General features: G+C 66.6%; 53 protein-coding genes (2 of these 53 only partly in view). 17 read left to right on the plus strand and 36 right to left on the minus strand.

Features of this window, described 5'->3' with window-relative positions:
• From QWG60_RS13690 to QWG60_RS13700, 3 genes are all read right to left on the minus strand, one after another.
• Nucleotides 1–783, minus strand: partial view of a Y-family DNA polymerase gene (locus QWG60_RS13690; RefSeq protein WP_146908499.1) — the 5' portion only. Its footprint begins 492 nt before the window's first position; 783 of the gene's 1,275 nt are visible here — the first part of the coding sequence; the start codon lies at nt 781–783; its stop codon lies off the left edge, out of view.
• The gene (locus QWG60_RS13695; protein WP_246124662.1) at nt 780–1,235 is read right to left on the minus strand and encodes a LexA family protein; all 456 of its coding nucleotides are present in this window, start codon (nt 1,233–1,235) and stop codon (nt 780–782) included. The genes QWG60_RS13690 and QWG60_RS13695 overlap by 4 nt, the downstream gene beginning before the upstream one ends.
• A gap of 115 nt (nt 1,236–1,350) precedes the next feature.
• A complete protein-coding gene (locus QWG60_RS13700; RefSeq protein WP_106487894.1) occupies nt 1,351–1,806 on the minus strand; it encodes an aminoacyl-tRNA deacylase in 456 nt (151 codons plus the stop codon).
• 309 nt (nt 1,807–2,115) lie between these two features.
• On the opposite strand from QWG60_RS13700, the gene QWG60_RS13705 reads away from it, so the two are divergent.
• Nucleotides 2,116–3,396, plus strand: a complete 1,281-nt coding sequence (locus tag QWG60_RS13705) for an MgtC/SapB family protein (protein WP_046078261.1) — start codon at nt 2,116–2,118, stop codon at nt 3,394–3,396.
• Between the two features lie 6 nt (nt 3,397–3,402).
• Here the strand turns inward: QWG60_RS13705 and QWG60_RS13710 are convergent, their stop codons facing one another.
• Complete coding sequence (locus tag QWG60_RS13710; protein WP_146908501.1) at nt 3,403–4,155, minus strand: TIGR01458 family HAD-type hydrolase; 753 nt, start codon at nt 4,153–4,155, stop codon at nt 3,403–3,405.
• Between the two features lie 105 nt (nt 4,156–4,260).
• A complete protein-coding gene (gene pdxR, locus QWG60_RS13715) occupies nt 4,261–5,772 on the minus strand; it encodes a MocR-like pyridoxine biosynthesis transcription factor PdxR (protein WP_146908503.1) in 1,512 nt (503 codons plus the stop codon).
• 176 nt (nt 5,773–5,948) lie between these two features.
• On the opposite strand from pdxR, the gene QWG60_RS13720 reads away from it, so the two are divergent.
• On the plus strand, nt 5,949–6,560 hold the full coding sequence (locus tag QWG60_RS13720; protein WP_146908505.1) for an FMN-binding negative transcriptional regulator: 612 nt from the start codon (nt 5,949–5,951) through the stop codon (nt 6,558–6,560).
• A 4-nt stretch (nt 6,561–6,564) separates the two neighbouring features.
• Here the strand turns inward: QWG60_RS13720 and QWG60_RS13725 are convergent, their stop codons facing one another.
• The 3 genes from QWG60_RS13725 to QWG60_RS13735 all read right to left on the minus strand — a co-directional run bounded on the left by QWG60_RS13725 (nt 6,565) and on the right by QWG60_RS13735 (nt 10,832).
• On the minus strand, nt 6,565–8,454 hold the full coding sequence (locus tag QWG60_RS13725; protein WP_046078264.1) for an ABC transporter ATP-binding protein: 1,890 nt from the start codon (nt 8,452–8,454) through the stop codon (nt 6,565–6,567).
• 105 nt (nt 8,455–8,559) lie between these two features.
• Nucleotides 8,560–9,567, minus strand: a complete 1,008-nt coding sequence (locus tag QWG60_RS13730; protein WP_046078265.1) for a zinc-dependent alcohol dehydrogenase family protein — start codon at nt 9,565–9,567, stop codon at nt 8,560–8,562.
• 65 nt (nt 9,568–9,632) lie between these two features.
• Entirely contained in the window at nt 9,633–10,832 is a 1,200-nt protein-coding gene (locus QWG60_RS13735) for a M24 family metallopeptidase (RefSeq protein WP_146908507.1), read from the minus strand.
• A 126-nt stretch (nt 10,833–10,958) separates the two neighbouring features.
• On the opposite strand from QWG60_RS13735, the gene QWG60_RS13740 reads away from it, so the two are divergent.
• On the plus strand, nt 10,959–11,678 hold the full coding sequence (locus QWG60_RS13740) for a YebC/PmpR family DNA-binding transcriptional regulator (RefSeq protein ID WP_046078267.1): 720 nt from the start codon (nt 10,959–10,961) through the stop codon (nt 11,676–11,678).
• Between the two features lie 134 nt (nt 11,679–11,812).
• On the opposite strand, the gene QWG60_RS13745 is transcribed toward QWG60_RS13740, so the two are convergent.
• From QWG60_RS13745 to QWG60_RS13765, 5 genes are all read right to left on the minus strand, one after another.
• Nucleotides 11,813–12,586: an META domain-containing protein gene (locus QWG60_RS13745; protein ID WP_046078268.1), complete on the minus strand. Its 774-nt coding sequence runs from the start codon at nt 12,584–12,586 to the stop codon at nt 11,813–11,815.
• 76 nt (nt 12,587–12,662) lie between these two features.
• Nucleotides 12,663–14,072, minus strand: coding sequence for an ATP-dependent RNA helicase DbpA (gene dbpA / locus QWG60_RS13750; protein ID WP_146908509.1), 1,410 nt, complete (start codon nt 14,070–14,072; stop codon nt 12,663–12,665).
• Between the two features lie 153 nt (nt 14,073–14,225).
• Nucleotides 14,226–14,660 carry a DUF4399 domain-containing protein gene (locus QWG60_RS13755; protein WP_107182477.1) on the minus strand — a complete coding sequence of 145 codons (435 nt, stop codon included), beginning with the start codon at nt 14,658–14,660 and terminating at the stop codon, nt 14,226–14,228.
• A 144-nt stretch (nt 14,661–14,804) separates the two neighbouring features.
• Nucleotides 14,805–15,935: a substrate-binding domain-containing protein gene (locus tag QWG60_RS13760; RefSeq protein ID WP_146908511.1), complete on the minus strand. Its 1,131-nt coding sequence runs from the start codon at nt 15,933–15,935 to the stop codon at nt 14,805–14,807.
• A gap of 166 nt (nt 15,936–16,101) precedes the next feature.
• The gene (locus QWG60_RS13765) at nt 16,102–16,725 is read right to left on the minus strand and encodes a LysE/ArgO family amino acid transporter (RefSeq protein WP_035597625.1); all 624 of its coding nucleotides are present in this window, start codon (nt 16,723–16,725) and stop codon (nt 16,102–16,104) included.
• 126 nt (nt 16,726–16,851) lie between these two features.
• On the opposite strand from QWG60_RS13765, the gene QWG60_RS13770 reads away from it, so the two are divergent.
• The 3 genes from QWG60_RS13770 (at nt 16,852) to QWG60_RS13780 (ending at nt 18,405) form a co-directional block, all read left to right on the plus strand.
• The gene (locus QWG60_RS13770) at nt 16,852–17,721 is read left to right on the plus strand and encodes a LysR family transcriptional regulator ArgP (RefSeq protein ID WP_046078271.1); all 870 of its coding nucleotides are present in this window, start codon (nt 16,852–16,854) and stop codon (nt 17,719–17,721) included.
• Between the two features lie 104 nt (nt 17,722–17,825).
• Nucleotides 17,826–18,146 carry a hypothetical protein gene (locus tag QWG60_RS13775; protein ID WP_046078272.1) on the plus strand — a complete coding sequence of 107 codons (321 nt, stop codon included), beginning with the start codon at nt 17,826–17,828 and terminating at the stop codon, nt 18,144–18,146.
• A 115-nt stretch (nt 18,147–18,261) separates the two neighbouring features.
• Nucleotides 18,262–18,405 (plus strand): hypothetical protein, encoded by a 144-nt coding sequence (locus QWG60_RS13780; protein ID WP_161796799.1) that lies wholly within the window; start codon nt 18,262–18,264, stop codon nt 18,403–18,405.
• Nucleotides 18,406–18,492: 87 nt separating this feature from the next.
• Here the strand turns inward: QWG60_RS13780 and QWG60_RS13785 are convergent, their stop codons facing one another.
• Nucleotides 18,493–19,041, minus strand: a complete 549-nt coding sequence (locus tag QWG60_RS13785) for a hypothetical protein (RefSeq protein WP_202020701.1) — start codon at nt 19,039–19,041, stop codon at nt 18,493–18,495.
• Nucleotides 19,042–19,257: 216 nt separating this feature from the next.
• Here QWG60_RS13785 and QWG60_RS13790 point away from each other — a divergent pair, with 216 nt between their 5' ends.
• Nucleotides 19,258–20,145, plus strand: a complete 888-nt coding sequence (locus tag QWG60_RS13790; RefSeq protein WP_146908513.1) for a S66 peptidase family protein — start codon at nt 19,258–19,260, stop codon at nt 20,143–20,145.
• A gap of 22 nt (nt 20,146–20,167) precedes the next feature.
• Here the strand turns inward: QWG60_RS13790 and QWG60_RS13795 are convergent, their stop codons facing one another.
• Nucleotides 20,168–20,614, minus strand: a complete 447-nt coding sequence (locus QWG60_RS13795; protein ID WP_035597652.1) for a DUF6789 family protein — start codon at nt 20,612–20,614, stop codon at nt 20,168–20,170.
• Between the two features lie 290 nt (nt 20,615–20,904).
• On the opposite strand from QWG60_RS13795, the gene QWG60_RS13800 reads away from it, so the two are divergent.
• Both QWG60_RS13800 and QWG60_RS13805 read left to right on the plus strand, forming a co-directional pair.
• On the plus strand, nt 20,905–21,111 hold the full coding sequence (locus QWG60_RS13800) for a cold-shock protein (RefSeq protein WP_016853567.1): 207 nt from the start codon (nt 20,905–20,907) through the stop codon (nt 21,109–21,111).
• Between the two features lie 194 nt (nt 21,112–21,305).
• Nucleotides 21,306–22,295: a bile acid:sodium symporter family protein gene (locus QWG60_RS13805; protein ID WP_046078275.1), complete on the plus strand. Its 990-nt coding sequence runs from the start codon at nt 21,306–21,308 to the stop codon at nt 22,293–22,295.
• Between the two features lie 110 nt (nt 22,296–22,405).
• On the opposite strand, the gene QWG60_RS13810 is transcribed toward QWG60_RS13805, so the two are convergent.
• The 5 genes from QWG60_RS13810 to rarD all read right to left on the minus strand — a co-directional run bounded on the left by QWG60_RS13810 (nt 22,406) and on the right by rarD (nt 28,038).
• Entirely contained in the window at nt 22,406–23,692 is a 1,287-nt protein-coding gene (locus tag QWG60_RS13810) for a dicarboxylate/amino acid:cation symporter (RefSeq protein ID WP_146908515.1), read from the minus strand.
• Between the two features lie 72 nt (nt 23,693–23,764).
• Nucleotides 23,765–24,634 (minus strand): glutathione-dependent disulfide-bond oxidoreductase, encoded by an 870-nt coding sequence (gene yghU, locus QWG60_RS13815; RefSeq protein ID WP_146908517.1) that lies wholly within the window; start codon nt 24,632–24,634, stop codon nt 23,765–23,767.
• Nucleotides 24,635–24,853: 219 nt separating this feature from the next.
• Nucleotides 24,854–25,840: a porphobilinogen synthase gene (hemB, locus tag QWG60_RS13820; protein WP_146908519.1), complete on the minus strand. Its 987-nt coding sequence runs from the start codon at nt 25,838–25,840 to the stop codon at nt 24,854–24,856.
• A gap of 158 nt (nt 25,841–25,998) precedes the next feature.
• Entirely contained in the window at nt 25,999–26,871 is an 873-nt protein-coding gene (locus QWG60_RS13825) for a putative RNA methyltransferase (RefSeq protein ID WP_146908521.1), read from the minus strand.
• 228 nt (nt 26,872–27,099) lie between these two features.
• Nucleotides 27,100–28,038, minus strand: coding sequence for an EamA family transporter RarD (rarD, locus tag QWG60_RS13830; protein WP_246124663.1), 939 nt, complete (start codon nt 28,036–28,038; stop codon nt 27,100–27,102).
• A 74-nt stretch (nt 28,039–28,112) separates the two neighbouring features.
• Here rarD and QWG60_RS13835 point away from each other — a divergent pair, with 74 nt between their 5' ends.
• Complete coding sequence (locus QWG60_RS13835) at nt 28,113–28,577, plus strand: Lrp/AsnC family transcriptional regulator (protein WP_146908523.1); 465 nt, start codon at nt 28,113–28,115, stop codon at nt 28,575–28,577.
• A 132-nt stretch (nt 28,578–28,709) separates the two neighbouring features.
• Here the strand turns inward: QWG60_RS13835 and bla are convergent, their stop codons facing one another.
• Together bla and QWG60_RS16835 are read right to left on the minus strand one after the other, a co-directional pair.
• A complete protein-coding gene (bla, locus tag QWG60_RS13840; protein WP_146908525.1) occupies nt 28,710–29,609 on the minus strand; it encodes a class A beta-lactamase in 900 nt (299 codons plus the stop codon).
• 200 nt (nt 29,610–29,809) lie between these two features.
• Nucleotides 29,810–30,295: a GNAT family N-acetyltransferase gene (locus QWG60_RS16835; protein ID WP_146908527.1), complete on the minus strand. Its 486-nt coding sequence runs from the start codon at nt 30,293–30,295 to the stop codon at nt 29,810–29,812.
• 463 nt (nt 30,296–30,758) lie between these two features.
• Between QWG60_RS16835 and QWG60_RS13850 the strand changes: the two genes are divergently transcribed.
• Nucleotides 30,759–31,811 (plus strand): IS481 family transposase, encoded by a 1,053-nt coding sequence (locus QWG60_RS13850; protein WP_146908529.1) that lies wholly within the window; start codon nt 30,759–30,761, stop codon nt 31,809–31,811.
• A gap of 145 nt (nt 31,812–31,956) precedes the next feature.
• On the opposite strand, the gene QWG60_RS13855 is transcribed toward QWG60_RS13850, so the two are convergent.
• From QWG60_RS13855 to QWG60_RS13895, 9 genes are all read right to left on the minus strand, one after another.
• On the minus strand, nt 31,957–33,345 hold the full coding sequence (locus QWG60_RS13855; protein ID WP_146908531.1) for a 5-methylcytosine restriction system specificity protein McrC: 1,389 nt from the start codon (nt 33,343–33,345) through the stop codon (nt 31,957–31,959).
• A gap of 50 nt (nt 33,346–33,395) precedes the next feature.
• On the minus strand, nt 33,396–34,313 hold the full coding sequence (locus tag QWG60_RS13860; protein WP_186810062.1) for an McrB family protein: 918 nt from the start codon (nt 34,311–34,313) through the stop codon (nt 33,396–33,398).
• A 12-nt stretch (nt 34,314–34,325) separates the two neighbouring features.
• Complete coding sequence (locus QWG60_RS13865) at nt 34,326–34,925, minus strand: hypothetical protein (protein WP_290130905.1); 600 nt, start codon at nt 34,923–34,925, stop codon at nt 34,326–34,328.
• Between the two features lie 19 nt (nt 34,926–34,944).
• Nucleotides 34,945–36,054, minus strand: a complete 1,110-nt coding sequence (locus tag QWG60_RS13870) for a DNA-methyltransferase (protein WP_146908538.1) — start codon at nt 36,052–36,054, stop codon at nt 34,945–34,947.
• A 151-nt stretch (nt 36,055–36,205) separates the two neighbouring features.
• A complete protein-coding gene (gene guaA / locus QWG60_RS13875) occupies nt 36,206–37,783 on the minus strand; it encodes a glutamine-hydrolyzing GMP synthase (RefSeq protein ID WP_146908540.1) in 1,578 nt (525 codons plus the stop codon).
• 120 nt (nt 37,784–37,903) lie between these two features.
• A complete protein-coding gene (gene guaB, locus QWG60_RS13880; RefSeq protein WP_146908542.1) occupies nt 37,904–39,373 on the minus strand; it encodes an IMP dehydrogenase in 1,470 nt (489 codons plus the stop codon).
• Nucleotides 39,374–39,479: 106 nt separating this feature from the next.
• Nucleotides 39,480–40,532, minus strand: a complete 1,053-nt coding sequence (locus QWG60_RS13885) for an ABC transporter substrate-binding protein (RefSeq protein ID WP_146908544.1) — start codon at nt 40,530–40,532, stop codon at nt 39,480–39,482.
• Nucleotides 40,529–41,941 (minus strand): sensor histidine kinase, encoded by a 1,413-nt coding sequence (locus QWG60_RS13890; protein ID WP_146908546.1) that lies wholly within the window; start codon nt 41,939–41,941, stop codon nt 40,529–40,531. Before QWG60_RS13890 ends, QWG60_RS13885 begins: the two co-directional genes overlap by 4 nt.
• Nucleotides 41,938–42,606, minus strand: a complete 669-nt coding sequence (locus QWG60_RS13895) for a response regulator (protein ID WP_146908548.1) — start codon at nt 42,604–42,606, stop codon at nt 41,938–41,940. The genes QWG60_RS13890 and QWG60_RS13895 overlap by 4 nt, the downstream gene beginning before the upstream one ends.
• Nucleotides 42,607–42,743: 137 nt before the next feature.
• Between QWG60_RS13895 and QWG60_RS13900 the strand changes: the two genes are divergently transcribed.
• The 4 genes from QWG60_RS13900 to QWG60_RS13915 are packed head-to-tail and all read left to right on the plus strand — an operon-like array spanning nt 42,744 to nt 46,811.
• Nucleotides 42,744–43,724, plus strand: a complete 981-nt coding sequence (locus QWG60_RS13900) for a Bug family tripartite tricarboxylate transporter substrate binding protein (protein ID WP_107181161.1) — start codon at nt 42,744–42,746, stop codon at nt 43,722–43,724.
• Nucleotides 43,721–44,170 (plus strand): tripartite tricarboxylate transporter TctB family protein, encoded by a 450-nt coding sequence (locus QWG60_RS13905; protein WP_046078289.1) that lies wholly within the window; start codon nt 43,721–43,723, stop codon nt 44,168–44,170. Before QWG60_RS13900 ends, QWG60_RS13905 begins: the two co-directional genes overlap by 4 nt.
• A gap of 12 nt (nt 44,171–44,182) precedes the next feature.
• Nucleotides 44,183–45,691 (plus strand): tripartite tricarboxylate transporter permease, encoded by a 1,509-nt coding sequence (locus QWG60_RS13910; RefSeq protein ID WP_046078290.1) that lies wholly within the window; start codon nt 44,183–44,185, stop codon nt 45,689–45,691.
• A 58-nt stretch (nt 45,692–45,749) separates the two neighbouring features.
• A complete protein-coding gene (locus QWG60_RS13915; protein WP_186810063.1) occupies nt 45,750–46,811 on the plus strand; it encodes an AbrB family transcriptional regulator in 1,062 nt (353 codons plus the stop codon).
• 31 nt (nt 46,812–46,842) lie between these two features.
• On the opposite strand, the gene QWG60_RS13920 is transcribed toward QWG60_RS13915, so the two are convergent.
• From QWG60_RS13920 to QWG60_RS13935, 4 genes are read right to left on the minus strand one after another with little or no spacing between them, the layout of a single operon-like run.
• A complete protein-coding gene (locus QWG60_RS13920) occupies nt 46,843–47,211 on the minus strand; it encodes an AtuA-related protein (protein ID WP_146908552.1) in 369 nt (122 codons plus the stop codon).
• On the minus strand, nt 47,192–48,580 hold the full coding sequence (locus QWG60_RS13925; RefSeq protein WP_146908554.1) for an acyclic terpene utilization AtuA family protein: 1,389 nt from the start codon (nt 48,578–48,580) through the stop codon (nt 47,192–47,194). The genes QWG60_RS13920 and QWG60_RS13925 overlap by 20 nt, the downstream gene beginning before the upstream one ends.
• Complete coding sequence (locus QWG60_RS13930) at nt 48,577–50,487, minus strand: TRAP transporter permease (protein WP_146908556.1); 1,911 nt, start codon at nt 50,485–50,487, stop codon at nt 48,577–48,579. Before QWG60_RS13930 ends, QWG60_RS13925 begins: the two co-directional genes overlap by 4 nt.
• Nucleotides 50,488–50,509: 22 nt before the next feature.
• Entirely contained in the window at nt 50,510–51,481 is a 972-nt protein-coding gene (locus QWG60_RS13935) for a TAXI family TRAP transporter solute-binding subunit (RefSeq protein ID WP_146908559.1), read from the minus strand.
• A gap of 137 nt (nt 51,482–51,618) precedes the next feature.
• Between QWG60_RS13935 and QWG60_RS13940 the strand changes: the two genes are divergently transcribed.
• Together QWG60_RS13940 and xseA are read left to right on the plus strand one after the other, a co-directional pair.
• A complete protein-coding gene (locus tag QWG60_RS13940) occupies nt 51,619–52,521 on the plus strand; it encodes a LysR family transcriptional regulator (RefSeq protein ID WP_146908561.1) in 903 nt (300 codons plus the stop codon).
• Nucleotides 52,522–52,645: 124 nt separating this feature from the next.
• Complete coding sequence (gene xseA / locus QWG60_RS13945; protein WP_146908564.1) at nt 52,646–53,992, plus strand: exodeoxyribonuclease VII large subunit; 1,347 nt, start codon at nt 52,646–52,648, stop codon at nt 53,990–53,992.
• Nucleotides 53,993–54,019: 27 nt separating this feature from the next.
• Here xseA and glrR read toward each other — a convergent pair whose 3' ends face one another.
• Nucleotides 54,020–55,351, minus strand: partial view of a two-component system response regulator GlrR gene (gene glrR, locus QWG60_RS13950; RefSeq protein WP_046078292.1) — the 3' portion only. 63 nt of this gene lie beyond the right edge of the window; 1,332 of the gene's 1,395 nt are visible here — the last part of the coding sequence; its start codon lies off the right edge, out of view; it ends in the stop codon at nt 54,020–54,022.

Below are 55,351 nucleotides of genomic sequence, written 5' to 3' on the forward strand. Positions count from 1 at the left end.
CAGCTCGGCTTGCTCGCCGGTCAGCCGGCCGAAGGAGCGCGACACCATGATCCGCTGGCGCGGCTCGGTGACGTCGTCCAGGGCGATGGCCGGCCGCCCGCGCAGCTCCCAGACCAGCCGCTCCATCACCACCGAGAAGGTGCGGCGGATCTGCTTCGGGTCGGCCTGGCGCAGCTGCCAGGCGGTGTGGATGTCCTGCAGCGCCAGCCGCTCGGCGCTGCGCCGCGCCACGCCCCACAGCGCGTGCACCGGCAGCGCCTCGAGCACGCGGCGGGTCTCGGGCGCATCGGCCGCCAGCCGGCAGACGCCGCCCAGCTCGGGGCGCGACTTGGCGACGCGATTGGCGGTCTTGGCCAGCACCCGGGTCGGCGCCAGCCCCACGCAGGTCGGAATGCCGGTATCGCGCAGCACCCGCCCGCGCACCCGATGGCCCCAGGCCTCGAGGTCGTCGGGCTCATGCCCGTCGAGGCCGACGAAGCTCTCGTCGATGGAATAGGCCTCGATCTCCGGCGAAAACTCACCCAGGATCCGGTTCACGCGCCGGCTCATGTCGCCGTAGAGAGCGTAGTTGCTGGACAGCAGCGTCATCCGGCGGCGCAGCGCGGGCGAAATCTGATGGGCCGGCATGCCCATCGCCACGCCCAGCGTCTTAAGCTCCGCCGAGCGCGCCACCACGCAGCCGTCGTTGTTGGAGAGCACGCCCACCGCCCGGCCTTCGAGGCCGGGATCGAAGACACGCTCGCAGCTGACGTAGAAGTTGTTGCTGTCGACCAGGGCGATCACGGCGCCGCTCCCGGCAGGGCGTGCAGCACGTGGGTGACCACGCCCCACACATGGCACTCGCGGCCGGCCAGCGGAATCGGCGCGTAGCGCGGGTTGCTGGCCTCCAGCACCAGGGCGTCGCCGCGCCGGGCCAGCCGCTTGACCGTGGGTTCGCCGTCCACGGCGATGATCACTACCCGCCCGGGCCGCGGCTCGAGGCTGCGGTCCACCACCAGCAGGTCGCCGTCATGAATGCCGTCGCCGAGCATCGAATCGCCCTCGGCGCGCACGAAGTAGGTGGAGGCCGGGCGGCGCACCACGTGGGCGTGAAGGTCGAGCTCCACGTCCAGATGATCGTCGGCGGGGCTCGGGAAGCCCGCCCGCACCCGGCATCCCAGCAGCGGCTGGACGGCCCCCGAAGAGGACGGCGCCGCGGCTCGCCCGCCCGCGGCGCCGAGAATCGGCGACGCCATGGCCACCTCCCTCGAATAATGTATTTATATACAGTATCCGAGAGCGATGACCGACTGGCAAGTCTCTCCGTTCGGCCTGGCCTAACTCTCGATCTGGCCTACCTCTCGATCTGGCCTACATCGCCACCTCGGCCGGCTTCACCAGGTCCTCGAACACGCCGAAGGCCAGCTGCATCACCTCGTGGTGGCTGCCGGCGCTGAAGGCGATCAGGTCGGCCTCGGCCAGGTGCGGCGAAACGAACACCTCCAGGTCGAAGAGGTTGCCGAAGGGCGGCATCGCCCCCGGCTCGCAGTCGGGAAAACGGTCCTGGAAATCCGCTTCCCTGGCCAGCTCGACGCGGCTGGCACCGACGGCCTGGGCGAAGCGCTGCAGGTCGACGCGGTCGGTGGCCGGCAGCACCGCCAGCGCCAGCCGGCCGTCGATCTCGACCATCACGCTCTTGGCGAAGTGGCGGCCGGGCACGTGGGCCGCCTCGGCGACTTCCTGGGCGGTGTAGGCCGTCGAATGCTGCTGGATGACATATTTGACGCCGTTCTCGTCGAGAAAGCGTCTGACGCGCTCCATGGGCATGGGAATCCCCTCCCCTGTGTCGTGAAAGGGTCTGAAGACGCCGGATCGGCGACGCGCGTCGGGATGGGTCACGGGGCGCCCCGTCCCGGCCGTCTCCTTTTCAGACTAGCAGCCCCGTGCACCACGAATGACGGCAATCCTTGACCTGGTACAGGTTGAGATTCACATGCCGCAGTCACCATCGACTGAACCACCGGCACCGTCATCCGCCATCCAAGCGGTCCCGCACGGGGCCGCCTCTCGTTTAAGGCGCGATCGTCGGGAAGACCTATGCTGAGGCAACGGGAAGCATCGCGCAGGGAGCGTCTCATGGAAGAAGTCACGCAGCAGTTCCTCGCCGGGCACGACACCGCCATCCGTCTGGCCGTGGCCCTGCTGCTCGGCGCCCTGATCGGCATCGAGCGCGGCTGGGTGGCACGCGAACAGAAGGCCGGCGAACGCATCGCCGGCATACGAACCCACGCCCTGGTCGGCCTGCTTGGCGGCCTCGCCGCCCTGCTCGCCGAGGTCGTCACCGAATGGGCCTTTCCGCTGCTGCTGGTCGTCGTCGCCGCGCTGGCCGGCAGCGCCTATCGCGCGCGGCTGCCCCAGAGCCGGGACTACAGCATCACCGGCCTGATCGGCCTGCTGCTGACCTTCTGCTTCGGCGCCGTGGCGGTGGCCGTGGACCTGGCGCTGGCCGCGGCCTGCGCGGTGGTCACCGCGCTGATCCTCGACAACAAGCGCGAGATCCACGGCTTGCTCAATCGCCTGCAGGCCCACGAGCTGGACGCGGGCCTGAAGCTGTTGCTGATCACGGTGGTGATGCTGCCGCTGCTGCCCGACCGCGGGCTGGGCCCCGGCGAGGCGCTCAATCCGCGCGAGCTATGGTGGATGGTGGTGATGATCGCCAGCATCTCCTTCATCGGCTACTTCGCCATGCGCCTGGGCGGCGCCGCCAAGGGCATCCTGTTCACCAGCCTGTTCGCCGGGCTCAGCTCCTCCACCGCCCTGACCCTGCACTTCAGCCGCCTGTCGCGCCAGCAGGCCGCGCTCACCCCCTTGCTGGCGGCGGGCATCCTGATCGCATGCGGCACCATGTTCCCGCGCATCCTGCTCTACTGCCTGGTGATCAACCCGGCGCTGCTGCCCAGCCTGGTGCTGCCGGTGGCGCTGATGACCCTGCTGCTCTATCTGCCGGCCCTGCTGCTGTGGCGCCGTCATCGCCAGGGAGCGCGCATCGAGCGCCCCGAGCGCCATCAGAACCCGCTGGAGCTGCGCATGGCGCTGCTGTTCGGCGTGCTGCTGGCGGCGATCATGCTGCTCGGCCAGTGGCTCCAGGCCTGGCTCGGCGACGCCGGCATCTACCTGCTGGCGGCGGCCTCCGGCGTGGCCGACGTGGACGCCATCACCCTGTCGCTGACCCGGCTCTCTCAGGATGCCATCCCGCCCTCGACCGCGGTGCTCGGCATCATCCTGGCCGCCTCGGTCAACAACGTGATCAAGGCCGGCATGGCCGCCGGGCTTGGCAGCGCGGCGCTGGGCAAGCGGGTCGCCCCGCCGATGCTGCTGTCGCTGCTGGTCGGGCTGGGCGTGGCCTGGTGGCAGTGACGCCGCTCACTCGGGAAACCGGCGCGCCACCAGCGCCGCCAGGTCGTCCTCGCAGGCCGCACCGGGCGCCCGCGCCTCGTCGCCGTCGCGATACTTGCCGCTGCGCACCAGGCAAGCCTCGAGCCCCAGCTCGAGCGCCGCCGCCACGTCGCACTCGACGTCGTCGCCGACCATCAGCGCCTCATGCGGCTCGACGCCGGCATCCTCCAGCACGGCGCGGAAGAAGCCCGCGGCCGGCTTGCCGAGCACCGTCGCCTCGATCTCGGCAGCGTACTCCAGGGCGCGCACGAAGGGGCCCGCGTCCAGGTGCAGCTCGCCGCCCTGGCGAAAATAGCGATTGGTGCCCACGGTGAGCAGCGGCGCGCCGCGCTGCAGCAGCCCGAAGGCAGCGTCCAGATGGCGGTAGTCGAGGCGCTCGGCGGCATCGCCGAGCACCACGGCGTCGCGATCGGCGGTATCGAGGCCGACGAACTCGGGCTCGAGGTCGGGATGGATCAGCAGGTAGGGCCGCAGTTCGTGAGCGAGCAGATGGGCCCGGATCGCCGCCGGCGCGGTGAAGACCTGCTCGGGCGCCACCGCGAAACCGAGCTCGCGCAGCTCGGCATGGACCCGCTCGCTGGTCTTGCGCGAGGTATTGGTGACGAAGCGCAGCGCCAGCTCGCGTGCCTGCAGCCGGGCCACCGCCTCCACCGCGCCGGGCAGCGCCCGGCCGTCCTCGTGCAGCACGCCGCTGATGTCGAGCAGTACGGCCTTGAGCATGTCGCCCTCCTCTCGAGAATCGCGCGGCCGCCTTCCCTCGGAGCCGGCCGCCTCCCGTCAGAGGATAGTGGAGTCCGACGCCGGGGGCTCGGCCGTGCCCTTCGATCAGTTCCGTCGATCGACGCCATCGACCCGCGCCAGCCAGGCCTCGGCCAGCCAGCGTCCGGCGCGCAGGATTTCCTCGTCGCGGGTGCCGGCGTAGCCCAGCACCAGCCCCGGCCGCCCCGGCGCCTGCTGATAGAAACCGGACAGCGGCGACAGAGTGATGCCGGCCGCCTCGCCGCGCTCGACCAGGGCCGCCTCATGGGCGGGGTCGTCGAGCCAGGCCACCAGATGCATGCCGGCCTGCCCCTCCGAGAGCACCAGCCCCCGCGCCACGGCAGGTGCCAGCGCCCGCCGCAGCAGCGCCTGGCGCTGGCGGTAGCACTCGCGCATGCGGCGCACGTGCCGCGAGAAGTGCCCGGCGGCGATGAACTCGCCCAGCGCCGCCTGCACCGGGTACTGAGCCTCGCGATGCAGCCTCGCGTTGGCGCGACGGAAGGGCTCCACCAGCGGCGCCGGCAGCACCAGATAGCCGAGCCGGAGCCCCGGATAGAGCACCTTGCTGAGGGTGCCGACGTAGATCACCCGCGCCGCCTCGGTGAGCCCCTGGAGGGCGGCGACGGGCCGCTGGCCGTAGCGGAACTCGCTGTCGTAGTCGTCCTCCACGATCCAGGCGCCATGCGCCTCGGCCGCCTCGAGCAGCGCCAGTCGCCGCGCAAGGCTCATGGTCACGCCGCAGGGATACTGGTGGGAGGGCGTGAGGTAGATCAGCCGCGGGGCGCCGTGGCCCGCCGGCACGCGCGCCGGATTGAGGCCCTCGTCGTCCACCGGAGCCGGCACCAGCGAAAGGCCGGAGGCCTCGAAGCAGGCCCGGGCGCCGCCATAGCCGGGCTCCTCCATCCACACCGCCTCGCCCGGATCGGCCAGCATCCGCGCGATCAGCTCGAAGCCCTGCTGGGCCCCCTGCACCACCAGCACCTGCTCCGGGCGGCAGCGCACCGAGCGCGACAGCCGCAGGTAATCGCACAGCGCCTCGCGCAGCGCCGGCACGCCGCCCTCGGCGCGATAGTCCCGCCAGGCCTCGGGGGCTCGCCGCCGGTGGCGCCGGAGCAGGCGCTGCCAGAGCTCGTCGGGGAAACGATCGAGGGCCGGCACGCCCGGCGGAAAGGCCTCGTGATGCCCGGCCGCGGCGCCGCTCAGTCGCAGCAGCCGCTCGCCACGTGCCGACAGCGCCGCCGCCGGCGATGGGTCGTCCGACGTTTCCTGCGCCGGCGCCTCGAGGTGAGAAAACGGCAGATCGGCCACGTAGGTGCCGGCGCCGGGTCGGGCCTCCAGGAAGCCCTCGGCGACCAGCTGGTCGAGGGCGTCCAGCACGGTGTTGCGCCCCACGCCCAGCTCCCGCGCCAGGCGGCGGGAGGACGGCAGCCGGGCGCCGCTGGCCAGGCGCCCCGACTGCACCCAGTCGCGCAGCGCCCGATACAGGCGGCGCGTCAGCGGCAGCGAGGAGGACTCGCTCAATACCATGCCCAGCGCCTCGCCGAGCCAGTCGGCCCGCGCGGCGACAACCGGTTCCATCGTTTTCTCCAATAGTGGTTCTTATCAGGGAACCACTATGCCCACAGACTCCGAGGCTGTCATCGCCCATCGCCACCCAGTCCAAGGAGATCACCATGCAAGGCACGAGGACAGCGACTTCCCCGGCGCATGACACGACATCGACACGCCCCGGTCATCACCCTCGCGATACGCACATGCCCCTGGCGCAGGCCCGGGCGCTGATCGACGCCCACGGCTTCGCCACACTCACCGACGACCGCCTGCGGGTCAGCCATCTGCCCCTGGTGCTCGAGCGCGACGAGGGCGAGCTCGGCACCCTCTACGGCCACTTCGCCCGCGCCAATCCGCACGGGCACGAGCTGGACGGCCGGCGGGTGCTGGCGGTCTTCCAGGGTCCACACGGCTACGTGTCGCCGCGCTGGTACGCCGCCGGGCCGGCGGTGCCGACCTGGCACTACGCGGCCGTGCACGCCCGCGGCAGCGTCGAATGCCTCGACGATGCCGCCACCCTGGCCTCGATGGACGCCCTGGTGGCCCGGTACGAGCCCGAGCTGCTGGACGACACCACGCTGATGAGCGAGGCCTATCGGCGGCGACTGCTCGCCGGCGTGGTCGGTTTCCGGATTCGGCTGGATGACCTGCAGGGGACCGCCAAGCTGGGCCAGCACCGATCCAGGGAGGACCAAGCCGGCGTGCTGGCCGGGCTCGGCGCCAGCGACGATCCGCTGGCCCGGCAGCTGGGGCGCTACGCCCGAGGCTATCTGGCGCAGGTGGTCGGGATGGACGACGAGGCCCCGCCTCGATGAAGGCTCAGCGCTCCGTGGTGGGTTCGGCGCGAGCGGCCTCTGCCTCGTCGCACTCGAGCCCCAGGAAGCCGCCGGACTGGCGCCGCCATAGCGCCGCGTAGAGGCCGTCGCGGGCCAGCAGCTCGCGGTGGCTGCCGACCTCGACGATGCGCCCCTCGTCGACCACCACCAGCCGGTCGAGCATGGCGATGGTCGACAGCCGGTGGGCGATGGCGATCACCGTCTTGCCCGCCATCAGCGCATAGAGCTGCTCCTGGATGGCGGCCTCGACCTCGGAGTCCAGCGCCGAGGTGGCCTCGTCGAGCACCAGCAGCGGTGCGTTCTTGAGCAGCACCCGAGCGATGGCGATGCGCTGGCGCTGGCCGCCGGAGAGCTTCACGCCGCGCTCGCCGACGTGGGCGTCCAGGCCGCGCCGGCCCCTGGGGTCGACCAGGTCGTCGAGGAAGCCGTCGGCGTGGGCCTGGCGCACCGCGCGCATGATCGCCTCGTCGTCGGCCTCCGGGCAGCCATAGCGGATGTTGTCGCGCACCGAGCGGTGCAGCAGCGAGGTGTCCTGGGTGACCATGCCGATGTGGCGGCGCAGCGATTCCTGGGTGACGCCGGCGATGTCCTGATCGTCGATCAGGATGCGCCCGCCCTGCAGGTCGTAGAAGCGCAGCAGCAGATGCGCCAGCGTCGACTTGCCGGCGCCGGAGCGGCCGATCAGCCCGACCTTCTCGCCCGGGGCGATGGTCAGGTCGAAGCCGTCGAATACCGGCCGTTCCAGCGCCGCCCCGGGGCGCGCGTAGCCGAAGCGCAGCGCCTCGAAGCGGATCTCACCGCGGCTCACGGAAAGCTCGCCCGCGTCCGGCGCGTCCTGCACCGCCGGCGTGCGGGCGATGGTGTTGATGCCGTCCTGCACGGTGCCGATGTTCTCGAACAGGCTCGCTACCTCCCACAGGATCCAGTCGGACATGAAGCGGATGCGCATCACCAGGGCGATGGCCACCGCGATCACGCCGAGCGACACCATCTCCAGATACCAGGCGCCGATGGCCAGCGTCGCCACCGAGGCCAGCAGCAGCGAGTTGAGCGCCGTCAGCGACACCGACAGCCAGGTGGCCAGGCGCATCTGGCCGTGCACCGTGGTCATGAAGCCCTCCATGGCGTCGCGGGCGTAGGCCTCCTCGCGGCGGCGGTCGGCGAACAGCTTGATGGTCTGGATGTTGCTGTAGCTGTCGACGATGCGCCCGGTCATGCGCGCCCGGGCGTCGGCCTGGGCCATGGACACCGCGCGCAGCCGCGGCACGAAGATCCGCATCAGGGCGACGTAGCCGGCCAGCCACAGCACCAGCGGCGCCACCAGCCAGGGCTCGGCGCTGCCCAGCAGCCACATGGCGCCGACGAAGTAGACGACCACGTAGACCAGCAGGTCCATCAGCTTCATGACCGTCTCACGGATCGCCAGCGCCGTCTGCATCACCTTCTGGGACACGCGGCCGGCGAACTCGTCCTGGAAGAAGGCCATGCTCTGGGCCAGCATCTGGCGATGCGACAGCCAGCGGCCGAGCATCGGGTAGTTGCCGAAGATGCCCTGGTGGGTCAGCAGCGAGCGCAGCAACACCAGCAGCGGCAGGCCCACCAGCACCAGCGCCGCGAGCCCCGCCAGGCGCCAGCCGTGGGCGGCGAAGAAGCCCTCGCGCTCGGCGCTGGAGAGCCAGTCGACCAGCTGCCCCATGCTGTGGAAGAACACCAGCTCCACCGCCGAGACCAGCCCCGCGACCACCGACATGGCCACCAGCAGCCCCGCCACCGGGCGCGAATAGAAGCGGATGAAGGCGAACAGCCCGCGCGGCGGCACGCCCATCTCGCGCTCGGGATAGGGATCGACCAGGGTCTCGAAGAAGCGGAACATCGGCACCTCCGGGCAGCGGGCATGCCCCCAGAATGCGCGCGCCGCCGACACCCGGCAAGGGCGCGGCGGCGCATGGAGGTTGCCCGCGATGTCAGGCGGGCGAAGTTACCAGGTCAGGCAGATCTTGCCGAAGTGGCGGCCGGCTTCCTGGTGGCGGAAGGCGTCGGCGATCTCGCCGAGCGGGAACTCGCGATCGATCACCGGCACCATGCCGTTGGCCTCGATGGCGCGGATCATCTCCTGCTGCTGGGTGCGGCTGCCGACGATCAGCCCCTGCAGGCGCGCCTGCTTGGCCATCAGCTTGGCCGTAGGCACCTCGCCGCCGCGGCCGGTCAGCACGCCGATCAGCGAGATATGGCCGCCGATGCGCACCGCCTCGATGGACTGCGGCAGCGTGCCCGGACCGCCCACCTCGATCACATGGTCGACGCCCCCGCCGCCGGTCAACGCCTTCACCTTGCGGCCCCACTCGGGCTCCTCGCGGTAGTTGATGACGTGCTCGGCGCCCATCTCGCGCAGCTTCTCGAGCTTGGCCTCGGACGACGAGGTGGCGATCACCCGCGCGCCCATCATGCGGGCGAACTGCAGGGCGAAGATCGACACGCCGCCGGTGCCCAGCACCAGCACGGTATCGCCGGCCTTGAGGCCGCCGTCACCCACCAGCGCGCGCCAGGCGGTCAGCCCGGCGGTGGTCAGGGTCGCCGACTGGGCGTGAGACCAGCCCTCGGGCTGGCGGGTGAACCAGGTCGCCGGCCGCACCACCGCCTCGCGGGCATAGCCGTCGACGCCGTCGCCCGGCACGCTGGTGAAGTCGCCGTGGCGCGCCGGGCCGTCCAGCCACTCGGGGAAGAAGGTGGAGACCACCGCATCGCCGACGGCGAACTCGGTCACGCCCTCGCCGACCGCCTCGACCTCGCCGGCGCCGTCGGACATCGGGATACGGCCGTCCTCGGTGGGCATCGCGCCGGCCACTACGCCGTAGTCGTGGAAGTTGAGCGAGCTGGCGTGCAGGCGCACGCGGATCTCGCCGGGGCCGGGCTCGCCGGGTGCCGGCTGTTCGCCGAGTTCGAGATGATCGAGCCCGCCCGGGGCCTTGAGAGTCACGACCTGCATGCTGCCTCCTGATTCAATAAATAGCTTGCTAACGTAATCGACAAAGAGGGCTACACGGGCGAGCTTCAAGGCCGCTCGTGCAATTGCCAGTCGTTGTCGGTGAGCGGCTCGCCCCCACCCGGGGTGACGCGCACGGTATCGCTCACGCCGATGCCGAAGCGCCCCGGCAGGCGCAGGCACAGCGGCAGGTGGAAGACCATGTCGGCCTCGAGCTCACGGGGCTGGCCGCGGGCGAGATAGCCGGTGCCCTCGACCCAGCTGGGCGGAAACTGGGCGCCCACCGAGTAGCCGAAGACGCCGGAGAAGAAGGCTCGCTCGGCGATCCCTGCGTTCAAGCCGGCGATGGCCGCCTCGCCGGCCCGGGCCGCATCGTCGAAGGTGTTGCCCGGCCGCAGTGCCGCGCACAGCGCCTCGAAGGCGGCCCGGCAGGCGTCGCGCAGCGCCCGCATCTCGTCGTCGGCGCGGCCGGCCACGACGGTGCTCATCATCGGCGCCGTATAGCGCTCGAAGGCCGAGCCGAACTCCAGGAACACCGGCTCGCCCGCGCCGATGGTGCGCCGCTTGTGGTTGACGTGGATGGTGCCGGAGCGCGGCCCCACGGTGACGATGGGCTGCAGGCTCATGAACTCGCTGCCCGCCGCCAGCATCGCCCGGGCGCCCTCCGCCGCCACCGCGCCGTCGCTGACGTCGGGCGCGACGACGTCCCTGGCGGCGCGGATGCCGAGCCCGGTGATCCGCGCGCTCTCGCGCAGGCAGTCGAGTTCCCACGGGCTCTTCACCAGCCGCAGCGCATCGACCAGCGCCCCGCCATCGTCGCGAAACCGCTCGGCGCCGAGCCGTTGCTGCAGCGGCGCCAGCACGCCGTGACGCAGCCCGGCACTCAGCGGGTCGAGGCCGATGGCGCGATGGGGCGCCAGGGTCTCGGCCAGCGGCGCGATCACCTCCTCCGGGCTCTCCCAGCGATAGCCGAGGATCTCGTCGACCCGGGCGGTGACCACCGCCGGGCCGGTCTCGATGGATGGCACCTGCAGCACCAGGCGCGCGGCGTCGACCACCAGGCAGGCGTGCACCGAGACCTCGAAGGTGTGGTAGCCGGTGAGATAGTAGAGATCGGCGGGATCGGTGAGCAGCAGCGCGTCCAGTCCGGCGTCGGCCATGGCCTCGCGCAGACGCCGGCAGCGGGCGTCGAGCTCGGCCTCGGGCACCGGCACCTCGCTGCCGGCCAGGCGTTCGGCGAGGGCGTGGCGATAGGCGTGATGATCCATGCGGCGGACTCCAGCGGGTGGCCTGAGGCCAGTGTAGACGCCGGCGGCGGGAAAAATCAGGGCTGTCACCGGCGCCCGCTGTCTCGTAGAATCCAGTGCCGAGAACAGTCGCAACAGGAAAACGCAATGGGCAGGGCCTTCCAGAACCGCAAGGAATCCATGGCCAAGACGGCCGCCGCCAAGACCAAGGTCTACAGCAAGTACGGCCGCGAGATCTACGTCTGCGCCAAGCAGGGCGGCGTCGACCCCCACGGCAACCTGGCGCTGCGCGGCCTGATCGAGCGCGCCAAGAAGGACCAGGTGCCGTCCCACGTGATCGACAAGGCCCTGGACAAGGCCAGCGGCGCCGGCGGCGAGGACTTCGAGCCGGCGCGCTACGAGGGCTTCGGCCCGGGCAACGCCATGGTCATCGTCGAGTGCCTGACCGACAACCCGAACCGTACCATCGGCGACGTGCGCACCTGCTTCACCAAGACCAAGAGCAAGCTGGGCACCCCGGGCAGCGTCAGCCACATGTTCGACCACTGCGCCATCCTGGCCTTCCAGGGCAGCGACGAGGAGGCCGTGCTCGAGGCGCTGATGGAAGCCGACGTCGACGTCACCGACATCGAGAACGAGGACGGCCACATCACCGTCTTCGCGCCGCACACCGAGTACGCCAAGGCCAAGCAGGCGCTGATCGACGCCTTCGGCGAACTGGACTTCGAGACCGACGAGATCCAGTTCCTGCCCCAGGCCACCACTCCGGTGGAAGGCGACGACGTGGCGCTGTTCGAGAAGCTGCTGGACATGCTCAACGACGTGGACGACGTCCAGAACGTCTATCACAGCGCCGAGCTGCCCTGAGCCTCGATCCCTGGCCCCAGGGCCAGCAACGAAAGCCCAGCAACGAAAGCCCAGCAACGACAGCGCAGGAACGAAAGCGGCCGGCTCCCCAGGGAGCCGGCCGCTTGTCGTTGGTGACGCGGATCACGCAGGCGTCAGGTCAGATGGCGCACCTCGAAGCGCGCGATCACCTCGCCCTCGGCGTCGAGCAGCTCGAGCCAGTCGGCCCGCACCCGATAGCCGGCCACGTGCTCGAGCATGGCAAGGAAACGCGGTTCGAGATCGTGGCCCGGCACGCAGGCCATGCGCGTGCTCGCCACGGTGCCGATGCTCAGGGTATCGCCCTCGCGACGGTACTCGCCGGCCAGGCGGTTGCAGCCGCTGAAGCCGGCCAGCCGCCCTTGCTCGCCGTGAAAGACCAGATGCGGTTCGCGCGCGCCCTCGGCCACGTCGACGGGCTCGCCGCCCAGCTCGATCAGCTTCCAGTAACTATCCTCCAGGGTCTCGCTGACGAACTGCCCCGTGCGCTGCACACGGTAGTTCAGCGAGGACTCGATCGCGTTGCCCTCGAGATCGAGCATCTCGAGGGCAACGCCCCCGTCGACGATTCGCCACTGGCGAGGCCCCTGCCCGCCACCGCTCAGCGTCAGGGTCTCGCCGCTGGCATCCAGCGACCACTCGCCCTGCTCATGGAAGCGGCGCCCGTCGTCGTCGCCCAGATACACCGACGAGAGGGTGTAGACGCCGTCGGGGAACAGCGAGAGCCGGTAGTGAATCCCTGCACAGTCGGCACAGGGCAGCTCGCCGCGATAGCTGGCCGGCAGCTCGCCGAGCGCCGCTTCGGCCTGGGGTGAACGCTCGACGGCCGCACACCCCGCCAGCCACAGCGCCACCACCAGGAAATAAGAAAACTGAAAGAGTCGTTTCATGGGCCATCGTCCTGTTTGATGAGTCAAAAAGCGTGCTTTCGACCCGCGCGGTGCCCCAAGGTTCGCCGCCCGGCCGTCAGCGGCTGATGCGGCGGGCACGGAAGGTACGGCCCTTGAGGCGGCCGCCGTTCAGCTGCGCCAGGGCGGACTCGGCCAGCTCGCGCTCGACGGCGACGTAGGTGCTGCGCGCGAGCACCTTGATCTTGCCGATCCGCGCCCCGTCCAGGCCGCCCTCGCCGGTGAGGGCGCCGAGGATGTCGCCTGGGCGGATCTTCTGCTGCTTGCCGGCGCCGAGCTGCAGGGTCGCCATGGGCGCGCGCAGCGGCATCGGCTCGCCCTTCAGGCGCGGCAGCGCCTCGGCCTCCAGAGACTGGCCGAGGAAGGCCTCGAGCCGTTCCAGTCGATGCGTTTCGTTCTCGCCGACCAGCGTGAAGGCCTCGCCCTGGTGGCCGGCCCGGCCGGTACGCCCGACCCGGTGCACATGGACCTCGAGCTCCCGGGCGATGCGGTAGTTGAACACCGCGTCGAGCGCGGCGATGTCCAGCCCCCGGGCCGCCACGTCGGTGGCCACCAGCACCGAGGCGCTGCGGTTGGCGAACAGCACCAGCAGGCGGTCGCGGTCCTTCTGCTCCAGGTCACCGTGCAGCGCCAGCGCACTGATGCCCGCGTCGTCCAGGGCGGCGGCGAGCTCGCGGGTCTCCTGCTTGGTGTTGCAGAACACCACGCTGGCGGTCGGGCGCCGGTGCAGCAGCAGCAGGCGCAGGGCCTCGAAGCGCGCCGCGTCGTCCGCCACCCGGTAGAAGTGTTCGCGAATGGTGTCCTCGTCGTGGGGCTCTTCGATCGAGATCGCGACCGGGTCGCGGGTGCGCTCCTCGGCCAGCGGGCGCACGCTGTCGCCGTAGGTGGCGCTGAACAGCCAGGTCCGGCGGCTCTCGGGGGTCGCGGCGATGATCGCCTCCAGGGTCGCCTGGAAGCCCATGTCGAGCATGCGGTCGGCCTCGTCCAGCACCAGGGTGTCGAGGTCCGACAGCGCCAGGCTGCCCTTGCGCAGGTGCTCCTCCACCCGGCCCGGGGTGCCGACGACGAGATGGGCGCCGTGGGCCAGCGAGGCCAGCTGCGGCCCCATGGGCGCACCGCCGCACAGCGTCAGCACCTTGATGTTGGGCAGGCCACGCGCCAGCCGGCGCAGCTCCTCGGCGACCTGATCGGCGAGTTCACGGGTCGGGCACAGCACCAGCCCCTGCACCCGGAAACTGGCCGGCGCGAGCCGCGACAGCAGGCCCAGCCCGAAAGCCGCGGTCTTGCCCGAGCCGGTGCGGGCCTGGGCGATCACGTCGCGTCCGTCGAGCATCGCCGGCAGGCTCTCGGCCTGGATCGGCGTCATCTGCCGATAGCCCAGCGAGTCGAGGTTGGCGAGCAGCTCGGCGGAGAGCGGCAGGCGAGAGAAGGCGCCGACGGCGGCGTCCTGGGAGGGGGCATCAGTCACGGGATGGACCTGTCTTGAACGGCATGAAAGCGGGAGGGCGACGCTACCCAGTTGCCGTCTTCGGGGCAAGCAGAAAAGTGCCGGCGTCGGGGCCAGCGGAAAGTTGCCGGCCCCGGGGCAAGTGAAAAGCGCGTCGCGCGCCCTCGCTGCCGCCTACTCCACGTGAACGGTGATGGGCTCGGAGGCCACGGTCGGCTCGAAGCTCAGGTGGCGATAGTCGAGAAACAGCAGCTGCAGGGTGTGCTCGCCGGGCGGCAGCTCCAGGGTGACCTGGGTCTGGCCGCCGCCGAAGTGGCGGGTCTGCTCGGTGGAGGGCAGCGGCTGGGAAAGATCGACCTCCTCGAGGGGCGTGTCGATCAGCAGGTGATGGTGGCCGGTGGCCTCGGCCTCGGTGCCGGCCGGGGCCACGCCCATGCCCTCGAGCCCCATTCGCACGGTGACGGGCCCGCTGACGGTGGCGCCATCCTCGGGGGAGATGAAGTAGACCTCGGCGTCGGACGGTGCCGCGACGGGCTCCATCTGGGCCAGGGCGACGGCCGGCAGCGCGGTGGCCAGCGAGACGATGCATCCTGCAAACCAATGACGCATGGCGATACCTCGATAGAAGAGAGCTGGAAGTGTCAGGACGGTCCTGCGCCCGATGTCTGCCGGGCGGCCATCCGCGAGCGTGACGGCTTCAGTGTAGCAATCACGTGCCATCGGGCCGACCGGGTTCACCAGCGCATGCCGGCGCTAGCCATCGTCGGACGACTCGCTCAGACGAAAGGCACGCCGCTTCAGCTCCTCGATGCGCTCGGGCGGCGTGTCGCGGGTCACGCGAACGATATCGCCGGCGAAGATCGCCGGCACCCGGGCCTGCTGCCCGAGCATCACCATGCGCATCGCCTCGGCCATGGCCACGCCGTTGTCGTCGTTGATACGCATGGCGGTGACGTCCAGCCCGCCCGGCCCCAGCGCTTCGAGCTCCGCCGAGCCCCCGCCCCAGCCGTTGATCAGCACATCCAGGCGATCGGTCTCGCGCAGTGCCCGCAGCGCCGCCAGCGCCACGTCGGTGGAGGCGGCGAAGATCATCGTCAGGTCGGGATGCGCCTCCAGGGTGCGCAGGGTCTCGCGGTAGGCCCTTTCCGGGTCGCCGTCGGCGCTGATGCTGGCCACCCGTTCCAGCCCGGGATGGCGACCCGCCATGCCCACGAAGGTGTCGCTGCGCATGCGGCCGACGTAACCGGACGAGAAGCTCAGCGTCATGTACTTGCCCCGATAGTCGGCCTGCTCGAGCATCCACTCGGCGATCAGGCGCGAGCCTTCCTCATGATCGAAGCCGACGTAGAGAAAGGGCGGATCGTCTTCCCACTCGGCCAGCGGCGTGGTGACGTTCTGCAGGATCAGTCGCGGACGGCCCAGCGCCAGCACCCGCTCGATCATGCGCAGGTGGGGCACGGTATCCAGGGTGAACACCAGGTAGTCCGGGCGCCACTGAAGGGCGTTGGTGAGCTGTCGGGCCTGGAGGTTCACGTCCACCGTCGGCCGCGACATGTAGACCTTCAGCTGGTACGGCATGTCCAGTGCGCGCAGCCTGGCTTCCATCGACGCCAGGCTGCGTCGCCAGTAGTCCGAGGCCTGAAGGGCCGGGTAGATGACAGCAATGCGAATCTCGCGAAGAGGAGGCGTGGACAGCGGCACCGCAGGCCCCCTGACCCGGGCGGACAGGTCCGCCATGAGCGCCTGCTGCTCGGGGTGGCGCTGCATGTACTCGTCGACCCTCACGAAGTCGCTCGAGGCACCGAGCACGCCTCCCGACACGGCGGCCATCCATAGCCCCAGTACCAGCCCGGCAAGCCGGACGATCGATTGGCATCCGGCCATTTTCGATCCTTTGTTGTGTTCCCGCTTCGCCCGCGATCCCGATCGGGCACCAGTCCGTCACTGTAGCGCATGACACGGGGCACTGGCGACGCGCCAGTTGTGGCGGAACGTCGGCCAACCAGTCGCCATCTCCATATAATTAAAAGCTAATATTAAGGATCGATCCTCAGGCCATGGCCCCGGGCGGGGCGATGGCCAGCTGCAGGGCGATGGCCGCCATCATCATGCCGATGGCCCCGTCGATGCAGCGCCAGGCCAGCGGCCGCGACAGCCAGGGCGAGAGCAGCGCCCCACCCCAGGCCAGCAGGCTGAACCACAGGATGGAGGCGCTACCGGCGCCGACCACGAAGGCCACGGCGCTGTCCTGCTGGGCCCCGATGGAGGGAATCAGCAACAGGGTATCGAGATAGACCTGGGGATTGAGCACCGTCACCGCCAGCGTCGCCAGCAGCACCCGGGCGATGCCGGAGTCCCTGGCCGCATCCGCCTCCACCGCCAGGCCGGCTCGTCCGGCGGCGGCCCGGTACAGCGCCTGGATGGCCAGCCAGCCCAGGAAAGCCACCCCCAGCCAGCGCAGTGCCGCCAGGGTGCCGGGAAACGCCAGCAGCAGCGTGCTCATGCCGAACATGCCCGCGGTCAGCAGCAGCAGGTCGGTGCTCATGCACAGACCGGCCGACCACCAGTGATAGCGGCGCCGCACGGCCAGCCCCAGCACGTAGGCGTTCTGAGCGCCGATGGCGACGATGATCCCGCCGCACACCACCAGCCCGGCCAGATAACTCTCCAGCATCGATCCTCCCGATCTCCCGGTGATTCCCTCACGGCACCGGGCAATCCCGGGCCTTCGATGGCGCCAGACTAGCCGCGGATCGCTATACTGAAAAATCATCTTCTTAATACTGCATCAGTTTTGCTTATGATCGACTACAAGCTGCTCGAGGCACTGGCCACGGTGATCGAGACCGGCGGCTTCGAGCGCGCCGGCGAAGCGCTGGGACTCTCGCAGTCGGCGGTGTCCCAGCGCATCAAGGCCCTGGAGATCCGCCTCGGCCAGCCGGTGCTGATCCGCCATCCGCAGCTGGCCCCTACCCCGGCGGGGCGCCAGCTGCTCAACCACTACCAGCAGGTGCAGCTGCTCGAACGCGACCTGCGCAACGCCCTGCCGACCCTGGACGCCGCCTCGCCACGGATGCGCATCGCCATCAACGCCGACAGCCTGGCCACCTGGTGGGCCGGGACCGTCGCCGACCTGTGCCGCGACGAGGGGCTGCTGCTCGATCTGGTCATCGAGGATCAGGACGTGGGCCTCAAGCGGCTGCGCGACGGCGAGGTGGCCGCCTGCCTGTGTGCCAGCGACCAGCCCATCGCCGGCGCCCGCTGCGTACCGCTCGGCACCATGGTCTACCACCCTTACGCCACCCCGGCCTACATCGCCCGCCACTTCCCGGACGGCCCCACCGAGACGGCCTTCCGCCACGCTCCGGCGATCGTCTACGGCCCTCACGACCAGCTGCAGCACCGTTTCCTCGCCCAGTGCGGCTATCACGGCGCCTTTCCCTATCACCTCTGCCCCTCGTCGGAGGGCTTCGTGCGCCTGGCCACCGCCGGCATCGGCTACGGCATGATGCCGCGACGCCAGGTGGCCGAGCTGGAGGACGCCGGGCGACTCGCCAGCCTGGCCCCGTCGCACTGCCTCGAGGTGCCGCTCTACTGGCACTTCTGGCGCCACAGCGGCGCGCTGCTGGAACGACTGACAAGCGCGCTGGGCGAGGTGCAACTAACCTGAGCAGACGGTGCCAGGCCCCGAGCCGGCCGCTGTGTTCTTCTTCCGACGGAGCCTGCCCCACGATCGATCATTCATTCCAAGCCAAAGCCGATAAGGAGGTTCGCATGAAGGTCTACAAGCCCGAATGGCGTTGCACCCTGAGCGTGACCGAAGGCGCGGAAACATCGGCCAGCTGGAGGACTCGCCTCGCCTGGCGACTGAGGCGGCTGGCCGACCGTCTGGACGACGGTGGAAGAACGATCAAGCTCGACTGCCACACCGAGCCCCGGGTGGCCCGGGAGGACGTCGACGACTGCCTCGGCAAGGGCTTCCTCATGGCCCAGGAACTGCTCACCGAACTCACCCAGCAGGCCGCCTGCGAGGACATCATGCGCGATGCCAAGGCGGAACTCTTCGAGCGGGCCGCCACCGATCCCAAACCCTGAGCGCGATCCGCCGCCCTGCCACGGGCGGGGCGGCGAGCGGTCATCGAATCATCATGCTGCACCGCAGCAAAACGCGCTACACTGACGGTACCTCCCCCCAGAGAGGACCGCCACCATGCCGTCCGACTCCGTGATCTTCGACAGCTACGTCCTGAAATGCTGGGCCGACGCCGCCCGCCTCCAGACCCTCGCCCTGGAGGCCCTGGCCGACTTCCTCGACGCCCCTCGGCCCCACCGGCAAGACGCCGATCGCGACTGACCTAGCGACAGCCTCCATGCGCTCGTCCCCCGACGCCGCTCAGGCGGTGTGTTCCAGCCGCCGAATTCGACACCGCCCGCACACGGCCTAGGGGCGCGCGTCCACCGGCACCATCAGATGCTGATAGTCGGTGCCCTTCCACATCAGGTAGGGGCCGCCGTTGTCGGGATCGGCAGGGAAGGCCTCCAGCAGCGCCGGCGGCCCGATGATCATCAGATGCGGCCCCTCGACCACCCACTGGTTGTCCTCGGTGGGTCCCTCGGCGTACGGGTCCAGGTTACTCGCGCCCTCGTCGCCCGCCAGCATGTAGGCGATGCCCAGGCGCTCCGCCGTGAAGGGCTCGCGATTCTGCCAGGCCTGGGCCCAGGCCATCCATGCCTCGTCCAGGCACATGGGCGCCCGCCCGCTCATGCTCGGCGGCGTGGGCATGCAGGTATAGCCGTTGTCTCCCTCCTGCAGCACCTCGCCTTGCCAGTCGACCACGGTGGCCCCCTCGACCATGCCCGGCCAGGTGGCGCCAAGGGCATCCTCCAGCAGGCTCATCGACGCCACTTCCTCGGCCTGCCCGACACCGCTGACGGACAGGCCTGCCAGGGCCAGCCCCGCCAGCGCTCTTTTCGCGATTGCCGTCATCAACTGCTTGCCCTCCCCTCGCTGAACCGGTCGCGCAGCGCGTCTCGCTGCCTTCTCAGTCAAGCCAAGGGGGCTACGGCGGGCCACCTGAGAACGTCTCAGTCACAAGGGATGAGCCATGCCAGTCGAAGGCATGACATGCGGCGGGGACGCCCGTGACAGCCGGCCATATCCCGCCGACAATGCCGAGCCTAGCCTTCGCCCCACGAGGAGTCTGCCATGCCGCTCGCCGTCAGCCTGATCGCCCCATCGTCCTTCACCGCCCCCGAGGCCATCGATGCCGGCCTGCGCGGCCTGGAGGCGCTGGGCGTCGAGGTGCGGTTGGAAACGCCATTGCAGGCACCGCAGCGCTACCTGGCCGGCAGCCGCGCGTACCGCCTGGACCAGCTACACGCCGCCTTCGGCGACCCCGAGACCCAGGCGGTATGGGCGGTGCGTGGCGGCTACGGGGCCGCCCAGCTGATCGACGGCATCGACTGGCGTCGCCTGGCGCGCTCGAACAAGCCGCTGATCGGCTACTCGGACGTGACGGTGCTGCTCGACCACTGCCACCGCCACGGCGTGCCGGCCATCCACGGCCCGGTGGCCAAGGCCGCCGCCGGCATGCTCGAGGGAAGCGACGACGAACGACGGATCGTGCGCCAGCAGTTCGAGGAGACCCTGGCGCTGATCGCCGGGCCGACCGTTCTCGACTACCCCATCGCGCCCTGGGCGGAGGCGCCGACCACCCTCGAGGGGCCGGTCGTGGGCGGCAATCTCGCCACCCTCGCCAGCCTGGTCGGCACGCCCGCCGGCTTCCGCGCTCCGCCCGGCTCGCTGGTGATCCTCGAGGACGTGGGCGAGCCCTACTACCGCCTGGAGCGCGCCCTGTGGCAGCTGATGCACGGCGGCGCCCTGGACCGCGCCGCCGCGGTGTGCCTGGGCACCTTCGAAGGCTGCCGGCCCTACGGCGACACGCCGCTCGAGGCCATCGTCGCCGAGACCCTGGCACCGCTGGGCCTGCCGCTCTACACCGGCCTGCCCAGCGGCCACGGCCTGCACAACCGCCCCTGGCGTTACGGGGCCAGCGGGCGCATCGCCGACGGGCGTCTCAGCGTCGGCGGCTGACCCGCGGCGGCTCGTGCCGGGCCTAGACCACCCCGCGCGTGCGCCCGTAGACGGCACCGATCACCAGCCCGAACACCACGTGGGCGAGCAGCATCGACAGCGGGGCGATCGCCCCGAAGCCCAGGCCGAACAGGCCGGAGCCCGCCAGCGGGAAGACCGTGACCATCACCACCAGCCAGCTGATCAGCCCGAAGGCCAGCCCGCGCCGCAGGTGGGTGCGGCCCGGCAGGTAGGGCGTCAGCAGCCCGTAGAGGAAGCCCCAGATCAGGGTGCCCACCGCGAAATGGATCCCCCAGGCCAGCTCACGGCTGTCCGGCGTGTCGAACGCATCCTGCATGGCCAGGTTCATGATCTCGATGGGGTCGTACCAGGGCATGATCCCCGCTGCCAGGCGCAACACCAGGATCATCGAGACCACGAAGGTGGCGACGAACCCGGCCATCATGCCTCTCATCAACCGACTGCCCATGGTGTCCTCCCGGGAGTCGCCCTGTGGCTTGTCAGTATAGGTGCCCGCGGCCCCGTTCGGCGGGCCGCCGACCCCGCCTCGTCGACGCCCCCGGAAAAATAATGCTCGAAAGTCTTTGACCTGAGGCGGCCAGCGTGACACTGTGGCGCCAGTTGGTGAGCAAGCAGCATGGTTCCAGAAGCATTCGACTCGTTTCGACCGCCTGTAATTGTATTTCTTGTTGTACCCGCTACTGATTCCTGGGTAATTCCAGAAACTTTACAAGGCGCTTAGCGCGAGAGGATTTTCAAATGGCTACTGGTACCGTCAAGTGGTTCAACGATTCCAAGGGTTTCGGCTTCATTTCTCCGTCCGACGGCAGCGATGACGTGTTCGCCCACTTCTCCGAAATTCAGGCTGAAGGCTTCAAGTCACTGCAGGAAGGCCAGCAGGTCTCCTTCGACGTGACTCAGGGCAAGAAGGGCCTTCAGGCCTCTAACATCAAGGCCATCGACTGATCCCCGGATCACGATGACCCGGTGAACCTCAGGGTTCACTGCAAGAGGGCCCGCTTCGGCGGGCCCTTTTCGTTGTGCGCGCCCCGCCGGTTGCGTGGCCAGCGCGGCGCCGTCGACGCCCCCCGCTGCGACGGCTTACGATTAGCAGGCAAGCCTTATAGAATGATGGCTCATCCTTCGCCGCCAGGGCTCCCATGACGCTGCTGCAACGCCTGCCTATCGACCGTTTCCTGCTGATGCTGATCGCCACCGTCATCCTGGCCGCTCTGCTGCCGATCGACGGCGAGGCCGCCGATGCCTTCGGCTGGCTGACCAAACTGGCCATCGCGCTGCTGTTCTTCCTTCACGGCGCCCGCCTGTCGCCACGCACGGTGATCCAGGGCATGACCCACTGGCGCCTGCACCTGGTGATTCTGGCCTGCACCTTCGCGCTGTTCCCGCTGCTGGGGCTGCTGATCGGACTGTTCGCCCCCGGCCTGCTGCCGCCGGCGCTGGCCATGGGCATCCTGTTCCTGTGCGTGCTGCCCTCCACCGTGCAGTCGTCGATCGCCTTCACCTCGATGGCCGGCGGCAACGTGCCGGCGGCGATCTGCGCGGCCTCGGCCTCGAACATCCTGGGCATGTTCCTGACCCCGCTGCTGGTCAGCGTGGTGATGGCCACCGGGGATAGCGGCGGCTTCCGGCTGGAGGCCATGGGCGCCATCCTGCTGCAGCTGCTGGCGCCCTTCCTGCTCGGGCAGGTGCTGCAGCGCCGGATCGGCGACTGGGTCCGGCGCAACAAGTCGTGGCTCGGCGTCGTCGATCGCGGCTCGATCCTGATGGTGGTCTACCTGGCCTTCAGCGAGGCCATGGTCGCCGGGCTGTGGCAGCGGCTGTCGGCCTCGGACCTGGCGGTGATGGTGGTGGCCGACTGTCTGCTGCTGGCCTGCGTGCTGGGCATCACCATCGCCGCCAGCCGCCGGCTGGGCTTCACCCGCGAGGACGAGATCGCCATCGTCTTCTGCGGCTCCAAGAAGTCGCTGGCCAGCGGCGTGCCCATGGCCAACGTGCTGTTCCCGCCCCAGACCATCGGCACCATGATCCTGCCGCTGATGCTGTTCCACCAGATTCAGCTGTTCGTCTGCGCGGTGCTGGCCCGGCGCTATGCGCGCCAGGCGCCGGCGAGCGACGCCGCCTCGAGCTGAGGGCCCGGCCGCCCTGCCCCCACGTCACCGCGCTGCGAAGAACGGAAAAACCCGCCGGATGGCGGGTTTTTCATGCTCGCTTGGCGGGTGTCCCGCCGCCGCTGGCTCGCTCAGGCGCGGGCGTCTGCCGTCGCTGCCGACTCGCCGTCCTCGACGGGCCGCTCGCTGAGGCGCTCGCCCTCGCTGCGGCCGATCACGGCGGTACCGACCAGGTCGCCGGTGACGTTCAGCGCCGTGCAGCCCATGCCGACCAGGGCATCGATGGCGGTCAGCAGCGCCACGGCCTCGATCGGCAGGCCGACCTGGGAGAACACCGTGGCGATCATCACGATGCCCGCGCCCGGCACCCCGGCGGTGCCCACCGAGATCAGGGTGCCCACCACCACGATCTGCGCCATGCTGGCCAGATCCAGCGACATGCCCGCCACGTTGGCGGCAAACACCGCCGAGATGGCGATGCGGATCGCCGCGCCGTCCATGTTCAGCGTCGCGCCCAGCGGCAGGCTGAAGCCGTAGAGCCCGCGCGAGAGCCCCAGCCGGCGCGCCGCATCGAGGGTCAGCGGCAGGGTGCCGGAGCTGCTCTGGGTGGCGAAGGCAGTGGCCATGGGCGTGCGCGCCTCGCGGAAGAAGCGCCGCGCCGACACGCCGAAGCCCTTGAGCAGGCCGAGATAGACCAGCAGCTGCACGCCCAGCGCCACGTAGAGCACCACCACCATGTCGCCGAGCGACAGCAGCGTGCCGAGGCCCTGCTGGGCCACGGTGCCGGCGACGATGGCGAACACGCCCACCGGCACCACGTGCAGGATGCCGCTCATCACCTTGAGGGTCGCGGCGTTGAGCGCCTCGATCAGCCCGTGCAGGCGCTCGCCCAGCTCGGCGTGGGCCTCGGACTGGCGCAGCCGGGCCACGGCCAGGCCGAACACCAGGGCGGTGAAGATGATGCCCAGCAGGTTCTGGTCGGCGAAGGCCTCGACGATATTGGTCGGCACGATACCCAGCAGCACCGAGAGGATGCCGGGATTCTCCGGCACCGACATGGAACCGGCGCCCTCGAGCGTCATGCCCTCTCCCGGCGACAGCAGGCTCGCCACGGCCAGGCCGACCACGATCGCCAGCGCCGAGGTCGCCAGGTAGTAGAGGAACACCTTGCGCCCGATACGCCCCAGGCTGCCGTCGCGGCCCTGGTTGACGCCGGACATCAGGGTGAACAGCACGATCGGCAGGATGATGAACTTCAACAGCCGCATCAGCAGCTCGCCGAGCGGCGCCAGCGCCTCGCCGACGGCCGGGCCGCCGATCAGGCCGACCGCGGCGCCCAGCACCAGCGCGATGGTGACGCGCAGGATCAGCGAGCTGTCGCGATAGCCGCGCCAGAGGGGGGACAGCAGAGTGGACATCTTGACCTCTTTGGAAACGATAAGCGCCGCGGACACTAGGCCCGCGGCGCTCGAAGTGCAAAGATCAAACGGTTAGGAGTTTATAACGTCCTGCGTCTTATGCTCGAAGTCGCTGGCATCGTGGCGCTCGTGCAGCTGCGTCTCCGGCTCGCCGAAGGTGCGGTTGACCATGCGGCCACGCTGCACGGCCGGGCGGGCGTCGATGGCCTTGGCCCAGCGCATCACGTGCTCGTATTCATGCACCTGCAGGAACTCGGCGGCGTCATAGAGCCGGCCCAGCACCAGCTGGCCGTACCAGGGCCAGGCGGCCATGTCGGCGATGGTGTACTCGTCGCCGGCCAGATAGGGCGACTCGGCCAGGCGGCGGTTCAGCACGTCGAGCTGGCGCTTGGTCTCCATGGCATAGCGGTCGATCGGGTACTCCAGCTTCTCCGGCGCGTAGGCGTAGAAGTGGCCGAAGCCGCCGCCGACGAAGGGCGCGCTGCCCATCTGCCAGAACAGCCAGTTCATGGTCTCGGTGCGGCCGGTGAGATCGCCCGGCAGGAACTCGCCGAAGCGCTCGGCCAGGTAGAGCAGGATCGAGCCGGACTCGAACACCCGGATCGGCTCGGCCGGGCCGTGGTCGACCAGCGCCGGGATCTTCGAGTTCGGGTTGATCTCGACGAAGCCGCTGCCGAACTGCTCGCCCTCGCCGATGCGGATCAGCCAGGCGTCGTACTCGGCGTCCTTGTAGCCCAGCTCGAGCAGTTCCTCGAGCATCACCGTCGCCTTCACCCCGTTGGGCGTGGCCAGGGAATAGAGCTGGAACGGATGCTCGCCGACCGGCAGCGCCTGGTCGTGGGTCGGCCCGGCGATGGGGCGGTTGATGCTGGAGAAGCTGCCGCCGCTGGCTTTTTCCCAGGTCCAGACCCTGGGCGGAACGTACGCGTTACCTTGACTCATGACGCCTCCTCGATGGCGGGTGATGTCGCACACCCTAGCATGTGGAGGCACGTTAGCATCCTATCAAGCCGTTAGCGGCCGTCTATCGTTCGCATCCGCCGCGATCATCCACGCCATTGGGGCACGGCCCCGGCGCCCAGCCACGCGCACAAAAAACCACCGCCCTCTCGGGCGGTGGTTCTCGTCACATCGGCAGAAAAGCCTAGCGCTGGTCGGGCCTTATTTCCCCGCCAGCCACTCCGCGACCTGCTTGGTGTAGTAGCTGACGATCAGGTCGGCGCCGGCGCGCTTGAAGCCGACCAGGGTCTCGAACACCACCTCGCGCTCGTCCAGCGCGCCGGCCATGGCGGCGTACTTGATGCCGGCGTATTCGCCGCCGACCTGGTAGGAGGCCAGCGGCAGGTCGGTGCGCTGGCGCAGGTTGGCCAGCACGTCGAGGTAGGGCGTGCCCGGCTTGACCATCAGGATGTCGGCGCCCTCGTCCTCGTCCAGCAGGCACTCGACCAGCGCCTGGCGGCCGTTGGCGATGTCCATCTGGTAGCCCTTGCGGTCGCCCTGGAGCTCGCTGTCGACCGCGGTGCGGAAGGGGCCGTAGAACGCCGAAGCGAACTTGGCGGAGTGCGCGAGGATCGCCACCTGCTCGAAGCCGGCGGCGTCCAGGCCCTCGCGGATGGCGCGCACCTGGCCGTCCATCATCGCCGAGGGCGCCAGCATGTCGGCGCCGGCCCGGGCCGCGGCGACGCTCTGCTTCACCAGGTTCTCCACCGTGGCATCGTTGCAGACATGGCCGTCCTCGACCACGCCGCAGTGGCCGTGGCTGGTGTATTCGCAGAAGCAGATGTCCGGAATGACCACCATCTCCGGGCAGGCCTGCTTGATGGTGCGGATCATGCGGGCCAGCAGGCCCTCGTCGTGCCAGGTGTCGCTGCCCAGCTCGTCCTTGTGGCGGGAGATGCCGAACGGCATCACGTAGCGCACGCCCAGCGCGGCGAGCTCCTTGATCTCGGCCTCGACCATGGCCTCCGGGTAGCGGACGATGCCCGGCATGGCGGACACGTCCTTGGGCTCGTCGATGCCTTCCTCGATGAAGATCGGGTGCACCAGGTCGTTGAGGGAGAAGTCGTGCTCCCGGACCAGATCACGAATGGCCGGCGACTGGCGCAGCCGGCGGGGACGACGCAGGGGGGAGACTTCGAGTTGGCTCATGTTCTAGGTTCCGCTTGTCGGCCCCTCGCGGCGCGCCGCGCCAGGGCCTGGGAATGTGTGGTCAGGCGTCTACGCTAACATGGCGACAAGTTAGCGTCCTATCAACTGCGACCCTTCGCCCCACCCGGTGGAGCGCACTGGCGTTCGGCCGGAACGCCCTATTCTCGCACCAGCCGCGTCAGCCGCACATCCACGGTGAGGGTGAGCGAGGAAAGCGCCGCGGCCTGCTCGCGCCCCTCGGCGCTGGCGCGGTGCAGGTGCGGCGTCATCGCCAGCAGATCGGCGATCGGCTCGGCGCCCTCGAGGTCGATGGTATAGCGCAGCGCCTCGCCGGGCCGCCGCGTGAAGCCCTCGGGCGCGGCCGCGTCGTCCTCGCGGGGCGGCTTCAGGCTCGGGTAGATGATCTCGCGCAGCTCGCGCAGATGGTCCGGCCCGGCCTCGACCATCAGCAGCTCGCCACCCGGCTTCAGCATCCGGGCGAACTCCGGGTAGACGGGGAAGCCGAACAGGCACAGCACGCGGTCGAGGCTCTGCGCCTGCACCGGCAGATGGGCGTTGGTGCCCACCACCCAGGTGGCGGCCTTCTCGCGCTTGGCGGCGGCCAGCACCGCCCACTTGGAGATATCCACGCCCAGCAGCGACAGCGTGACCGCCCCGCCCTGCGCTGTCTCACTCTCGGTCGCCACACTGGACAGCTCGCGCAGCGCTCGTAGATAAAAGCCCTCGCCGCAGCCGGCATCCAGGCAGCTCAGCGTGCCGCCGGCAGGCGCTTCCGCCAGTACCGCGCGGCCGACCGTCTCGGCGATGGGCCGATAGTGGCCGGCCTCGAGGAAGCGCCGCCGCGCCGCCACCATCTCCTTGCTGTCGCCGGGATCGCGGGAGCGCTTGTTCTGCACCGGCAGCAGGTGCACGTAGCCCTGGCGGGCGATATCGAAGCTGTGCCCGGCCGCGCAGCGCCAGGCGCCGTCGCGGCGCGACAGCGGGTCGCCGTCCAGCGGGCAGGCCAGCGCCTCGAACGATGTGGTGCTCATGGGTCGCCCATCCCCTTTCGTTGCTGCGTTCATGGCACGCGGCATGACGCGCTCATGCCGCGGCGGTGTTCGGGTCGCGCCATCGAGCCCTGCCCGATGGCGCGCTGGGCGACATTATACCCGGGCGTCGTACATCGTCCCGAGAACCTGCGGCGTGAGTGGTGGCATGTTGAATGGGGCAAGATCGCGGAACGGGGTCGGCCAGAGTAGCCGCGACCGACACCAGAGCTATGCGGCTCGCCGTTCCTTGCGTAGCCCGCACACGCCTTCCAATAGCAGCACGAAGACTGCCAGCCAGATGGCCATATACGTCGGCCATTGACCGTAGTCGATGGACTCGCCAAGCGATATCGAGACGAGGAACAGGAGCACCGGCTCGACATAGATCAGCAGGCCGAAAAGGCTAAGATTCAGATGCGGGGCGGAAAGCGACTGGAAGGTCAAGGCAAGCGCACTGATGCCCCCTAGGCCCAGAACGAGCCAGATCAGGTGTGGCGAGGCATTCACCTCGGCCAGCACATAGCCCTTCTGAACAATAAAGAACAGCGCCAGGGGCATACTGAGCAACATATCGAACCAGAGCCCGCCGATGTTGTTGGTATCGGTCACGCGGCGGAGCCAGAAATAGACCGGATAGCCCAAACAGATGACTAGCGTCGGCCAGGTCAGGCTTTCGGAGACCATCACCTCATTGGCCACTCCGACAACGGCAAAGGTACATGACAGCTTCTGCAAGACGGACATGCGATCCTTGAAGGCAATCCTGCCCAGGATCACCATGGTAATCGGCATGATGAAATAACCCAACGAGACGGCAAGCCCATGGCCATTCGCCGGTGCCCACATGAAAATCCATAGCTGAACGCCCAGAAGAGATGCGGACAGTATCCGAGTCATCCAGAGATACCGCTCACGGAAAAGGCGCCGATAAATCTCCAGCACCTGCGGCCAGCATTTTCTCAAACCAAGAATCAGCGTCAGGCAGGGAAATGTCACAAGAATTCGCCAGCCATAGACCTCTTCTCCTTCCAGCGGATCAAGCAAAGCGGCATAGGCAAATATCAAGGCAAAAAACACGGAAGCCATGACATTGGTGGTCACGCCGAAGGCGGTATTGGGCTGGCCGTTCATCAGAAACTCAACGCTGGGTGGCGGATGGACCAGCATCTTATTTCATCACCTTTGATAAAGGCTCTCGTTTTAAGTAGGCTCCGTGATAAATTTTCTCACCGGTACGCGCCATGCCTCTGGACAAGCATGATCACTCATTGCTCGAGCTGCTTCAGCAAGACTGCCAGACGCCTCTTCGCGAGTTAGCGGAAACCGTCCATCTATCGCTCCCTTCCGTGCAGCGCCGTATCAAGAAGCTAAAGAAGGAAGGCTATATTCGGCGTAACGTGGCCATTCTTGAGCCTGAAAAGCTGGGCCAGGCCATCACCATCATCGTGGAGGTAAAGGCCAGGAAGACGAACACGGAGGACCTGGAGCGTCTGAAAGGACTGTTCTCAGGAGATGAGATTCAGCAATGCTACTACGTGACGGGTGAGACGGACTTCATGTTAACGATATTGGTCTCCAGCATGAGCCGCTTCAACGAGATGTCCGACCGGCTATTCCATCAAAATCCCGATGTGGAATCCTTCAGGACCATCATCGTACTTGATCGGGTGAAAGACACCTTGGATGTGAGACAAGAAGGACCGTAAGCCCGCTTCTCCCCTCCTTTCTCGAATAATCGACCGCAACGGACGTCACCGTCCGCTCTACGAAGAAGACCCATGCCGCGGCGGTGTTCGGGGCGCGCCATCGAGCCCTGCCCGATGGCGCGCTAGGCGACATTATACCCGGGCGGCCAGCCGTCCGACGGCGGCGATGGTCTCGTCGCGCTGCTCGGCGGTCGCGCTGGGCATCCGGGTGTAGGCGACGGCGATCACCGCGCCGCGATCGCCCGGCCAGGCGATGCCGATGTCGTTGGCGTTGCCCACGCCGTTGGTGCCGGTCTTCTCGCCAACCAGCCACGACGACGGCATGCCGGCGCGCAGCCGGGCGTCGCCGGTCTTGCCCTCGATCATCCAGCTCGCGAGCTGGTGGCGCAACGACGGCGACAGGACATCACCCAGCAGCAGGGTGCGCAGCGTCGTCATCATCGCCAGCGGAGTGGTGGTGTCGCGCTCGTCGCCCGCGTGGTCGTGGGTGTTCAGCTCGGGCTCGAGGCGGTCCAGGCGGGTGGTGTCGTCGCCGATTTCGCGCAGGAAGGCGGTGACCGCCTCGGGCCCGCCGACGCTCTCGATCAGCGCGTTCGCCGCCGCGTTGTCACTCCAGGCCACCGCCGCCTGGCACAGCTCGGCGAGGGTGAGGCCGGGCTCGCCCAGCCGCTTCTCGGTGATCGGCGTCCAGCCACCGAGATCCCCCTCCTCGATCACAACGCGTCGATCCAGCGTCTCGCTGCCCTCGTCCACCCGGGCCAGCACCGCCGCGGCGATGAAGAACTTGCCGGTGCTGTTGAACAGGAAGCGCTCGTCGCCGCGATGGCTCGCCACCGCACCGGTGGCCACGTTCATCAGCGCCACGCCCACGCGATCGTCATCAGCGCGCTCCAGTTCCCCCAGCCGCTGATCGAGGTCGGAGGTGGCAGCAGAGGTGGTGGAAGTGGCGGCGAACGCCGGCTGGCCAGCGGCGATCAGGGCGCCGGCGGCGGTCATCGTGCCAAGGACCTGGCGGCGTGAGAGGGTCGGCATGGTGGGGCTCCTGAGAAAGATAAGAAGAATCGAATTGAGCAGAGTAGCCGGGGGGGCTCGCTGGAAGCAAAAAAACCCGCCGGTTGGCGGGTTCCTGTGGCGCTATCTCATGGAGAGGTAATCGGGTTATGCCCCTCATGTCACCCTGATAGAGGGCATTCCGGCATGACTGAGATGACGCAACAACTCAGCGGCGCGACTCACGCGTCTGCCTTCCGTGACTGGTCAGGCATCGTACGCATAAACAAAAGGTCATCCGTGGATTCTGACTCTACAACACAGAACCCTAAGCTTGAGTACAGGGAACGTGCCGCATGATTATCTCGATATACACGCAGCGTCACCGTGTGGGCGCCGGTTGATCGGAGCGCCGTGTCGATGAGCCTCTCGCACAGCAGACGACCGGCACCGATCCCCCGAGTTTCGGGGGATATGATTATTCTCCCGATGTGTACGGCACCGGGATTCGCCACCCAAAACTGACCGAAACCCACGCACTCGTTGTTGCTACCCGACAGGCAATAGCTAGCGAAGCCTTCCATCTCGAGCAGTTCAGGCAAGCTCTCCGGGGCAAACGGAAACGGCATCGAGGGGCCGGCCCAGCGAGCACAGGCTTTCTTATCGACCACCCAAGAAGCAATCACCTCGTAATCGGCCGTCTGTGGAGTTCGTAGAGTTACTTCCATATGACTGTCACCTTGGGAACTGACAGGGTGCGGAGTGCGAAGGAAAAGCCTGTCCGTGTTTACGCGAGGGCTCACCACCACGACGGTGGCAACGTTCAAAGGCGCCACGCCCACGCGACCATCGTCCCAAGGGCATTAATTGAGGTCTGTCCCCGATGGTTCCACTCCTACCCCATCTTCGGGCTGATACTGCTGCACTTCTTCTGGGGGGTGCGCGCCGACCTCGGAGAATGGACCCTGTACGCCGTGGCGTCCGCCCTGATCATGGCGACCCGCCTGCCGCCGGTGGCGCGGCGCCTGCCCAGGTTTCGTCAGAGACTCGCCGGCATCCGTTAATTGCGGCATGAGGTGTGACGGTATTTACCTGACAGTCGGCCGCTGAAAAGCAAAGTGGCCATAGTGCCCCCCGTGGGTTATAGAACGAGTGTCTGACGCTCGGCTGTAACACCATGAGGAAACGACTATGACCACCGAAGAAAAGGTAGCACGACGCAAGCTCAGTCTCCTAGAACTGGCCAAGGATCTGCAGAACGTCAGCAAGGCTTGCAAGATCATGGGCTACTCCCGGCAGCAGTTCTATGAGATCCGTCGCAACTATCAAACCTTCGGCTCCGAGGGGCTCGTCGACAAGCTTCCCGGGCCGCGGGGACCACACCCCAACCGCGTCAGCGAAGAGATCGAAGCGGCCATCCTTGAGCACAGCCTGGCCTTCCCCACCCACGGTCCGGTTCGCGTCGCTCAAGAACTGGCGCTACGTGGCATTCAGGTCAGCTCTACGGGCGTCCGAGGCGTCTGGGGTCGTCATGACTTGTTGACCCGTCATGAGCGCCTGCTGCGTCTCGAGCGCGCCACGCGTGAGCAGAAAATCGAGCTCACTGAAGACCAGGTACGCCACCTGGAACGCTTTAGCCCCGAATTTCGTGAACGCCACATCGAGGTCCACCACACCGGCGAGCTGGTCGCCGTCGACACCTTCTTCGTCGGCACGCTCAAAGGCGTAGGGAAGGTCTATCTGCAGTCTGTTATCGATTGCTTCAGCCGCTATGCCTGGGGCCGCCTGTACACCAACAAGCTGCCCATCACGGCAGTCCACGTGCTCAACAATGACGTGCTGCCCTTCTTCGAGGCTCACAACACCAAGGTCAGCACGGTGCTCAGCGACAATGGCCGGGAATTCTGCGGACGTAAGGACCAGCATCCGTATGAACTGTTCCTTCAGCTCGAGGAGATCGAGCACCGCACTACCAAGGTTCGGCGGCCACAAAGCAATGGGTTCGTCGAGCGGCTGCACCGCACACTGTTGGATGAGCACTTCCGCATCCAGGGACGTACCAAGTGGTACGAGGCCCTGGAAGAGATGCAGACGGACCTGGATGACTACCTCGTCATCTACAACACCAAGCGCCCACATCAAGGCCGCAACATGAAGGGGATGACGCCCTATGCCGCGTTCAAGAAAGGGCTCCCCAAATCACCGAAGAAGGAGCCCAGGAAAACGTCAGAAAACACTGCTTAACTATAGGAGCCCCACGGGGGCATGTGTCAGGTGATTATCATCACTGTACAAACTATCGAAGTCTCATGAGATCATGTACCAGGTAATCACCATTACTGTAATAAACTCCCCCCATCTCTCGTTCTCACTTTTTTCTAAAACAGAGTTAAAGAAGAGAACAAACATAGTTACAGAGTTCTTTTTCCATCTCAACAATATCTTCTCGGCTCAAATCAACAGCAAGCTGAAACAACTCAATATCCTTAACAACACCTAAACGGTGAAGCCCTCCTGCAAGGCTTTTCCTATCATCACTGACTGGGTGGACCAGAACTACTTTTTTTGCATCATATCTCACGCCATATGTAACAGCCTGATTAATACCCGCACGATCAACCAATGGCAAAGCATTTTTATACTTAACTTCCAATATCAATCGCTCAGCCTTATCACCATCACCTTTTTGGACAACAACATCAGGGGTAGCAATGGACTTCTCTAAGCTCTTCATCAGTGTTACATTTCCGCCACCTCTTCCCTCCATATCAAAGAGACACGTCTTGGCTCCCCCACTTCCAAACTTTCCACCATCTAACACACTAACCCCATTCTCTTTCAAAATCGAACTATTAGCCAAAACGCGGTAAAAATAGTTCTCAAAAATTTCACTCAAACTAAAAAGAAAAGACTGAGAAGAAAAATCACTACCTTCTCGCCCAACTGAAACACCACCTTTGAAAATCAAAAGCTTAGAAACTTTCAGCGCAGTTATATATGCTTGCCGGCCAAAACCAAGTTCTTCAGGATCCCTCACCTCATAATCGAACAGGAACTGAAGATCCTGATCAAAGCTTACACCTAAAAAAGAATTATATGAATTATTAATTCTTGATAAGTCGCGCTCCCATCCATTTGTAGCCAATCGCCTAACCTTCTCCGCAATCAACCACAATGCATATTTTATACAACGATTAACAGGATTGTCTGCACTTTTATCTACCCACGAGCTTATAACCTCCCCCCTTCTTCCTCTAGCCCAAATAGTCTTCACTGTATTAGCAACATCAACCCGGCCTTTGGGGTAGGCCGATGTATTCCTAAACAGACAATCTTTTTTATACAAACCTTCTACTTTTATGACATCTAAAGCGCTTACCAGCAAGTCAATCAGGTATTTAAACAGATCAAAAGAGAGGGGATCATCAGGAGCATATTCTGAAACCCATCCAGTCAAATGGTGCGGTAAACCATTTGCCACCCTAATCATTCTATCAATATTGAATATAGGGGCTTTTGGGTAAATCTTAACAGCAAAATCCTCATTCAGAGGAATCACGCCAACATAGTTCCCTGCTTGCAACTTTAACTGCTTTTTCTTAAGATAAACTCTCACTATATCTTTAACCAAAACCTCAGGATAAAGATTGAGCTTTCCCTCAGAAACAAACACTTCGCTAGGAAGCACAATCTCTTTTTGCTCAATAGCAGAAATAACTTCTCGCTGTTTCTTCTCCCCCCCTGACAACCCTATAGCTTCCTGTAAGCTGCTAATCATTCGTACAGCCCTCCTTAGCTGTGAATTGCATTGACCAACTCTCTCACAAGTTACAGCCTGCTAGAAACAAGCTCCTCCCACTTCATCTCAATATCTCTAAATCCAGCTGGATCGACTCTGTACGCTTTCTCCAGATGAAATCTAAGCTGGTACTGCCAAAGTCGTTTAAGACTCTGCGTGTCACTCACATTAGAAAAGTAAGCATGACCAACATGGGCATATGGATTTTCTGTTTCATTAACAAAACGAAAAAATTCCAACACTCCCTCTATCACATGAGGATCAAAGCTCTTATCTTCCAAAAAAACCTTAAGCTGCTCCTCATCAGGCCTCATCTCAATTTTTGCGAATCTCCTTTCAAAGGCCATATCGACTTCATCTACACCACGATCAAGAGGATTCATTGTTGCAAGAATAAACAAATTCTCAGGGACATATGTCTCTCTACCAGAGGGCAGAAAAAAAACCTCGCCTCGTTTGGAATGTTCTACATACGTCAGCATTTCTCCAAACACCCTAACAGGGTCACACCGACTAAGTTCATCAATAACTAAAAAAAAAGGCCCGGAGTGTTTTTTAGCTTCCTCACAAGCTATAAGGAAGTGCTTATCTTCAAATTCAAAACCTCCTTCATGTGTAACTTTTACCCCCTCAACAAAATCCTCGTATTGGTACGACGGATGAAATTGTACAAATCTAACTTTGCCACTATCATGACCAACGATTTGTTCGGCAATTTTCCTAGCATACCAAGACTTCCCTGTCGCAGGGGGGCCAAAAAAAATCACGCCAGAGTAACCATCACTCAGAAGCTCTTGGGCAACATTAAGGACAATATCGCCATCCGGCAAAACGTCTATTAGGCTAGGATTATCATCCTGAGCCTCACTTTCTTCATCTACAAGAATACCTAAATCTTCTGCACTCAAACTACGAACAGGCTCAGATGAGATTCTAGAACTTGACACCACAAGGCCACCTTAAAAATAACAATTATTCAAACCATGAAACATCCGACGAAATAGAAAACCCACTAGCAAAGAGATCCAAATACTCCCCCCATTTTCACTTCCTATAAATTCACTCAAAAAAGCATCTCTTAAAACCTCTTCGGGCTCCTTACCTTCCTCAGCATGTATCAAATGGTCACGAAAAAGCACTGCCGAAAAAAGCTCAATAGGAATTTTGTTATTAAATGCAAGATGAGCGCAGGCTTGTGAATAATGCTGTTCCTTCAAAACATACTTTGCTTGCCTTCCTTCCCCAACTATATCCACCACTTTCCTCAATGGCGAAACTGCCCGAACAGAGCTAGGAGAATAAGATCCGGCAACATTCTTATTCTGCCACTTCAGAGAATCTTGAGTAAATATCTTGATATATGGGTGCGGACCTCCTTTAACTTTACAAAAGCGATCATAGAAAGCTTTAAAATTAACGGATACTCCCTTATCCGACTCCTCCCCCCTGGATGAATGAAGTATCGCAAAATATCCCATTAGGGCCTGATGCGTCCTCATCTCCCACAACAACCTCAGCGCTTCGCTAACAGCCGAATTATTTAACATTCGCTCCTGCATTGAAGACACTCCAAATCAACTAGGAAAAAACAGCATTAGTTATATCGAGATCCACACCAACTGCCCTTCTCCCCAAATTAGCAGCAACACGTAGTGTAGTACCCGTGCCCATAAATGGGTCCAATACCAAGCCAGGAGAGTATCCAGCGTTGCATTTACATTCTGTCCAGCCTAAAGTGATTCGCTTAGCGAATGTAAACTCTCTAAAATAACCACCTAGAACCTCTTTCGCTTCAGCCGCGAGCTTTTGTATATGCTTAGCATTCCTACCTGTGCCACTTTGAATAGACTTGGCTTTACCGGCATCAGATATTCCTGTTGCCTGTATAGCTCGGATATGCTCGTCAGTAAGCCCATACTCATCCGCCAATTCCATTGCACGTTTCGCTTGTGGACGAGAAGGATCAAGCTCACGCGTTCTTCCAATCTCTCGCTTCCTTGGCACACCACAAGCGCTACAAACCTCCTTAGGACAAGCTAACAAAACTGCGCGCTCAACCACCTCATCAGGAAATGGAGCAAGATGCCTCCCAACATTTCTTTTTAATGAAACATTCCAGACATCTCCAGGATTTGCCCCGTTACCAAAGGCTTCCGTATAGCCAAACATGTCATAATGATAATTATGGCTTTTTGTTAAATGCAGTATATGTTCATGCCGATTAGCCAAACGATTTCTGGCTGGTTCTGGCATCCCGCTTTCTTTCGCCCAGATGACACGATTTCGAAGAATCCATCCGTCATTTATGGCAGCCACCTCTAAGCGAGAAGGTATGGCAGCCAAACACTTTTTCCAATACGTATCACCAACATTTAAAAAAACCGACCCCGTCGGCTTTAATACTCTTCGCCACTCCCTCAGTGCTTTTATAATCTCTTGGACGTAATCATCAGGACTAGCTTCTTGGCCTATTTGACCATCAACCCCATAGTCTCTTTTCTTCCAATAGGGAGGAGAAGTAACAATCAAATCTACACTTTCATCTTCCAGAAGAATATTTCTTGCATCTCCCTCGACAAATGACACCAAGGGTTCATTTTCCTTAACCTCATTTGGTTCATCAGAATCAGTAACCTCATTCTCTCTGAGGGGTAACTGAACACCATTGGCCATATGGTTATTTGTCATCTACCACTCCAATATCAGCATCGAAAAATCCATCATCCTATTTCCAAAGAGTAACCAATTATAATGAATTCGTCGAGGCTTAATTAATACCACCAAGCCTGCCCTAGAGGGCAGGCTTGGTAGAGAAGAAAATTGATAGATACTCTTCCGATCACTCCCACTCGATGGTGGCGGGCGGCTTGCTGCTCACGTCGTAGGTGACGCGGGAGACACCGGAAAGCTCGTTGATGATGCGGTTGGAGACCTTCTCCAGCAGCTCGTAGGGCAGGTGCGCCCAGCGGGCGGTCATGAAGTCGATGGTCTCCACGGCGCGCAGGGCGATGACCCACTCGTAGCGGCGGCCGTCGCCGACCACGCCCACCGACTTGACCGGCAGGAAGACGGCGAAGGCCTGGCTGGTCTTGTGGTACCAGCCGGCGTTGTGCAGCTCCTCGATGAAGATGGCGTCGGCCTCGCGCAGGATGTCGGCGTATTCCTTCTTCACCTCGCCGAGGATGCGCACGCCCAGGCCCGGCCCCGGGAAGGGGTGGCGGTAGACCATGTCGTAGGGCAGGCCGAGCTCGACGCCGAGCTTGCGCACCTCGTCCTTGAACAGCTCGCGCAGCGGTTCGACCAGCTTGAGCTTCATGGTCTCGGGCAGGCCGCCGACGTTGTGGTGCGACTTGATGACGTGGGCCTTGCCGGTCTTGCTGGCGGCGGACTCGATCACGTCCGGGTAGATGGTGCCCTGGGCGAGGAAGTCCACGCCTTCGATCTTCGCGGCCTGCTCGTCGAACACATCGATGAAGGTGTTGCCGATGATCTTGCGCTTCTCTTCCGGGTCCGCCACGCCCTCGAGCTTGCCGAGGAACAGGTCTTCGGCGTCGGAGCGGATGACGCGCACGCCCATGTGCTGGGAGAAGGTCTCCATCACCTGGTTGCCTTCGTCCTTGCGCAGCAGGCCGTTGTCGACGAACACGCAGGTGAGCTGGTCGCCGATGGCCTTGTGCAGCAGCGCCGCGACCACGGAGGAGTCGACGCCGCCGGAGAGACCGAGCAGCACGTGGCGGTCGCCGACCTGCTCGCGCACGCGGGCGATCTGGTCCTCGATGATCTGGGCCGGGGTCCAGTTGCGCTCGCTCTGGCAGATATCCAGCACGAAGTGCTCGAGGATGCGCTGGCCCTGCAGGGTGTGGGTCACCTCGGGGTGGAACTGCACGCCGAAGAAGCGCTTCTCTTCCCAGGCCATGGCGGCGATCGGGCAGCTCGGGGTGGAGGCGGTCACGCTGAATTCGGCCGGCACCTGGGCGACCTTGTCACCGTGGCTCATCCACACGTCGAGCAGGCTCTTGCCGGTCTCGGAGTCGATGTGGTCGGAGATGTCCTTGAACAGCGCGGTCTCCACGTCGAGGCGCACCTGGGCGTAGCCGAACTCGCGCTTGTGGGAGCCTTCCACGGCGCCGCCGAGCTGCTCGGCCATGGTCTGCATGCCGTAGCAGATGCCGAGCACCGGCAGGCCCATCTCGAACACGCACTGCGGGGCGCGCGGCGAGTCCAGCTCGGTAACGGATTCCGGGCCGCCGGCGAGGATGATGCCGTTGGGGGCGTACTCGCGGATCTCTTCCTCGGTGATGTCGAAGGCGCGGATCTCGGAGTAGACCCCGATCTCGCGGACCCGGCGGGCGATCAGCTGGGTGTACTGGGAGCCGAAGTCGAGGATCAGGATCTTGTGGGCGTGAATGTCGGTCATCTGGCCATTCCTATACGAGGCGGGCAAAACGGGGAGCGAATTTCGCGGGCCGGAAGCGAAAAGCTGGAAGCCGCCCGGCGGCGCGCTTCCAGCTCATCGTTCTACGGCGTCAGGCTGGCATCAGCCGGCACGATAGTTCGGGGCTTCCTTGGTGATCTGCACGTCGTGGACGTGGGACTCGTTGAAGCCGGCGCCGGTGATCTTCACGAACTCCGGCTTGGTGCGCATCTCCTCGATGCTGGCGCAGCCGGTGTAGCCCATGGAGGCGCGCAGGCCGCCCATCATCTGGTGGACGATGGCGCCCATCACGCCCTTGTAGGGCACGCGGCCTTCGATGCCTTCCGGCACCAGCTTCTCGACGCCGGCTTCCTTGTCCTGGAAGTAGCGGTCGCTGGAGCCCTGGGTCTGGGACATGGCGCCCATGGAGCCCATGCCGCGGTAGGCCTTGTAGGTCCGGCCCTGGTAGAGCTCGACCTCGCCCGGAGCTTCCTCGGTGCCGGCCAGCAGGCCGCCGACCATCACCGCGCTGGCGCCGGCCGCGATGGCCTTGGCCAGGTCGCCGGAGAAGCGCACGCCGCCGTCGGCGATCAGCGGGATGTCGTAGGGCTTGAGCGCCGCGGCGACGTTGGAGACGGCGGTGATCTGCGGCACGCCGACGCCGGCGACGACGCGGGTGGTGCAGATGGAGCCGGGGCCGATGCCGACCTTGACGCCGTCGGCGCCGGCTTCGGCCAGCGCCTTGGCGGCCTCGGCGGTGGCGATATTGCCGCCGATCACCTGGATCTGCGGGAAGTGCTCCTTGACCCAGGCCACGCGCTCGATCACGCCACGGGAGTGGCCATGGGCGGTGTCGACGATGATGGCGTCGACGCCGGCGTCGGCCAGGGCGGCGATGCGATCAGGGGTCTCGGGGCCGGTGCCCACGGCGGCGCCGACCAGCAGGCGGCCGTCCTCGTCCTTGGCGGCGTGCGGGAAGGTGCGGGCCTTCTCGATGTCCTGGAAGGTGACCAGGCCGCGCAGGCGGAACTCGTCGTCCACCACCAGCATCTTCTCGACGCGGTGCTCCTGCATCTTGCCCTTGATGACGTCGAGGCCGGTGCCCTCGGCCACGGTGACCAGCTTCTCGCGCGGGGTCATGATGTCGGCCACGCTGTCGCCGTGGTTCGGCTGGAAGCGCATGTCACGCTCGGTGACGATGCCCACCAGGGTCTCGCCTTCCACCACCGGGAAGCCGGAGAAGCCGTGCTCGCGGGCCATGGCCAGCAGGTCGGCCAGCTTGGCCTTGGCGCCGACGGTGACCGGGTCCTTCACGATCACGCTCTCGTGCTTCTTGACCTTGCGCACCTCGGCGGCCTGCTGGGCGATGGTCATGCTCTTGTGGATGATGCCGATGCCTCCTTCCTGCGCCATCGCGATGGCCAGGCGGGCCTCGGTCACGGTGTCCATGGCGGCGGAGAGGAGCGGGATGTTGAGGTATAGGTCGCGGGTCAGGCGTGTCCGGAGGCTGACGTCCTTGGGCAGGACCTCCGAATAGCCGGGAACGAGTAATACGTCATCGAACGTAAGAGCTTCTTGGGCCATACGTAGCATAGTCGGCAACACCCAGTGCGCTGGTGGGAAGGAGGGAGGTGAAGTTAATCAACCATTATAACGCCCGGGGCCGCCCTACAGCAATCCAGTCGACGTCGCAAACGCTTCAGTCATCGGGGGTGAACTCGCGCCGCCAGCGGGCCAGGAAGGCGTCGCGGCGCTGGGGATCGACGAAGGCCAGCAGCGAGGCGTTGAGCGGGATCGGATAGAGCCGCTCGCCGACCTGGTCACGCAGGCGCTGGGCGGTGTAGGGGCCGATCACGTCGGGCCGCACGCTGAACAGCGGCGTCTCGCCGGCCAGCACCCGCTGTCCGGCGTGGCTGAGCAGGAAGTCGACGAAGGTCTCGGCGGCGGCGGGATGCGGGGCGTCGCGATGCACGAAGGCCATGCGCATCAGCACCAGGGCGTAGTCCTGGGGCACCTGGACGATCACCTCGGGGTGGTCCTGAGCCCAGACCATGGCGTAGGAGCCGAGCAGGTTGTAGCCGAGCCAGTAGCGGCCGTCGCTCAGGCCCTCGAGCATGGCGCGGGTGCTGTTCTCGAGCTGCGCCTCGACGCCGCCCATGCCGGCCACCAGGTCCCAGAAGCGCGGCGTGTAGCGGGCATCCTGCTGGAACAGCGTATAGCCGACGCCGCTGCCCAGCGGCGAGTAGCTGGTCACCCGCCCGGAAAGCGCCTCGCGCTCGGTGGTCAGCAGGGTGTGCAGGTCGGCGTGGGTCGTCGGCGGCAGCATGCGCCGCGAGAGGTCGAGCCGGTAGGCCATCACGATCGGCTCGAAGGTGAAGCCGAACACCTCGTTACGCCACTTGGCCCAGGCCGGCCAGTCGCGTACCTCGGCGGAGTCCAGCCGCCGCGCCCGGCCCTCGTTGACCCGCGCCATCTGCCACGGCATCGCCGAGCTGATCACCACGTCCGGCGGCGGGTCGGCCGACGCTACCAGATCGTCGACCTCCAGCGTCGAGCGGTCGCGGAAGTCCAGCGCGATCTCGGGATGGGCGTCGCGGAAGGCGTCGAGCAGCGGCGTGACCACTTCTCGGTCCAGGGCCGCCTCCACCACCAGCGGCGTGGCGGTCTGGGCCGAGGCCACGCCTCCCAAGCCCAGCGACAGCGCCAGCAGGCCACCCACGAACCACTTCACGGCACACCGTCCTGCCCTCATGCGTTCCTCCCTGTCTCGTCGTCGCCGCAGCGCGGCAGCCGCAGGCGCACGATCAGGCCATGGGGCGCGCGGTCGGCGAGGCTCAGCCGGCCGCCGAGGCGCCGGGCGATGGAGTCGACGATGGCGAGCCCCAGTCCGGAGCCGTCGGTGTCCTGGCGCCCGCCGCGCTCGAAGGGCCGCAGCAGCCGCTCGCGGGCCTCGGCCGGCACTCCGGGGCCGTCGTCCTCCACGTAGAGTTCGACCGCCTCGGCCTCGCGCACGAGCCCCAGGGTGATGGTGCTGCCGGGCGGCGTGTAGCGCAGGGCGTTGTCGATCAGGTTGCCGAGCAGCTCGCGCAGCGCCCAGGCCTCGGCGCGCACCCGGCAGGGGCCGGCCGGCAACTCGTCGAGCCCCAGGTCGTGATCGCGCGCCGCCTCGCGCCCTGCCCAGTCGAGCAGCGTCTCGCGCAGCAGCGCGGCCAGGTCCAGCGGGGCGACCTCCCCCGCCTCGGCCACGTGGCGCAGCCGCGCCAGGCTCAACAGCTGGCCGGCCAGGCGGCTGGTGCGCGCCGCGCCGTCGTGCACCGCGCCGAGGGCGGCGTGCCAGTCGGCGGGCTCAGGGCTCTTCAGCGCCAGCTCGCTGGTGCTCTGCAGCCCCGCCAGCGGCGTCTTGAGCTGGTGGCTGGCGTCGGCGGTGAAGCGCAGCAACGCCTCGCGGCTCTCGCGCTGGCGGGCGAACAGGTGGTCGAGGGTCTGGGCCAGCTCGCGCATCTCCTCGGGCACGCGGGCGTCGAGCGGCCGGGTGTCGTCGGCCTCGCGCAGGCGCAGCTGGCGGCGCAGTCGGCGCATGGGGCCGAGTGCCACGCGCAGCGCCATGGCCATCAGCGCGCCGGCCAGCAGCACCATGGCCACGAAGCGGCTGACGGCGCGCTCGAACAGCTCGTCGGCCAGCGCCATCCGCCCCTCGCGGGTGTGGCCGACCCAGATCTGCACCGGCTCCTGGGAGACCCAGCCGGCCGAGTCATATTCGCGCCCGTAGAGCCGCCAGGAGGCGCCGTCGAAGCCGGTGGTCAGCGCCCGGGGCTCGCGGGCCGCACGCTCGCGCCAGCCGGGGGCGATGGAAAGCGCCATGTTGGTCGAGACCGCCTCGCCGTCGGCGTCGAGTACGGCGTAGAACACCCGCTCCTGGTGGCGGGTGGCGAGAATCTGCAGCGCCGCGGCGGGAATCGTCACCACCGGCTCGCCGTGCTGCCACTGCACGGCCTCGGCGATGGTCAGGGCGGCGGCCTCGAGCTGGCTGTCGAAGGCGCGTTCGGCGGCGCGCCGGCTGCTCCACCAGGCCTCGACCATCAGCAGCGCGCCGAGCCCGGTCACGGTGACCAGCAGCCATACCGCCAGGCGGCGCTTGAGCGAGCCCGCGACCTCGATCACCCGGCGTCGTCCTCCAGCCGGTAGCCCAGCCCGCGGAAGGTGCGGATGCGCAGGCCGCTGTCCTTGAGCCGCTTGCGCAGCCGGCTGACGTAGACCTCAAGCGCATTGGTGCCCACCTCGTCGAAGCCGAACAGTCGCCGTTCCAGGGTCTCCCGCGGGGTGATGCCGCCGGCGTGCAGCAGCAGGCCCTCGAGCAGCAGCAGCTCGCGGCGCGGCAGCTCCAGCGGGGCCTCGTCGAGGCTGGCGCTGCCGGTCTCGGGATCGAAGGCCAACCGGCCGAGGCGCAGGCGGTTGTCGCTGCGCTGCTGGCTGCGCCGCAGCAGCGCCCGCACCCGGGCCTCCAGCTCGGCCAGCGAGAACGGCTTGGCCAGGTAGTCGTCGGCACCCAGGTCGAGGCCGGAGACGCGGTCGTCGACGGCGTCGCGGGCGGTGAGGATCAGCACCGGCGTGGTGTCGCCGCGGCCACGCAGCTCGCCCAGCAGCTCGAGGCCGTCGCCGTCGGGCAGGCCGAGGTCGAGCAGGATCAGATCGAAGCGATCGTGACTGAGCGCGGCCCGTGCCTCGGCGCGGGTGGCGAAGACGTCGATGGTGTTGCCCAGCGGGGCCAGGGCGTGTTCCAGGGAGCGGGCGATCAGCGGATCGTCCTCGATGACCAGCAGGCGCATTCGACCAATGTCTCAGACGGTAACGGGCGGGATGACAGGTTGATGAAAGGTGGCGGGCCTAGCATCGCTCGGGCCATCACAGAGATGGCTCTCGAGGCAGCGCCTCGCGCCGCATAACAAGAGAACAGGAGTTCGCCATGAAGATCAACACGGCCATCCGCCACGCCTCCGGCATCGCCCTGCTGGGCGGCGCCCTGCTCGCCGGCCAGGCCCAGGCCGCCGACGAAGCCGAATGCATCGCGCCCGCCAAGCCTGGCGGCGGCTACGACCTGACCTGCCGCCTGGCGGCCAACGGCCTGCTGGCCGCCGAGCTCATCGACGAGCCGATGCTGGTCACCTACATGCCCGGCGGCATCGGCGCGGTAGCCTACAACCACGTCAACGGCGTGCGCAGCGACGACGACAACCTGATCGTCGCGGCCAGCACCGGCGCCGCCGTCAACCTGGCGCTGGGCAAGTTCGGCCAGTACGACGCCGGCGAAGTGCGCTGGCTCGGCGCCCTGGGCGTCGACTATGGCGCCATCGTGGTCAATGCCGATGCCCCCTGGCAGACCCTCGACGAGCTGATGGCCGACCTGAAGGAGAACCCGAGCTCGGTGGCCTTCGGCGCCGGCGGCACCGTGGGCAGCCAGGACTGGATGAAAGCCGCGCTGACCGCCAAGGCCGGCGACGTCGACCCGCGCGAGCTGCGCTACGTGGCGTTCGAGGGCGGCGGCGAGGCGCTGGCCGCACTGCTGGGCGACCACATCCAGGTGTTCACCGGCGACCTGTCCGAGCTGCAGTCCCAGCTCGAGAGCGGCAAGGTGCGCGTGCTGGCCTCGCTCTCCGAGGAGCGCATGGGCGGCCCCTACGCCGACATCCCCACCGCCGCCGAGCAGGGCTACGACGTCGAGTGGCCGATCTGGCGCGGCTACTACATGGGCCCGGACGTCAGCGACGAGGCCTACCAGGCCTGGATCGAGCGCTTCGAGGAGCTGGCCGACAACCCCGGCTTCGCCGAGATGCGCGAGGAGCGCGGGCTGTTCCCGATGGCGCGCTTCGGTGACGACTTCGACGCCTACGTGAAGGACCAGGTCGCCGACTTCCAGTCACTGGCCGAAGAAGTGGGTCTGAAATGAGAATCGCCGCCGACCGACTGCTGGGCCTGGCCCTGATCGGTCTGGCGGCGTTCATCGCCGTCCAGTCCCTTCAGCTGCAGGTGCCCTTCAGCTACGAGCCCGTGGGGCCGAAAGCCTTCCCGCTGGGGCTGGCGGCCCTCCTCGCCGCCCTGGCACTGGTGCTGGTGTTCAAGCCCGGCGAAGACGGCGAGTGGCCGGCTCCTGCCCTGGCGCTACGGCTGCTGGGCGTGCTCGGCCTGCTGCTGGTCTACGCCCTGCTGTTCACCCGCCTGGGCTTCATTCCCGCCTCCTTCCTGGTGGTGGCGACCCTGGCCCGGCTGTTCGACGCCAGCTGGCCCAAGGCCCTCGTGACCGCCGCGCTGATGGCCGCGGGCAGCGACTTCCTGTTCACCGAGGGGCTCGGCATCGGCCTGCCCGACGGCACCTGGCTGGCCGACATCCTCTAACGGAGCTGCGAGATGTTCGATTTCCTGATCGAGGGGTTCGGCGTCGCACTGAGCCCCCTGAACCTTGGGCTGGCCTTCCTCGGCGCCCTGCTGGGCACCCTGTTCGGCGCGCTGCCGGGCATCGGCCCGATCAACGGCATCGCCATCCTGATGCCGCTGGCCTACACCCTCGGCCTGCCCGCCGAGTCGGCGCTGATCCTGCTGGCCGGCATCTATACCGGCGCCGAGTACGGCGGCCGCATGTCCAGCATCCTGCTCAACGTGCCCGGCGACGCCGGCGCGGTGATGACCACCCTGGACGGCCATCCGCTGGCCAAGCAGGGCCTGGCCGGCCCGGCGCTGGGCCTGTCGGCGGTGAGCTCCTTCGTCGGCGCCACCATCGCCATCATCGGCCTGACGCTGTTCGCGCCGCTGCTGGCCGAAGTGGCGGTGATGTTCGGCCCGGCCGAATTCTTCGCGCTGATGATCTTCGCCTTCTCGTCGATGGCGGTGATGATGGGCAAGGACCCGGTCAAGACCGCCATCGGCGCGGTGCTGGGCGTGCTGATCGCCACCGTGGGCGTCGACGGCGGCACCGGCGTGATGCGCTTCACCTTCGGCATGCCGGAGCTCTATGACGGCGTCGACTTCGTGGTGATGATCATCGGCCTGTTCGCCATCAGCGAGATCCTGCTGATGCTCGAGCACGCCCACCGCCGCGACGCCGACGACGAGATGCCGCCGCTGGGCCGGGTCTTCGTCAGCCTCAAGGAAGTGCTGCACTGCAAGGGCGCCATGGGCCGCTCGGGCCTGCTCGGCTTCATCATCGGCGTGCTGCCGGGCACCGGCGCCTCGGTGGCGGGCGCGGTGTCCTACACCACCGAGAAGCGCCTTTCAGACAAGGACGGCACCTTCGGCAAGGGCGACATGCGCGGCCTGGCGGCCCCGGAGGCGGCCAACAACGCCTCGGCGGCGGGCTCCTTCGTGCCGATGCTGACGCTGGGCATCCCCGGCTCCGGCACCACCGCGGTGCTGCTCGGCGCTCTGATGCTCTACAACATCACCCCGGGCCCGATGATGTTCACCGAGCGCCCCGAGGTGGCCGGCGGCCTGATCGCCTCGCTTTACATCGGCAACATCGTGCTGCTGGCACTGAACCTGCCGCTGGCCGGCGTGTTCGCCCGGGTGCTGACCATCCCGCGCTGGGTGCTGGTGCCGGCCATCGCCATTCTGGCCTTCGTCGGCGTCTACCAGCTGCACTCCGACCTGACCGCCATCTACCTGATGCTGATCATCGGCGTGTTCGGCTACCTGCTGCGCAAGCTCGGCTTCTCGCTGGCGCCGGTGATCCTCGGCTACGTGCTGGGCGGGCTGATGGAGCAGAACCTGCGCCGGGCGCTGTCGATCAGCGGTGGCGACGCGGGTATCCTGTGGCAGTCCGGCATCTCGCTGGGGCTGTGGATCGCCGCCGCCGCGCTGCTGGTACTGCCCTGGCTGGTGCCGAAGCTGCTCGCCGGTCGCTCTCGCCGCCACGCCGGCTGACCCACGCATCGGGCCCGCTCAAGCGGGCCCGATGCGTTGTGAATGGAGACACCTCGCCTTGCCTACCCTCGCGTCCTTTCCTCTACTGCCGCTGCTGCGTTTCCTGCCCACCCTGGCGCTGGGCATTGCCGGCGGCGCGCTGGCCTTCGCCGTGAACCTGCCGCTGCCGTGGCTGCTCGGCGCCATGATCGCCACCACCGTGGCGAGCCTCTCAGGCGTGCGGCTGCGCTCGCCGGGCCGCGGGCGCAAGGGCGTGCTGGTGGTGATCGGGGTGATGCTGGGCTCGGCCTTCACGCCGCAGCTGTCCGGCGACCTGGGCCTGTGGAGCCTGAGCCTGGCGGTGATGCTGGTGGCCACGGCGGCGATGATGGCCTTCTCGGTGTGGTTCTCGCAGCGCGTGGCCGGCCACACGCGGGAGACCTCGCTGTACGCCGGCGTGCCGGGCGGGGTCTCCACGGTCACGGTGATGGCCATGGCCTCCGACGCCGACCTGCGGGTGGTGGGCATGACCCACGCGGTGCGCATCCTGGTGCTGCTGGTGGCGATTCCGCCGGTGCTGCAGGCGATCGGCCACGTCGACCTGGCCGGCGCCACGCCGGACCTGTCGCAGTGGCTGTGGCTGCCCGGCCTCGCGGATGCGGCCTGGCTGACGGCGGCGGGCCTCGGCGGGCTCGCCCTCGGGCGGCTGCTGCGCCTGCCCAACGCGCTGCTGTTCGGCCCGGCGCTGGTGTCGGCGGCGCTGCATCTCTCCGGCGTCACCCACGCCGCGGTGCCGCCGACGCTGCTGGCCCTGGCCCAGGTGCTGATCGGCGTCTCGGTGGGCGTGCGCTTCGCCGGCACCTCGCTGGCCCGGGTCGGCCACGCCCTGGTGATGGCCGTCGCCCAGGCGCTGGTGCTGCTGGCGATCGCCGTGCTGGCCGCCTGGGCCGGCCACCTGCTGACCGGCGTTTCCCCCGCCGCCGCACTGCTCGCCTACATGCCGGGCGGCGCCCCGGAGCTGAGCCTGGTGGCGCTGACGCTCGGCATCGATCCGGCCTTCGTCACCACCCACCACCTGCTGCGCATCAGCGTGCTGGTGCTGATCCTGCCGGGGCTGCTGAAGCGGCTAGGAAAACGCTGATGCATTGCTGCGCCGAAAGGGAAGAGCCGCGTTAGCGCTGTGGCTCGGCGTCTTCGACCGTCACCGTCATGCCCAGCAGCAGGAAGGACAGCGTCTTGCCATGCCCGTCCAGGTTAAGGGCGCCGTTGACGCCCCCCTGCAGCACGTCGTCGATCACCAGGTTCATGCCTCCCAGGCCCGGCATGGGATAGCGCCGCACCCGACTGGCTCCACGATGAGCGAACAGGGCGAGCACTCGCTCTTCGGTTACATGCCTGAGCAGCGTCTCGTAGTGCTCGGGGGAGTAGGCGAACAGTGCCAGGTTGAGGCGGTCCCCCTTGTCGCCGGCCCGAGCATGGGCCAGTCGATGCAGCGGAACGGTCTTGGCGTCGATGGCAGCGTCAGCTGGCGATGGGCGCATGGCAGCTTTCCTCGATCAGAGTGGCAAAGGCCTCGACGTCGGTACGCTTGACCAGATAGGAGGCGGTAAACACCCGGCGCTGGAAGTGACGGCGGACGCCGCCACCTCCCGCCGGGCCGGCGCAATACAGGGCCAGCAGTTCCTGGGTCGCTCGCTCGACCCACCCACGCTCGGCGTGCTCGACGGCAAGTCGCAGACGATAGTCACCGTCGGCTGCCGCCGTCATCCGGCGCTGCAGCGCGCCATCGTCATCATCGAACACACTGGCATGGCCGATGATATCCAGGCGCTGACGCAACTCGGGCGGGGCACGAAAGGTCAGGCGTTCGCGCAGCACATCGCTCGCCAGACGCGCCCTCGCCAGGGCATTGGGACCGGCATAGGAGATTTCGGCTTCTCCCTGCCAGCCGCCTTCGTAGCACACCGTGGTCTTGAGCCGTTCAGGCGCCGGCTTGCCCTTGATACCGCCGATCTCGACACGGTCGGGCCCGAGCTGCCTCACACCAACCTGAGAGAGATCCACCACGACATCGGGCGTCAGGTAGTTGACCGGATCATGCACCTCATAGAGCAGCTGCTCTTTCACGGTCCGCACGGTCACGCAGCCCCCCGTGCCCGGCGGCTTGGTCACCACCAGGCGACCGTCGGATTCCACCTCGATGATCGGATAGCCCAGCGTCGCCAGGCCGGGCACGTCCTTGACGCCGGGGTCGGCGAAATAGCCGCCGCTGACCTGGGCGCCGCATTCCCCAAGATGTCCAGCCATCATGCCGGCCGCCAGGCGATCCCAGTCGTCCCAGGCCCAGCCGAAATGATGCACCAGCGGCGCCAGGAACAGGGCCGGATCGGCCACCCGCCCCGTCACCACCACCTCGGCATCCAGCTCCAGGGCCTGCACCAACGGCGCGGCTCCCAGATAAACGTTGGCCGAGATCAGGTCCTCGTCACCGGGCAGCGCGCGCGTCTCGGCTTCCCAGGGAGCGAGATCCAGATCGGCGAGGCGTGCGCGGATATCGTCACCGTGCACACGACCGATCCGCGCGGCGGGTCGTCCCACCCGCGCGGCAAGACGCCTGACAAGCTCACATGCCCCCGCCGGGTTGGCGGCCCCGAAGTTGCCCAGGATAGCGATGCCATGATCGAGACAATCCCGCAGTACGGGCGCCAGCAGCTCGTCCATCAGCGGCTCGTAGCCGGCATCCGGAGCGTCACGCATGGCGCGGTGCGCGGCGGCGAGGGTGCGCTCGCCCAGGGTCTCGAAGACCAACGCGGAAGGCAGTCCACGGCGGATCAATTCGGCGACCACGGGAATCGCCGCATCGGTGCGGTCACCGGAGAACCCGGCTCCGCTGCCTATCAGGAAGGTCATGAGCGGGTCTCCTTGGCCGGCACGTGGTTCGAGGCCAGGCCAGCGCCGGCGGCGTCTCGCCGGGACAGCGTCAGGCGACGGCCATGGAGCCCTCCCAGGATCGCCAGGGCCGCGAGCGTCGTCAGCCATCCTGGCGTCAAGGCCAGGGCGATGGTCAACATCAGCCCGACGGTATCCAGCAGTCGTACGCCGGTGATGCTCGCCCGCGACATCAGGGCGGCAAACGCCAGCACGAAGGCCACGCCTTGAGAGGCGGCCAGCACGATGTCGAGCCAGTTGCCGAATCCCGCCAGCGCGGGATAGATCAACAGCAGGAAGGGAATGACGTAGATGGCCGCCGCCAGCCGCACGGCCTCGCCCGCCGCCGGCAACCAGTTGGTCCGGGCGATACCCGAAGCAACGAACACCGCCACGCAGACCGGCGGCGTGATCACCGACAGAGTGGCGAAATAGAACACGAACAGGTGGGCGATCAGCGGCTCGACGCCGATATCGGTCAACGCCGGCGCCAGCACCGAGGCCACCAGGACATAGGCCGCCGTGGTGGGAATCCCCATGCCCAGAATCAGGCATACCCCGCCGACGATCGCCGCCACCAGAAACATGGACTGGCCGCCAAGATCGACGATCAGACTGGCGAGAGTCACCCCGATGCCGGTCATGCCGATCATCGCTACCAGAATCTGGGCGCCGGCCAGCAGCACGCCGATGATAACCATGCCCTTGCCGGCATCCACCAGGCCGGCGAGCAGCTTGGCAAGAATGTCTCGCCACGATCTTCCGGCCAGCACGGCAAACAGCGTGAAGGAAAGGAACGTCATCAGGATGCCAAAGAAGGCCGACGTCTGGATCGAGCGACCGCTGAGCACGCCGTAGAAGAGCCCCCCGAGGGCGGCCAGGATAGGAACAAGGCGCTCGGCTCGCAGGATGCTGCGCCACGCGGGCAACTCGTCGTCCGGCACCACACGCAGGCCACGACGCCTGGCCACCAGCTGGATCGTCACGAACACGCCCAGATAGAAGAGGATGGCGGGCAGCAGGGCCGCCAGAGCGATGCGCACATAACTCTCGCCAAGGATCTCGGCCATGATGAAGGCTGCCGCACCGAGTATCGGCGGGGCGATCTGCCCGCCGGTGGAGGCGACCGCCTCGACCCCGGCGGCGAAGGGACGTGGATAGTCCAGGCGCTTCATCATCGGAATGGTGAAGTTGCCCGTGGTGGCCACATTGGCCACGGCGCTGCCGCTGACCATGCCGAACAGCCCCGACGCCACGGTAGCGACCTTGGCGGCTCCGCCCGGTGAACGGCCGCTGATGCGCAACGCCAGGTCCATGAAGGTCTGCCCCCCACCGGTATGCAGCAGCAGGCAGCCGAACAGCACGAAGGCGGCGATGGTGGTGGCAGCCACCCCGACAAGCATGCCCCACACGCCCCTGTCGCCGAGATAGAGCGTCTCGGTGATGAAGGCCAGGTCGAACCCGCGATGCCCCAGGCTGCCGGGAATCAGAGCCCCGAAGTAGGCATAGGCCAGGCCTGCGATCACCAGCAGGGGAAAGATGGCGCCGATGGCACGCCGCGACAGTTCCAGGATCGCCACCAGCAGCACGCCCGTCATCAGCATGTCCCGGGGCGTGGCCCAGGGCAGCTCGACGAGAATGCGCTGATGATTCATCACGACATAGCTACAGGCCGCCACGACTCCCACGGCGAGGACCAGATCCACGGCCAGGCCCAGCGGCCGCCAGCGCGTGCCAGCCGCCAGCGGATAGATGGTCAGCCCCAGCAGCAGGACCAGGGCAAGGAAGATCCCACGCTGGACCAGGCTTTCGAAGGGCCCCGTCGCCGAGGTGTACAGGATCAGGCCGCCCACCGCCAACGCCAGCCCCTTGGTTAGATGCTCACGCATGCGTTACTCCTCCCGTCGAACCTTACTGAACCGGCTGCAAGGCGTCGGGAATCTCGTAACCCTGTTCCTCGAAATAGCGTGCCGCTCCGGGATGCAGCGGCACGCTACCCACCTCGAGCGTCATCTTCGCCATGTCGGCCCCATCCACCGCCGAGAAGGCGTTGGCTTGCGGCTCGGGGTTTTCCATCACGGCCTTGACGATCTGGTAGGCGGTTTCCTCGTCGAGGCCGGGCTTGGCATGCACCGCGACCCCGAAGGCCCAGGTGCGATAGGCGGGAACACCCTCTGCCGCACCCTCGGGAATGTCGACGACGGCCACGTCCGGCATCTTTTCCTTCAGCGTTGCCGCCTGCTCCTCGTTGAGCGACAGCACCTTGACCGGAGTGAAGGTGGCGATGTCCATGCTCGAGCCGTCAAGGCGCTCACCGACGCCGGACTTCACGTAACCGGCAATGCGGCCGTCCTTGATCGAGTCGACCACGTCGGTCGTGGAACCACGCACATAGTCGGGGGAGATGCCCAGGGTCTCCATGACCGCCTCGGTGGTGCTTTCCGTCGCCGAGCCGGTAATGCCGGGATTGAGCCTCACGCCTTCGAGCGCCTGCATCGAGTCGACTCCGGCATCCTCGCGCAGCACCACGTTCTGCGGGGCGACCGTGTAGACCCACAGCAGCCGGCTGTCGACGGGGTGGCCCTCGAAATCGTCGCTCCCCTGATAGGCGTGATAGCCGGTATTGGTGGTCACCAGCCCCAGATCGATCTGATCTCGGCTGATGCGACGCAGGTTGTCCACCGTGGCCCCGGTTTCGGCCACCGAAGAACTGACGTCGGGGACCTGATTGTTGATGATCTGATTGACGGCCACGAAGTAGCTGTAGTGGCTCGAGGAACTCGAGGTCGACCCGATCAGCAGGCGCTCCTCGGCATGGCCGGTCGCCACGGTCCCGAAGAGGGCGAAGCCCAGGGCGAGGGAAGAGATCAGCGTCTTGTTCATATTGGCGGCTCCATGACCCGCAACCGGGTCTTTTATCGTTGTCGTCGAGCACCCGTGGATACTCCTCGCTTGGCAGCTTCGGCCGACCCGCCTATTTTGTATATTGAAATGTTTTTAACTTTCCTTAAATTTTATAAATGAATCCCAGCATCCAGCAGCTCAAGGCCTTTATCGCCGTGGCTCGCTCGCGCAGCCTGGCCGAGGCCGGCGAGCGCGTTCACCTGTCTCCGCCGGCGCTGTCCATCGCCATTCGCAAGCTCGAAGAGGCGGTGGGGGGCCAGCTGTTCACACGCACCACGCGCCAGCTCTCCCTCACGCCAGAAGGCAAGGCTTTCCTGCCGGTAGCACTGCGCCTGCTCAGCGACTGGGAAGAAGCATTCGAAGACCTCAACGACCTGTTCTCCAAGCAGCGCGGCAAGATTACCCTGGCCTCTCTGCCCACCCTCGCGGCAGGTCTCCTGCCCGATATCATCGCCCGCTTCCGTGAACGCTATCCCCGCATCAACCTGAGCCTGCACGACGTCCTCGCCGACGAGGTCAGCCAGCAGGTCCGCGAGGGACGCGCCGACCTGGGTTTTTCCGTACCGCCGATGGCGTCGGAGGACCTGGCCTTCGAGACGCTGATGATCGATCGCTACGTCGCCGTCTGTCCGCAGGGGCATTCCCTGCTCGGACATGGCGAAGTGAAGTGGGAGCAGTTGGCGGGGCACTCCTTCATCGGCCTGAGCCGGCTGTCCAGCGTGCGCCAGGACATCGACCGCATCATGCAGGAAGTCGACGAGCCGCTGGACATCCTCTGCGACGTCAACCAGATCGCGACCGTCGGCCGGATGGTGGCGGCCGGTCTCGGCATCAGCGTGCTGCCCTCTCTGAGCTTTCGGCAGATCGCCAATGACGGCATCGAGCAGCGACCTCTCGTCTCGCCAACCATTCGCCGCGAACTCGGCATGATCATGCGTCGGCGCGACTCGCTTTCGGCCGCGGCGTGTGCACTGACGGACAGCATTCGAGAAGCCGCGCGCAAGGAATGGCCGTCCTGACACCCTCCCCTACCATGAAACACTCCCCGTGTGCCCCTCGACCGGCTAGCGGCCGACGGTGTCGGTCCGCTACAGTACGTGGCGCCGGCTTCCAGCCACCGACTCTCCCCCGCCCAGGATGCCCATGCCCCCCAGCGACGACACCGCCCTCTCGGTCACCGAACTCAACCGACGCGCCCGCCAGGCGCTGGAGCAGGACGTCGGCGACGTCTGGGTGGAGGGCGAGCTGTCCGGCGTGTCACGGCCGTCGTCGGGCCACGTCTATTTCACCCTCAAGGACGAGCGCGCCCAGCTGCGCTGCGCGCTGTTCCGCACCCGCGCGCGCTTCGTCGCCGCGCCGATGCGCGACGGCGATCGCGTCAAGGTGCGCGGCCGGGTGTCGCTGTTCGAGCCGCGGGGCGACTACCAGCTGATCGCCGAGGCGGTGCAGGCGGCGGGCGAAGGCGAGCTGCTGGCGGCCTATGAGCAGCTCAAGGCCAAGCTCGACGCCGAGGGGGTGTTCGCCAATGGCCGCGCCCTGCCCTTTCCGCCGCGCCACCTGCTGGTGCTCTCCTCGCCCACCGGGGCGGCGATCCGCGACGTGCTGGCGGTGCTGGCGGCGCGCTGGCCACTGGCCCAGGTGACGCTGATCCCGGTGCCGGTTCAGGGCCGTGAGGCGGCGCCGGCGATGATCGCCGCGCTGGGCCTGCTCAACCGCCAGGCGGCGCTGGATCCGGCGCGCGATGCCATCCTGCTCACCCGCGGCGGCGGCAGCCTGGAAGACCTGTGGGCCTTCAACGACGAACACCTGGCCCGGGCGATCTTCCACTCCCGGCTGCCAGTGATGTCGGCGGTAGGCCATGAGGTGGATGTGACGCTGTCCGATTTCGCCGCCGACCGCCGCGCGCCCACGCCCTCGGCCGCGGCGGAGCAGCTGGTGCCCGACCGTCGCGAGCTGCTGCAGCGCCTGCAGGCCCTGGAAAGCCGACTGCTGCGCGCCCAGCGCGCGCGGCTCGACACCGAGGCCCAGCGGCTCGATCACCTGCGTGCGCGGCTGCGCCACCCCGGCGAGGTGCTGGCCTTCCGGCGCCGCCAGCTGGAGCAGCTGGAGGGGCGACTGCGGCGGGCCATCCGGGCGCGGCTGGAGACCGCCCGTCGCCACGAGGCGGACCTCGAGCGTCGCCTGGCGCTGCGCTCGCCCGAGCGGCGCCTCGAGCAGGAGACCCGTCGCCTGACGCTGGCCCGTCAGCGCCTGCACCAGGCCATGCCCCGCACGCTGATCCATCAGCGCGAGCGACTGGCCGCCGTCGCCCGCGAGCTGCAGGCGGTCAGCCCGCTGGCGGTGCTGGGCCGCGGCTATGCCATCCTCGAGAACGACGAAGGCCGGGTGATCCGCCATGCGACGGATACCCGGCCCGGGGAGCGCCTGACGGCGCGGCTCGGCGAGGGGCGGCTGGCCCTGGAAGTGCTGCCCGGCGAAGACGCCGACTGACAGCTCCCCGCGCCTGACAGTCTCGCCTCAGGACGCCTCGCTGTGCGCGGTGCCCGGCTTGAAGGTCGAGGGCTCCAGCTCGTGGCGCGCCAGCAGCTTGTAGAAGTCGGTGCGGTTGCGCCCGGCGATACGCGCGGCCTGCGTCACGTTGCCCTCGGTGATCTTCAGCACCTTGATCAGGTAGCTGCGCTCGAAGCCGGCGCGGGCGTCGCTGAAGGTCGGCAGCGCGTTCTCCTCGGCGGCCAGCGCCTGGGCGACCAGCGCCTCGGGGATCATCGGCGCACTGGTCAGGGCCACGCACTGCTCGACCACGTTGACCAGCTGGCGCACGTTGCCCGGCCAGGCGCAGCCCGCCAGCAGGTTGAGCGCCTCGCGCGAGAAGCCCTTCACGAACGGCTTGTGGCGCTCCGCGGCCTGGGCCACCAGATGCTTGGCCAGCAGCGGCACGTCCTCGGCGCGCTCCTTGAGCGGCGGCAGCTTGAGGTTGACCACGTTGAGGCGATAGAAGAGGTCCTCGCGGAACTCGCCGTCGTGCATCGCCTGGCCCAGGTCGCGGTGGGTGGCCGAGATCAGCCGCACGTCGATCGGCACCGAGGTGGTGGAGCCCAGCGGGCGGATCTGGCGCTCCTGCAGGGCGCGCAGCAGCTTGACCTGCAGCGGCAGCGGCATGTCGCCGATCTCGTCGAGGAACAGGGTGCCGCCGTCGGCGGCCTGGAACAGGCCCTTGTGCTCGCTGATCGCGCCGGTGAAGGCGCCCTTGGCGTGGCCGAACAGCTCGCTCTCCAGCAGCTGCTCGGGCAGCGCGCCACAGTTGATGGCGACGAACGGCTTGTCGGCGCGCGGGCTCGCCTTGTGGATCGCCTCGGCCATCAGCTCCTTGCCCGAGCCGGAGGGGCCGGTGACCAGCACGCTGACGTCGGAGGTGGCCACCATCCGCGCCTGCTCGAGGAGACGTTCCATCTCCGGGCTACGGGTGATGATCGCCTCGCGCCAGCGGTCGTCGCCGTCGTTGCCGCCGGCGGCGCTGGACTGGCTCAGGGCCTCGTCGATGGTGGTGAACAGCTCCTCGCGGTCCACCGGCTTGGTCAGGAAGCCGAACACGCCCTGACGGGTGGCGCTCACGGCATCGGGAATCGAGCCGTGGGCGGTGAGGATGATCACCGGCAGGCCCGGCAGGCGGCGCTGGATCTCCTGGAACAGCGCCAGACCGTCCATCTCGTCCATGCGCATGTCGGACAGCACCAGGTCCGGGTTGCCGGCGTCCAGGTGCTTGAGGGCCGCGCGTCCGCTCTCGGCGGTGGTCACCCGATAGCCGCGGCTTTCCAGGCGCATGCCCAGCAGCTTAAGCAGGCTGGGGTC

This window comes from Halomonas halophila, from assembly GCF_030406665.1.
Classification (GTDB): domain Bacteria; phylum Pseudomonadota; class Gammaproteobacteria; order Pseudomonadales; family Halomonadaceae; genus Halomonas; species Halomonas halophila.

Coding starts and splice junctions, on each gene's coding strand:
- QWG60_RS13695 (WP_246124662.1), bottom strand. CDS start 1,235: ATGGCGTCGCCGATTCTCGGCGCCGCGGGCGGGCGAGCCGCGGCGCCG.
- QWG60_RS13700 (WP_106487894.1), bottom strand. CDS start 1,806: ATGCCCATGGAGCGCGTCAGACGCTTTCTCGACGAGAACGGCGTCAAA.
- QWG60_RS13705 (WP_046078261.1), top strand. CDS start 2,116: ATGGAAGAAGTCACGCAGCAGTTCCTCGCCGGGCACGACACCGCCATC.
- QWG60_RS13710 (WP_146908501.1), bottom strand. CDS start 4,155: ATGCTCAAGGCCGTACTGCTCGACATCAGCGGCGTGCTGCACGAGGAC.
- pdxR (WP_146908503.1), bottom strand. CDS start 5,772: ATGGAACCGGTTGTCGCCGCGCGGGCCGACTGGCTCGGCGAGGCGCTG.
- QWG60_RS13720 (WP_146908505.1), top strand. CDS start 5,949: ATGCCCCTGGCGCAGGCCCGGGCGCTGATCGACGCCCACGGCTTCGCC.
- QWG60_RS13725 (WP_046078264.1), bottom strand. CDS start 8,454: ATGTTCCGCTTCTTCGAGACCCTGGTCGATCCCTATCCCGAGCGCGAG.
- QWG60_RS13730 (WP_046078265.1), bottom strand. CDS start 9,567: ATGCAGGTCGTGACTCTCAAGGCCCCGGGCGGGCTCGATCATCTCGAA.
- QWG60_RS13735 (WP_146908507.1), bottom strand. CDS start 10,832: ATGGATCATCACGCCTATCGCCACGCCCTCGCCGAACGCCTGGCCGGC.
- QWG60_RS13740 (WP_046078267.1), top strand. CDS start 10,959: ATGGGCAGGGCCTTCCAGAACCGCAAGGAATCCATGGCCAAGACGGCC.
- QWG60_RS13745 (WP_046078268.1), bottom strand. CDS start 12,586: ATGAAACGACTCTTTCAGTTTTCTTATTTCCTGGTGGTGGCGCTGTGG.
- QWG60_RS13755 (WP_107182477.1), bottom strand. CDS start 14,660: ATGCGTCATTGGTTTGCAGGATGCATCGTCTCGCTGGCCACCGCGCTG.
- QWG60_RS13760 (WP_146908511.1), bottom strand. CDS start 15,935: ATGGCCGGATGCCAATCGATCGTCCGGCTTGCCGGGCTGGTACTGGGG.
- QWG60_RS13765 (WP_035597625.1), bottom strand. CDS start 16,725: ATGCTGGAGAGTTATCTGGCCGGGCTGGTGGTGTGCGGCGGGATCATC.
- QWG60_RS13770 (WP_046078271.1), top strand. CDS start 16,852: ATGATCGACTACAAGCTGCTCGAGGCACTGGCCACGGTGATCGAGACC.
- QWG60_RS13775 (WP_046078272.1), top strand. CDS start 17,826: ATGAAGGTCTACAAGCCCGAATGGCGTTGCACCCTGAGCGTGACCGAA.
- QWG60_RS13780 (WP_161796799.1), top strand. CDS start 18,262: ATGCCGTCCGACTCCGTGATCTTCGACAGCTACGTCCTGAAATGCTGG.
- QWG60_RS13790 (WP_146908513.1), top strand. CDS start 19,258: ATGCCGCTCGCCGTCAGCCTGATCGCCCCATCGTCCTTCACCGCCCCC.
- QWG60_RS13795 (WP_035597652.1), bottom strand. CDS start 20,614: ATGGGCAGTCGGTTGATGAGAGGCATGATGGCCGGGTTCGTCGCCACC.
- QWG60_RS13800 (WP_016853567.1), top strand. CDS start 20,905: ATGGCTACTGGTACCGTCAAGTGGTTCAACGATTCCAAGGGTTTCGGC.
- QWG60_RS13805 (WP_046078275.1), top strand. CDS start 21,306: ATGACGCTGCTGCAACGCCTGCCTATCGACCGTTTCCTGCTGATGCTG.
- QWG60_RS13810 (WP_146908515.1), bottom strand. CDS start 23,692: ATGTCCACTCTGCTGTCCCCCCTCTGGCGCGGCTATCGCGACAGCTCG.
- yghU (WP_146908517.1), bottom strand. CDS start 24,634: ATGAGTCAAGGTAACGCGTACGTTCCGCCCAGGGTCTGGACCTGGGAA.
- hemB (WP_146908519.1), bottom strand. CDS start 25,840: ATGAGCCAACTCGAAGTCTCCCCCCTGCGTCGTCCCCGCCGGCTGCGC.
- QWG60_RS13825 (WP_146908521.1), bottom strand. CDS start 26,871: ATGAGCACCACATCGTTCGAGGCGCTGGCCTGCCCGCTGGACGGCGAC.
- rarD (WP_246124663.1), bottom strand. CDS start 28,038: ATGCTGGTCCATCCGCCACCCAGCGTTGAGTTTCTGATGAACGGCCAG.
- QWG60_RS13835 (WP_146908523.1), top strand. CDS start 28,113: ATGCCTCTGGACAAGCATGATCACTCATTGCTCGAGCTGCTTCAGCAA.
- bla (WP_146908525.1), bottom strand. CDS start 29,609: ATGCCGACCCTCTCACGCCGCCAGGTCCTTGGCACGATGACCGCCGCC.
- QWG60_RS16835 (WP_146908527.1), bottom strand. CDS start 30,295: ATGGAAGTAACTCTACGAACTCCACAGACGGCCGATTACGAGGTGATT.
- QWG60_RS13850 (WP_146908529.1), top strand. CDS start 30,759: ATGACCACCGAAGAAAAGGTAGCACGACGCAAGCTCAGTCTCCTAGAA.
- QWG60_RS13855 (WP_146908531.1), bottom strand. CDS start 33,345: ATGATTAGCAGCTTACAGGAAGCTATAGGGTTGTCAGGGGGGGAGAAG.
- QWG60_RS13865 (WP_290130905.1), bottom strand. CDS start 34,925: ATGCAGGAGCGAATGTTAAATAATTCGGCTGTTAGCGAAGCGCTGAGG.
- QWG60_RS13870 (WP_146908538.1), bottom strand. CDS start 36,054: ATGACAAATAACCATATGGCCAATGGTGTTCAGTTACCCCTCAGAGAG.
- guaA (WP_146908540.1), bottom strand. CDS start 37,783: ATGACCGACATTCACGCCCACAAGATCCTGATCCTCGACTTCGGCTCC.
- guaB (WP_146908542.1), bottom strand. CDS start 39,373: ATGCTACGTATGGCCCAAGAAGCTCTTACGTTCGATGACGTATTACTC.
- QWG60_RS13885 (WP_146908544.1), bottom strand. CDS start 40,532: ATGAGGGCAGGACGGTGTGCCGTGAAGTGGTTCGTGGGTGGCCTGCTG.
- QWG60_RS13895 (WP_146908548.1), bottom strand. CDS start 42,606: ATGCGCCTGCTGGTCATCGAGGACGATCCGCTGATCGCCCGCTCCCTG.
- QWG60_RS13900 (WP_107181161.1), top strand. CDS start 42,744: ATGAAGATCAACACGGCCATCCGCCACGCCTCCGGCATCGCCCTGCTG.
- QWG60_RS13905 (WP_046078289.1), top strand. CDS start 43,721: ATGAGAATCGCCGCCGACCGACTGCTGGGCCTGGCCCTGATCGGTCTG.
- QWG60_RS13910 (WP_046078290.1), top strand. CDS start 44,183: ATGTTCGATTTCCTGATCGAGGGGTTCGGCGTCGCACTGAGCCCCCTG.
- QWG60_RS13920 (WP_146908552.1), bottom strand. CDS start 47,211: ATGCGCCCATCGCCAGCTGACGCTGCCATCGACGCCAAGACCGTTCCG.
- QWG60_RS13925 (WP_146908554.1), bottom strand. CDS start 48,580: ATGACCTTCCTGATAGGCAGCGGAGCCGGGTTCTCCGGTGACCGCACC.
- QWG60_RS13930 (WP_146908556.1), bottom strand. CDS start 50,487: ATGCGTGAGCATCTAACCAAGGGGCTGGCGTTGGCGGTGGGCGGCCTG.
- QWG60_RS13935 (WP_146908559.1), bottom strand. CDS start 51,481: ATGAACAAGACGCTGATCTCTTCCCTCGCCCTGGGCTTCGCCCTCTTC.
- QWG60_RS13940 (WP_146908561.1), top strand. CDS start 51,619: ATGAATCCCAGCATCCAGCAGCTCAAGGCCTTTATCGCCGTGGCTCGC.
- xseA (WP_146908564.1), top strand. CDS start 52,646: ATGCCCCCCAGCGACGACACCGCCCTCTCGGTCACCGAACTCAACCGA.